Below are 53,050 nucleotides of genomic sequence, written 5' to 3' on the forward strand. Positions count from 1 at the left end.
TATTAACTAGTTTATCTAGTTCCGTAATGATGGCGGAAGGGCCACACCTGTTCCCATACCGAACACAGAAGTAAAGTCTTCCAGCGCCGAAAGTACTTGGTGGGCAACTGCCTGGGAGGATAGGACATTGCGGGACTTTTTTTAATGAAGCCGTGCAAAAAAATAGATATATGAATATTGATTCAAGTACACTTGAAAATCAATGTTCATATATCTATTTTTTTATGGGGCGAAGCCCCAAACGTAGGCGTAGTGAAACGGAGCCGGAGTTGCACGGATTCATTAGACGGCAGTAACGTTAAGAGCCATTTGATACGAAAGCTTTTTATATTGAAGCCATCTGGCGACTGACGCGACTGAGGCGCAGCGCAGCGAAGCCGAAGTGCCGCATGAGCGAGTAAAACGGCAGTAAATTAACGAGATGTAGATTCAAGTTCACTTGAAAATCAATGTTCATATATCTATTTTTTTATGGGGCGAAGCCCCAAACGGAGGCGCAGCGCAGCGAAGACGGAGTTGCACGGCTTCATTAGACGGCAGTAACGCTAAGAGCCGTTTGATACGAAAGCTTTTTATATTGAAGCCATCTGGCGACTGACGCGACTGAGGCGTAGCACCGCGGAGCCGAAGTGCCGCAAGAGCGAGGATAACGGAATAGTTTTAAACTACTTTATTCGCAATACATTATATTTTCATGCTATAATAAAATGTATGAAATATATTTTTAGATCATCAGTTTTTGCAAATAGGAGCCGAATATGAAAAAAAACTTACCGTTGTTAATTCCGGTATTACCGTATCTGATTATGACTTCTTTGATCTTTTTTATTTTGCCCACACTGGAGCCAAGTTCTAAATATTTCTCGTTCTTTATGACGTTGATTATTCCGGCTTATTGTTTAATTTCTGCATTTATATATGGACTTAAAAATGGGAATGTCTGGTTTTATCCGATTTTTATGAGCATCATTTTTCTACCATCGATATTTATGATTATTGAGATAAAGGCTTTGATCTATGGGGGTATTTATGGGGCGATCGCTTTATTGGGAATGTTTCTTGGCAGTTTACTGAAAAAGCGAAAAGATGATGATCCAGATGCCGAGGAATAAGACCATATAATGATGTTTTACCTAAATCCCAAAAATCGCAAATCTGTAAAATAGAGCGCCAACAATGATTGTAGGACGTGATCGAATGTGATAAAATATTTGGGTAAAGCCTCAAGGTTAAGATAACATAATCCTCTGGTTTAAAACTGGATGAGTGTTTAAAATTTGGGTTCAGACAAAAATAAATAACTTAGAAGAGGTGCTAAAAAATGGATGAAGTTGGTTTCTTAGAAAAACTACGGTACAAATTTGACAACCTGATGTCAAAAGGTACAGGCATTCTGTTATTGTCCCTGGCCAGTGCGACTGCAATAATGATCGCTGTAATTTCGCTGATTGTCTGGATTACTCAATCGGGTCCAACCTCCAGTTTTACTGAGCTGTTGTGGATGGGCTTAATGCGAGCCATCGACTCAGGAACAGTAAGTGGTGATACCGGAAGCATCGGTTATATCTTTCTGATGTTTGTTACCACCCTGGGTGGTATCTTTATTCTCAGTATCTTAATTGGGATCTTAACAACCGGTATTGAAGCGAAACTGGATTCGCTGCGAAAAGGCCGATCGCGAGTGATCGAAAAAGACCAAACCATCATTCTGGGCTGGTCTGAACAGATATTTACGATTATTGAAGAGTTGATTGAAGCAAACAGCAACCGCAAGCATGCCTGTATCGTCATCATGGGGAATCACGATAAATCTGAAATGGACGATGCCATCCGGGAACGGATCACGGATATGAAAACCACGAGAATTGTTACCCGACAGGGAAATCCCATCGATATCGATGATCTTGAAATCGTCAGTTTAAACACCTCCCGATCAATTATTATCATACCAGAGGATGATACCCGGGTTATTAAAACGATTCTTGCCATCACAAATAATCCCAACAAGCGGAGTGAACCTTATAATATCGTTACTGTTTTAAGAGATCCTGAAAATGTCCAGGTAGCCCATATTGCCGGGAATAATCAGGCCGAAATAATTCTCAGTGATACATTAATCTCTCGTATTATTGCCCAAACCTGTCGTCAGCCGGGACTTTCAACCGTTTATACTGAACTGCTGGATTTTGGCGGAGATGAGATTTACTTCAGTGATTGTCCAGAAGCAATTGGCAAAACCTTTGGTGAGGTGTTGTTTTGGTTTGAAAAGTCGACCGTGATTGGAATTCAATCTCAGGGAAAAACTTATTTAAACCCATCGATGGAAACAATTTTACAGCCGGGAGATCGGATCATTGCCATCTCAGAAGATGATGATACCATCGTGGCAAATACGGAGCGGCAGGATAGGATTGACACAGAAGTAATTCTGCAAGCAGCAGTAACTGAATTGGATAATCCGGAAAAAACACTGATACTGGGTTGGAATGATAATGCTCACTTAATTATTCACGAAATTGACAATTATGTACCCCAGGAATCGATCCTGACCGTTGTTTCGGACTGTGTCGAAGATGAAGATTTTCAGATGGCTCTCAGCCAGGTTGTTAATCAAAAAATTGAGTTATTAAAAGGTGATCCCAAAGATCGAAGTATTTTAGACAAATTAATGGTTAAAAATTATGATCATGTGATCATTCTGTCAAATAATTCTGCGCTTGATGTGCAGGAATCTGATGCCAACACGCTGGTGGTACTGCTGCAGCTCCGGGATATTTCTGAAAAACTCAATTGCCGTTTTTCAGTAGTTAGTGAAATGATGGATTTTAGAAATAAGAAACTAGCGGAAGTGACGAAGGTCAACGATTTTATTGTCAGTGAAAAACTCATCAGCTTGATGCTGACGCAGGTTTCGGAGAATAAGATGATCAATACGGTCTTTGAAGATTTATTTGATGCTGATGGGTCAGAACTCTATATTAAAAAAGCATCAAAATATATTAAACCGGGCTCAACTGTCAATTATTATACCCTGGTTGAAGCGGCAAAAAGAAAAGGCGAAATTGTCATTGGCTATGTGATTGCGGCAGAACAGAAGAACGCTCAAAAGGATTATGGTATTTATATTAATCCGGTTAAATCAACCGTAGTTAGTTTAGGTGAAAAAGATGGCTTAATCGTCATCGCCGAAGATTGAAAATTAGGATAAGACACCAATAGCAATGTAATAAACAATCGTTGAAAAAATCTTTCGACGATTGTTTTTATCGTTAAAATACCTGGATTGGTGATTGCACTTATGGTGAGTGAATACTGCTCAAATAATTAAAAGGGGAAAAATGATGATAACACAAACTTCGTGTCGGATACTGTCATTTAAAAAAGAGAAACTGACCATGTGTGAACAAAAAATAGGGGCAGAAAAAGCGGTTGTGATCATCCCGGAAATTTACGGAATCAACCAGTATATAAAAGACTGGGCAAATTTTTTTAAACATCAAGGTTATGATTCCTATTGCGTGGATCTGAGTGGTCGAAACCATGTTTATGGGTATGCAGAAAGTGATCGGGCATATGATAATTTCATGATGGAAGTTGGCCTTGATCGATATACAGAAATCGCCGTCAATGTTGAGAAACTAAAAGATCATTATAAAAAAATCATCATTTTTGGATCAAGTATCGGTGCGACCATCGCCTGGCGATTGACTGCGAACCGCTGTTGTGATGGAATGATCGGCTACTACGGATCACGAATCCGGGACTATCTGGCGATCAACCCGGTTTGCCTCTGTTTGCTGATATTTCCGGAGCTGGAAAAATCCTTTGAGGTTCAGTCGATTATTCCAAAACTTGGACAAAAAGACAGGGTGGAGATGTTTATTGTGCCGGGCAAACATGGCTTTGCAGATCCCTATGGTAAAGATTTTAACGAGTTATCGAGAAATAGGGGTCTGGATATGGTAAAATACTTTTTAAGAAAAATAGAAGATCAATAAGTGTTTTGAGAAAAGAGGTTGAATCATGAACGAGACCGAAATTTTACAGGAAATGACTGAAAAAGCGGCAAGTATTGTTTTTTTTGGTGGAGCTGGAGTTTCCACTGAAAGCGGAATCCCGGATTTCAGAAGCGTCGATGGGCTGTACAGCCAGACCTATCAATATCCGCCGGAAACGATTCTTTCCCATGAATTTTTTATGAATAATACTGAAGAATTCTATCATTTTTACCGTAATAAAATGCTGTACCTGGAAGCTAAACCAAATGACGCCCATGTAAAATTGGCAGAATTGGAAGCCCATGGGAAATTGAAGGTGGTGATTACGCAGAATATCGACGGTCTTCATCAACTGGCGGGCAGTGAGCAGGTGTTGGAACTCCATGGCTCGGTCCATCGCAATTACTGCATGCGCTGTCATCAATTTTATCCGGTGCAGATGATCCAGGAAAGTCAGGGGGTGCCTAAATGTAACTGCGGCGGAACCATTAAACCTGATGTGGTATTGTACGGCGAAGGCCTGAATAACGATGTAATGAGTCAGTCGGTTGCGGCTATCAGAAACGCTGACGTACTGATTATTGGCGGGACCTCTCTGGGTGTTTACCCGGCGGCAGGACTCATCGATTATTATCGGGGTAAAAACCTGGTGCTGGTAAATAAATCCTCAACCCCGATGGATTCCCGGGCAAATTTGATCATTAAGGGAAGCATTGGGCAAGTATTCAAACAACTGAAATGGAGTGAAAACTAAATAACGGCGATGGATAGTCAAACTGAACTGAGATACCGACAGAGCAATCGGTTATTAAGATTACTGCTGGAAAACCACACGGTGGAAGAGGTCGTAGAAACTATCAGTTATCTGATGGAAAAGCCAGTCCTTTTTATTGATATCAATTTTTCCATTCGCGGCATGAGCCGAACCGATGAAATTACCGATCCTTCGTGGAATTTTGCCATTTCAAAAGGATTTTGCAGCCACGAGTTTATTTTTGAAATTGTCAATATTGAAGAGGTCAAACGTTTTCCCAAGGAACGGACACCCTATGTGGTCGGTTTGGAAAGTGATGCAAAAGTACTCGTATCACCGGTGATCATTCGGGGTAAATATGCCGGTGCGATGGTGATGTTTTTTGAAAAGGCTGAAGTGACAAATCAGCATTTAGAATTACTGCTGCTGGCCAACGAGGTACTGACAGAAATTATTTTAAAGATTCCAATGTACAAATATATTCGCGGCAACATGAACGAGGGAATCCTGATGGATCTGATTGAGGGCCGAGACAAAGAAAATGCGGATTTTAAGTCATGGGTCCTGGAATCAGAGCTTAACACCAGCAATAATCTGTGTGTACTAGTCTCTGAACAGAATGATGCCAACCTCTATCAGGAGGTCATTAAAGATTCGTTGCGAGATGATTTATATCTGGTTTTTCCGAAATCTCATGCCATTTTTTATGGTAATCAAATGGTCATTTTATGTACGGAGCTGGAAAAGGCAAAAACGGATAAGGGAATCAGTCGTTTGAAGAATTTTATCGAAAAACATGCTTTGCGAATTGGGATGAGTGATTTTTTTCAGGGGATTGAAAATTTTCAAAGTTATTATTTGCAGGCTGGAGCAGCTATTCGCATCGGCGCAATGATCCATGATCAGAAGCGATTTTTTAATTATGGTGATTATAAGTTTTTTCATCTGCTTGAGAAGATCACCGGTAATGCAGGAAATAATCTTAAGGATTTTGTCCAAAGTGGTTTACTGACGCTTGAAAAGTACGACCGGCAGCATCAATCAGAATTGTTCTATACGTTAAACACGCTTATCGATTATGGCTGTAATTACAAAGAAACTTGTGAAGCCCTCCATATTCATCGCAATACCCTCAGTTATCGGATTGATCGAATCAAAGCCTTGACACAGCTGGAACTGACAGCCCCTAAGGTTCAGTTTGATTTGGCGTATTCGTTTCGGATTCTGGAATTTCTAAAACAGCAGTAAAATTTTATACTGGATCCGTCATAGGACTGTCTGAGCAATTGAGTAGGGATAATGATTCTAGGAGCGACTGTAGTCTGTGCATAACGCACAGATTCATATCGATATTTTGTTAATCGGAGCTGATGCTTTTTTCTGGCAAATAGCGTATTCTAACACATAGGGATTGTGACCCCTAATTTGGATAATGTAAAGTCCATATTAACCCCTTAATCTAAGAGAGCTCAGGCTCTTTTTTGGTTTTTTCAAAAAACTTATTATTATGATCATTCGATTCGAGTGGCAGTACCGCAGCACCGGATAGCAAGGGAAGATCCTTGTGAATGATGCACAAATGATGGCCGATATTTTGGCAATGGCGACCATAGCAAAAATTTGTCCTTCTTGTTAAACTGATCGTGTAAACATTACCAAAGCCACTCGATGGACCCATGTTTACAAAAATCTAAATTTTATTTAAAAGGAGAAAGAGATGGATTTAACATTATTAATTGCTGCTTTTGGCGGCGGGTTGTTTGCAGCCGCCATCGGCGGGGTGCCATCATTTATTTTTACCGGGTTAACAGTAGTTGCCGCAATTTTAGCCGGAGATTTTGGTGCCCCAGCCATTGGCATCGTCAGCTTTGGATCATGGTTCTCGCCATGTGTTGCTTTTGCCGGTGCGGTAGCAGCCGCCGGTTATGCTAAAAAAATCGGGAAACTGGAAGTTGGCGGAGATATTATCACGCCTCTGGCAGGATTAAAAGATGCTTCAGTTTTACTGGTTGGCGGAATCTTTGGTATTATTGGTTACTTATTAAACTTTACCGTCGGCTCACTTATTGGAGCAAATGTATTTGGGTCAGCAGCCTGGACCGACACCGTTGCTTTAAGCGTGGTCATTTCAGCGATTCTAGTGCGATTGCTTTTTACCAACTCCGGATTAACCGGAAAAACTCCAGCTGGAGTGACACGACATTATCTGCCCCAAGGCTCCGACTTGATTTTTACCATCGTTCTGGGGGCCGGATTTGGTATCCTGATTGGTGGAATTGTGGCAGCCTTCGGAAATATGGCATTGGCCGGTTCCGATGAAGCCGCTTATCTTTTCTCACAGATGGGAGGCTTTGCCTTTGGGATTGCCGCATTTGGATTGGTCTTTGCCTGCATGGGACTGCCTTTCTATGGTTGTCATCATATCGTTTTACCTGCCGCGTCAACAGCCATTGTTGTTTTCTCAGGGACATTAAGCCCAGTGGCAGCCATTATTGCGGCCGCCATCACCGGTATCTTAGGCGCATTAATCGGCGAGTTTGCCGGGTTAACCTTTAACAGCTATGCAGACAGCCACATCGACCCACCGGCCTGTACAATCTGGGTTTTACAATTGATCAACTTTTCAGTACTGCCTTTAATTTTACCTTCTATTATGTAATTTAATCATCGAGTGGTGTCGGCTTTTGCCTAGGCAAAAGTCTGAGGTTGTCGACAAACTACCGTACCGACCAATTGTTAATCTGTTGTTCGCCGCGCTATGCGAAATCCGCTACGCTCCTTTCGCATTAGTCGCGAGCAGTCGCCAACTACAAGCAAGCTTGTGATTGGCTCGTTGCTTTCGCGAAGAATCGGACAGGCTTTGCCGTGTCCGCTCCGATGCGTACAACATGATGTAACAATTGTCGGTACTAGGTTATCTTTTTTGACAGTCTGAGACTTTTGCTTAGGCAAAAGTCTTTTTTTAGGTTGATGATGATTATCTCAAAGATAAATTCCGCTGTAAATTAACCACAAAATCCTGGATGTTGGTGATGATCGACTTCGAGCTGAGGCTGCCCCGATCCTTGAGCTTATTGACCACAAATTCGGAGATATCCACCGTATAAAAATAAACTGGCCGAATCACACCGTCAACCACCTGGTAGGAAGGGGTCATGTTGCCGGTGGCAATGGTATGGAGCTGGGTCGCCAGACAGATGATCGTAGTGGCTTTTTTGGTGTGCACCCGCAGGGCATCCTGGGCGCTGTAAACATCAGCATAGACGCCAGGTAAAGGCCCATCATCGCGAATCGAACCGGCTAAAACCATGGGGATATCATTTTTAATACAGGAACTGACAATCCCGTCTGCGATTTTATATTTTTCAATTAAATTTTCCAGAGAACCGCAACTCCGCGCCCGATTGATCGTTTCGATATGATGATAGTGGCCCAGTGACTTATTTTCTTTGGAATAGATGTCCTGACCCAGGGCGGTGTTAAAAAAGTGGGATTCCAAATCGTGGGTTGCCAGGGCATTCCCGGCAAAGAGGGCATCCACATAGCCCATTTCCACCAGATGGGTCATGGCATTTCGGGAATCCTGATCAAAGGTTACCGCCGGGCCGAGAACCCAGAGAATATAGCCATTGTCCCGCTCGAATTCCAAGAGTTGATAGAGTCGGTCATAGTCCCGGGAGTAGGCGGTTTCCCGGGAATTGGAGGTACGAAACGAAAAATTATCACCATCTGGCTGCTTTTTACTGAAGGCAAAATGATCGACATAAACACCGTTTCCGCCATCCTCATGACGTCCGACCACCACTGCATCGCCTTTTTTGACGTTTCTGAATTCGATGGCACGGGGCCGATCATCGGCAATAACAACCACGCAGTCCATCCGACTTTCAGCCATCAGTTGCCAGTTATCATGGATTTTAAAATACTCAGGAAAGATGGTGGTGGCATAAAAGTTTTCCGGAACCACCCCATCCATAGGAGCTGGCATCGTTCGGACGCTGGGGGCTTTGACAAAAAAGGTTTCGCTAAAATCAGGAGTTGTATAAGTGGGTAAAGTAAACATGGACGCACCTCGTTATAAATTTTATCGTAAATTATTTTATTTATTATACCATATCAAAGTTGCCGATGGCACCGCAAGTGGTAATGGCTGAGTGAATAAAAAAATACCACCATGATTAATCGGTCCGGATTAATCATGGTGGTGTTTTTAAAACTCAGTTCAGTTATGCTTTTCAGGTAATTCGAAATGGGGTTTTTCAAAATCGAAGAGTTTTGTCGCGTCGGGTTCGTTAAGCAGGAAGGCTTCCATTTCATCACGTTCCATTGGCGGAAGTTCTTTTAAAATTAAACGGATACTCGCACCGGTGGTTTGATTAAAAACAGAAAAAGCCTGTTTTCCGCCTTTTATAAAAGATAAATTGCCCTTTTCGCCAGTGCACTCCAGCACCACCCGGATGCCGTCAACACTGCAGGACTCATTCTCAGCGACGCAGACAATCTGATCAGCTCCGGCCAGATCAAGGGAAAGCGCTTTGATGGCTTCCAGCGAAGCGCGGACACCAATCGCCAGGCCGGGACAGTGATGTCCGTGAAAGGTTACACATTTTTCCCATAATTCGACATTCATTTATTAGCTCCTTTCGATAAAACAGGAGACCCACAGTTGTGGGTCCCCCAAGTTGCCAGTCCGATCGGGTTAGTTCTTAAAGCTGTGAATTGGGGCGGGAATCTGTCCGCCACGATTTACAAAAACCGAACAGTCATTTTTATTGACCGGCATAATTGGGGCCCGCCCCAGAAGTCCGCCAAATTCGGCGGTATCACCAACATCTTTACCATAAACGGGAATGATTCGAACACCGGTGGTTTTATTATTGATGACTCCGATAGCGGCCTCATCAGCTAAGATACCGGAAATGGTGGAAGCTGGTGTATCACCGGGAATGGCGACCATATCGATACCAACCGAGCAGACACTGGTCATCGCTTCCAGTTTGTCAAAGGTCAGGGCGCCACATTCTACCGCTTCGATCATGCCTTCGTCTTCACTGACCGGGATAAAGGCCCCGCTGAAGCCGCCCACTGAGGTGGAGGCCATAATACCGCCTTTTTTTACGGCATCATTGAGCATCGCCAGAGCTGCGGTGGTACCATGGGTGCCACAATGTTCCAGGCCCATTTCCTCCAGGATTCGAGCTACACTGTCGCCGATTTCTGGGGTTGGAGCCAGGGACAGATCCAAAATACCAAAGGGGACATTCAGGCGTTCAGCTACCGTTGTACCAACCAGATGGCCGGCCCGGGTAATTTTAAAGGCGGTTTTCTTGATGATTTCGGCCATTTCGCCAAAGGATGCATCCTGGGCTTTTTCAAGTGCCCGTTTGACAACACCGGGACCGCTGACTCCAACATTGAGAACTGATTCGGCTTCGCCGACGCCGTGAAAGGCGCCCGCCATAAAGGGATTGTCTTCGACTGCATTGGCAAAAGCCACAAACTTGGCACAGCCGATGGAATCGGCATCCCGGGTCAGGTAGGCGGTTTCTTTAATCACTTCGCCCAGCCGTTTGACGGCGTCCATGTTAATACCAGCTTTAGAGGAACCAAGATTGACAGACGAACAGACGCAATTGGTGGTGGCCAGAGCTTCAGGGATGGAATCGATGAGAATCCGATCACCTTTGGTGAACCCCTTAGGGACAAGGGCCGAAAAACCACCAATGAAGTTAATCCCGACGGTTGCGGCGGCAGCATCGAGGGTTTTGGCATATTCAACATAATTAAGATCATCGCTGCTGCCGGCGATGAGCGCAATCGGGGTTACTGAGATCCGTTTATTAACAATCGGAATTCCCAATTCATTTTCAATCCGTTCCCCTTCTTTGACCAGGTTTTCGGCCAGACGGGTAATTTTTTCATAGATTTTCTGACGACTTTTGGCTCCAGAGGAATCAATACAGTCCAGTAACGAAATTCCCATCGTGATGGTCCGGATATCCAGGCGCTCTTTTTCGATCATTCTAACCGTCTCGAGGACGTCTTTAAACATTGCCATAATCGGGCCGCCTAAATGGTGTGCATGGCATTGAAAAGATCTTCATGCTGAATACGGATCGACATGCCAATGGTTTCGCCCACTTCTTCAAGGGCGGCTTTCAGGATATTAAAATCAACTGACATGTTGGTCATATCCACAAGCATGATCATGGTGAAAAAATCATGCATAACTGTCTGGCTGATATCTTCAATATTGACACTGTTTTCGGCCAAAATCTTCGATACATTATAAATTATTCCGGTGCGGTCTTTTCCAATAACCGTAACTACTGCTCTCATTTTAAATAACTCCTTAATTTTCATTATTTTATTAGTTTAAACCAAAACCCGGACAATCACAAGTTATAATGTAGAATTTAAGAACAAACATGCTGGTGAATTTATTTTTAAGTTTTTTGATATAAAATTAATACAAATGATGGGAATTTTTAACAAAATAAATCTTTGATTTTTGCTTAATAGCCGGTTTCGCAACTTGTGAAGGGTGGTGGAGTGTGGTATAATGTGGAAGAAAATGGAAGAGCAAAGTAAGAAGGAGGGGGATCTGAATGTTTTTTGGAGAGTATGAACATAATATCGACGACAAGGGACGATTGATCATTCCTTCAAAATTCAGAGAATCTCTGGGCGGAGAATTTGTCTTAACAAAGGGACTGGATTGCTGCCTGTTTGTTTTTTCCATGGAAGAATGGGAAAATTTTGAAAGTAAATTAAAATCTCTGCCAGTATCAGATAAGGATGCACGGGCATTTACCCGATTTTTCTTCGCCGGTGCCGCCGATTGCGAATTGGATCGCCAGGGCCGGGCAAGTATACCACTGTCCTTGCGCAAATATGCAAAAATAACAAAAGAGGTGACCATTATCGGAGTTTCAAATCGCTTGGAAATTTGGGACAGTCAACTGTGGTCCAGCTATAACGATAACGATGACTTAAATTATGAGGACATTGCCAATAACATGGCAATGCTGGGAATATAAATGAAGCCACAGACATTTTCACATACCACCGTATTACTGCGGGAATCCATCGAAGGCCTGGACATTAAGTCAGACGGCATTTACGTGGATTGTACCCTGGGCGGCGGTGGTCATTCCCAATGGATTTGCGAATCATTGGATGAAAACGGCATTTTGGTCGGTATCGATCAGGATGATTATGCTTTGGCTTATGCCAAAAATCGCCTGGCAGATTTTGTCTGCCAACGTCATTTTGTAAAAAGTAATTTTGCCAGTTTAGCCAAGGTTCTAAAGGGCCTCCATCTCTTTGGAATCGACGGTATTCTATATGACCTCGGGGTTTCGTCATTTCAACTGGATGACGATACCCGAGGCTTTTCTTATCATAACGATGGTCCTCTGGACATGCGGATGAACCAGTCGGCGGAGTTAACTGCCGAAATGGTAGTAAACGACTATGCGCCCGGGGAACTGAAAAAAATACTGTTTCTATATGGCGAAGAAAAATTTGCCAGCCAAATTGTCAAATCGATCGTTAAAGCCAGAACGCTTAAACGAATCACCACCACTTTGGAGCTAAGTGAAATTGTCAAGAATGCTTATCCTCCCAAAGAACGTTTTAAAGAAAAACATCCCTCCAGAAAAACATTCCAGGCCATTCGGCTGGAAGTCAATGGGGAGTTGAAAATATTGGAAGATGCCTTGACCCAGGGACTTGAAGCCCTGAAACCGGGCGGAAGAATGTGTGTCATTACCTTTCATTCGCTGGAGGATCGGGTTGTCAAGCATCTCTTTAAAAACAAAGCCAATCCCTGCACCTGCCCTTCGGATTTCCCCCAATGTGTTTGTGGAAAATTACCGGAAGTGAAGCTAATTTCCAGAAAACCGATTGTTCCGGGGGCTGATGAGACTTCAGAAAACCGGCGTTCTCGAAGTGCAAAACTGCGGATTGTTGAAAAGCTGGGAACAGAAAGTTAAATAAAGGAGCGTTCCATGGCGACCACACAAAAAAGAGTGAAAATGCCCAAACAAAAAGAAAAACATATGACTACAAGCTCTTATGTTATGCTCATTGGCTTAATTGCGTTTGTGGCGATGATTGGCATATTATTTCAACATGCATTGATCACCGAAAAGAACACTGAAATTCGCGAACTCCAGAAAACCCTGGAGGATGCCATACAGGTCAATGACAGTAAAGAAGGTCAGTTGGTAACCAATATGAATCTGCAATCAATTGAGGCTCAAGCCAGAGGTTATGGTATGACCGAGCCGGTTCAGGAACAATATCGTCGCGAACTGGTGACCGAAAAAAAGGAAGAGTCGCTGATGACAGATTCACAAATTGTCAGGAGCTGGTTTGAAAATTTGTTTTAAGTTAGGGTTTATTTAAGCTGAATCAGGTAAGCTTAACTGAATAAAAATTTGGAGAAAAAATGTGAATATAAAAAAGAAGGCACAACGAGAGATTGGACCGGTCGGCAAACAGAATCGAATCATGATTGCCATGGTTGTACTTTCATTGTGCTTAATTATTGTTATTGGAAAATTGTTTTCCCTGCAAATTGTCAATTCAACTGGAAAATATGAAAGGCAAGTGGACCAACTAGTCGAAGAAGTACCAATTAAGGCATCACGCGGGGATATTTATGATCGGAACAAAAATGTTCTGGCTAAGGATTCTTCAGCCACGGCGGTCAACGTGATTCCTTATGAGGTGGAAGATCCCGATCGGTTAGCCAAAACATTAAGCAGTAAACTGGGTTTGAAGGTTGAAGATGTTCAGACAAAGATCTCGGTTCTGGAAAATGACATTGTTGAAGTCAAAACCGGTATCAGTCAGGGCGCCGCAGTTATTGTGCTCAGCCACAATTTTGCCGGCGTAACGATTGAAGAGGGGACTTTGTATTTTGAGCCAATCAGTATCAAAGATCCTGAAGCAGTGGCATCGGCTATTTCTAAAGATCTGGATTATGATTATGAATCGCTTTATGACAAAGCCACCCGAAAAGAAAATCAGCCAGTGCTGATTCTTGGAAAGGTCGATAATGCCCTGGCCCTGGAAATAAGGGAATCGGAAGCGATCAAAGATGAGGAAGGCGAAATCGAAAGCTATAACGGTATTGAATTGCTGGATGATTACCGGCGTTATTATACCAATGGTAACTTTGCCTCCTACATTCTCGGTTTTACCGGGACCGATTACAGCGGGCTCTACGGTGTCGAAGCAACCTATGAAGATGTGTTAAGCGGCGAAGACGGGGTTGTTTATTTTCAGAAAGATGCTGATGGCAATCAGATTCCTTCCCAGACTAAGATTCTCAAAGAACCGGTTCAGGGCGAGGATATCGTCTTAACCATCGACAGCAATATTCAGCTGATGGCTGAAAAGGCCGTGGAGGAAGCCGCAGCAACCTGGAAAACCAAAAGTGTTACTGCTATTGTAATGGAAACAAAAACCGGAGAAGTGGTAGCCATGGCGACCACCCCGGATTATAATCTTAATGATCCGTTTACTCTGGATCCTAATTTTGTAGCGACTCATGCAGCCGATCTGACTGGAAAAACAGAGCAGGAAAAACTGGCTGAGATGTATAAGAACCAGGCCGTCAGTTTTATCTACGAACCAGGTTCCACCTTTAAAGCCCTGACCGGGGCGGCGGCCCTGGAAGAAGGGGTTATTACCCCGGATACGGTGGTTTATTGTGGGGGATCAATCCAAATTGGGGATGCCGTCATAAACTGTGCGACTGGCCCCCACGGCAGTATTACGGTATCGGATGCTATTGCCCATTCCTGCAATCCCGGGTTGGTTCAGATTATTGAAAAATTGAATCCCGATGTTTTCTACCAGTATGTCTATAATTTTGGCCTGGGAGAAACGACCGGGATTGAACTCGATGGCGAAGAAGCCGGAATTGTCAACCGTTTATCCACTGCCAACGGTGGCGTTAATGAAGTTGATTATGCCACCTTTTCATTTGGACAGGGGTTGGCGGTTACACCGATTCAAATCGTCAGCGCCTTAAACTGCGTTGTCAATAATGGCTATTATGTAAAACCGACGATTATCTCCAGTGAAACCAAGGGGCAGGCAATTGAATCGCCCAAACAGATTATTTCAAAGGAAACCTCGGCAGCGACCAGAGAAATCATGCGTAAGGTGGTCGGTTATGATGCTGATATGACCGCTCTTTCAGAAGGTTACAGCATCGGTGGAAAAACGGGAACGGCTGAAAAATTCATTAATGGTGAATATTCCAGTTCCAAGTACGTTACTTCCTTTTATTGCTTTTCGCCAGTTGAAGATCCCAAATATTCGGTTTATGTAGTATTAGACGAACCGGCGGCCGGCGCTTATGGGAGTACCAGTGCAGCGCCAACCGCCATCAGTTTAATAAAGCAGGCTCTCAATTATAACTCGGCAGACACCACCCTCAGTGGTGCTGCTACTGAAGAAATTCAAAAGGGGACCATCACAGTTCCCGATCTGGTCGGTCAAAATATTGATTTTGCAGCCAGTATTCTCAATGAAAAAGGAATAAAATATGTCGTTGATCCGGCCACCAGTGGCACTATGGTTGTCAATCAAAGCCTTCCCACCAATTCGGTCTATGATCCGAATACAGAATTGATTCTGGCTTTGGGCAATGCTGACAGTGCGGCCGCCGGAACGGTAATTGTTCCCGACTTAAAAGGACTATCAATTCAAAGTGCCAATGAAATCCTCACTGGATTGGGACTTAATCTTAAAATTACAGGTAATGGTTTTGCATCAAGTCAAACTCCGGCAGCAACAACCGTTGTGGATAAGGGCAGTGACGTCAGCGTAACGTTTACCCCATAGTAGAGTAACAGAAAAGCGAGGGGGAAATTCCTTGCTTTTCTTTATGTTCAAAGTTTGATATAATATCAGGGTCTTTTTGGACAGCGGATTTTGATGATGAGAATTGCCCTAGAATTAAGTCAGAACGAGCAAAATAAGAACGAACTAAAATATTAGAGAAAGTTCAGGTATTATCGATGGAAAGTATCAGTGTTGATGAAATACTTCACATTACCCAGGGGGAGCTGCTCCAGGGAACTCGGTCACTGGCAATTACAAATGTTGCCATTGACAGTCGCAAAATAAAAAACAACTATTTATATGTGCCTATTGTTGGGGAAACAAATAACGGCCATGACTATATCAGTCAGGCCTGTTCTAATGGTGGCCGGGTTTGTCTGGCTGAGGAAAAGAACCGATCGTTTCCCGCGGAAATGACAGTGATATATGTGACTTCCACGTTAACGGCCATGAAAGCCCTGGCCGGTTTTAACCGACATCGTTATAAAATACCAGTGATTGCTATTACCGGCAGTAGTGGTAAAACAACCACCAAGGATCTGGTGGCCGCAGTGCTGTCGCAAAAATATCATACCTTAAAAACAGAAGGTAACTTTAATAACGAATACGGCATTCCCCAGACTCTGTTTAATCTGGGACCTGACCATCAGATCGCCGTTATCGAAATGGGAATGGACCATCTGGGCGATATTTCAAAATCGATTGAGCTGGTTGATCCGGATATCAGCGTCATCACCAATGTCGGACTCAGCCATATCGAACGCCTGAAAACCCAGGAAAACATATATCTGGCCAAAAAAGAAATTTTGCAGACCTTATCAAGTGAAGGGATGGCTTATATCAATGGTGATGACGAATTTTTAAAAAAAATAACAGTAGCAGATAACTGCTACCAGGTTAGAACCTTTGGTTTACAAGGGGCCCATGATGTTACAGCCCGGAACTACACGTCCACGCAAGCCGGTCTGGAAATTGAGGTAGAGTGGGAACAGCGAAACGAAGTCTTCACCTTTAATTATCCCGGCGAACATAATGTCTATAATTGCCTGGTGGCGATTGGCTTAGGTTATTTTCATGAAATGACCCAACTGGAAATTCAAAAAGGTCTTGACGCTTTCGTTCCCAGTGGCAATCGGATGGATATTTTCACGTTTGGGGAAATCAAGGTTATTAATGACTCATACAACGCTAATCCTGATGCCATGCGGGCGACCCTGGATGTCCTGGCCACTCTGGGCCGTGACTATAAGCGAAAAATTGCAATTCTCGGTGATATGCTGGAAATGGGCGAATATGGCCCGGCCGCCCATCTTGAAGTGGGCCGCTACGCCCGGGATAAGGCCGATATTTTAATCGGAGTCGGCAAATTGGGGCAAGAGATTTGTCGGGGTTATGAAAATGCTGGACAGGTCTACCAGGTTTCGGATGCTTTGGCAGCTGGAGCATGCTTAAAAGAGATCGTCCAACCGGAGGATATTATTCTGATCAAAGCATCCCGGGGCATTGGTCTGGAACGGGTTATTGATTTTATCAAGGAAGGCGGTCAATAATGGAGCTGACAATTTTACAAACTGGTCTGATCAGTGTGCTGATTTCATTTTTGGTTGTATATTTCGTGACGCCGCGGTTTATCCCCATGCTCAAACGGCTGAAATTTGGTCAGGCCATCAGAGAAGAAGGCCCCCAAAGTCATCTGGAGAAATCAGGAACCCCAACCATGGGCGGCCTGGTGATCCAATTGGGGGTGCTGGTTGCGGTTATGCTCTTGTCGGTGCTGATCGGTAACTGGGATTTTTTTCCGATTCTGGTGATGCTCTATTTCGGCGCGGTGGGCTTTGTTGACGACTATATTAAGGTGGCCAAAAAACATAATCTGGGTCTGCGGGCCTGGCAAAAAATGGTGCTCCAATGTATTGGGGCACTGGCCATCGCGCTGTATGCGTATTATTCACCGACGATTGGCTCGGAACTGGTCGTGCCATTGATGAACCAGAGTATTGATTTTGGGATCTGGTATGTGCCATTTACGGTTATCGCGGTGGTAGCCATTGTCAATGCCGTTAACCTAACGGACGGACTGGACGGACTGGCTTCCGGGGTGAGCCTGATTGTCGCGATATTCTTTTTTGTCGGTTCGCTGCTTCTACCCCATGCCAATACCAGTATTTTTATTGGTGCGATCATTGGTGGTTGTTTGGGTTTCTTAAGACATAATTCAAACCCCGCTGATATCTTTATGGGAGACACCGGTTCGATGGCATTAGGAGGGGCAATTGTGGTAATGGCCATCATTACCCAACTGCAAATTTTTCTGCTGATCGCCGGGGGTTTGTTTGTTATTGAGGCCTTATCGGTTGTTATCCAGGTGGGCTACTTTAAATCCACCGGGGGAAAGCGATTTTTTAAAATGGCCCCAATTCATCATCATTTCGAATTGTCAGGTTGGAGCGAAACCCGGGTTGTCACCGTATTCTGGGTCGTCACCGCTATTTTTGTAACCATAGCATTTATTTGTTTAGGATAGGAGAAGCACATTATGAGAAAAAGGACCCTGGTGATAGGAGCCGCCCGAAGTGGGGTAGCTGTCACTGAATTATTATTAAATCATGGCGAAGCAGTGGTGTTAACCGATACCCGGGCATCGGGTATTGTCTTAAAAGAATTTCCACAGATTCTGGATTATGAAAAGAATCCCGATTTCGAGTCGATTTTTGGCATTCAGCCCAGTCCGGAGATTTTAAAGGTAATTGATGAAGTGGTGGTAAGTCCCGGGGTACCGTTGATTATCCCGATTATTCAAGCAGCTTATGAACAGGGTATTCCTGTCACTGGAGAGGTTGAAGCGGCCTATCGATTGACAAGAACACCTTTTATTGCCATTACCGGAACCAATGGAAAAACGACGACGACGACCCTGTTGGGCGAGATCTTCAAAGCTTCTGGCCGGGGAACCTATGTGGTGGGAAATATTGGCGATCCGATTACAAACTACGTCGACAGTGCTACCACAGATGAAGTTTTTGTGACTGAAATCAGCAGTTTTCAATTGGAGACCATCCATACCTTCCGGCCCCGGGCGGCGGCGATCCTTAATCTGACCCCAGATCATCTGGATCGTCACCTGACCATGGAAAATTATGTCAATGCCAAAGGCCGGATATTTGAAAATCAAACCGCTGAAGACCTGCTGGTATTAAATGGGGATGATCCATTAGTCTGTGAGTTAGGCAAAAAAGCGATTTCTCAAAAAGCACTGTTCAGTTATCGAAAAACTGTCGATTATGGTGCCTGGTGTTTAAATGGTGAAATCTACATTAACAACGGCAAAGAAACGATTTTGGTCTGTCGGGAAGACGAGCTGGGGATCATCGGTCCCCACAACACCATGAATGCGCTGGCAGCGCTGACGCTGGCCTACTTTTCAGGGGTTGAGCTGGCAGTCATTGTCCAAGTTCTCAAAACTTTTGCGGGTGTGGAACATCGATTGGAAATGGTGGGCTGTTTTGCGGGCGTAACCTATATCAACGACTCTAAAGGCACCAATACCAATGCCACTATTACGGCCCTTAATGCGGTGAAAGAACCGATTATTCTGCTGGCCGGAGGCTATGATAAAAAGGAAGATTATGCCGAGCTGATGGAACTGGTGGCAAAACGGGTCAAACGACTGATCGTTTTAGGGGTGACCGCTGATGATCTGATTAAAACGGCCAATGCTAAAGGTTTTACGGCCATTACCAAAGTTGACAATTACGAGGAAGCGGTGGCCTGTGCCAAAGCAGCCGCAGTTGCCGGCGATACGGTTTTATTATCGCCGGCCTGTGCCAGCTGGGATATGTTTGACAACTATGAAATCCGAGGTCGGGTTTTCAAGCGATTGGTGACCGAAAATCAATAAGAATCCGAGGAGTAACCCATGAAAAATGGAAAGATAGATCGACCCTTTTTGATTGCTCTGATGTTATTAGCAGGCATTGGGGTTATCATGGTATTCAGTGCTAGCATGTACTCATCGACGATTAGTGGTGAAAAAGGTTATGCCCTGTTCTTGAAACAATTGGTTTTTGTTATTTTGGGTGTGACAGTTATGGGAGTCATGAGCAAGATTGATTACCGAATTTATAAAAAATACTATATGGTGGGCATCGTGATTTCGGTTTTTCTTTTGATTATTGTTTTGATCCCAGGAATCGGATTAAAGGTAAATGATGCCAGGCGGTGGATTGATTTGAAAGTGACCACTTTCCAACCATCTGAATTTGCCAAGGTCGCCGTTATTCTTTATTTCAGTACCATCATTTCCCGAAAACCTGGGATTATTAAAGAAAATATGCCGTTTTTATTAAATTGTATGCTCCCTCTGGGACTGATCTGCGGCCTGACTGCCATTGAACCGTCTTTAAGCGCAGCCATGGCCATTGCCCTGGCCGCTGGCGGGGTACTTTATTTTGGTGGCATTAAATTTAAACTCTTTTATCCCTACCTGGGCTTTGGATTATTGGCGGTGGCCGGTTTAATGATCGCCGAACCCTGGCGGTTGGATCGATTTAATGTTTTTTTGGGCAAAGGGGGGTATGATTACCAGATATCCCAGTCACTGTTAGCGATTGGGACCGGTGGGATCTTTGGCCGAGGCCTGGGTAATGGCAAACAAAAGTACCTGTTTTTGCCGGAGTTACAAAATGACTTTATCTTTGCCAACATTGCCGAAGAATTTGGTTTCATTGGCTGTTTGCTGGTTTTGGGCTTGTTTGCCTTTGTTATCTGGCGGGGTTTTCAGATTGCTCAGAAATCTCAGGATACTTTTGCCTATCTGTATACCAGCAGTGTTATGATGTTGCTGGCATTCCAGGTTTTGGTTAATATCGGCGTGGCATCGGCGATTATCCCGGTAACCGGGATGGCTTTACCCTTTATCAGTGCTGGTGGCTCCTCGATGATCATTCTGTTTGCGATGATGGGACCTATTTTAAATATCTCCAGGAATGTTGAATTCGGCAAGAAATTGGAGCCAAACAGAAAACCCGTACTAAACAAGAAAAAGATTGTGAGGTAGACTGTGAAAGTATTGATTGCAGCAGGCGGAACCGGGGGCCATATTTACCCGGGACTGGCGATTGCTGAAAAAATAAAAACTGAAAATCCCAGAGCTGAAATCATCTTTATCGGATCGCTGGTGGGGATGGAAAAAAACATTATTCCCCAGCATGGTTATCCGATTGAGTATATTCGGGTCAGGGGCTTTGAGCGAAAGGCCTCATTGGAAACCCTGGCGGCAATTAAAGGAATTTTTGACGGACTCAATGATTCCAAAAAAATAATCAAGAAACATCAGCCGGATCTGGTTATCGGTACCGGCGGCTTTACCGCCGGACCACTGCTGTTAATCGCCAGTCGCCGGAAAATTAAAACGATGATTCATGAACAAAATGCCTATCCCGGAAAAACAAATTTGATGCTGGGAACTCGGGTCGACCGGATTGCCATCAGTTTTAAAGAAGCTGAAAAGTATTTTCCCCAGGAGCGAACCTTTCTGGCTGGAAATCCGGTGCGGTCGGAATACCACCAGATTGACCGTAGTGAATTGCGAAAGAATCTGAATCTTTCGGACTCGCAAAAAATGATTTTAATTATGGGCGGCAGCCAGGGGGCCGGTTCCATTAACCAAAGTGCTTTGTCATTGATCGCCTCCTATAAAGAGCGCGAAGATCGGGTGATTTATCACTTAACCGGAAAAGATCAGTACCAAGCCATCAAACAAGAAGTGGAAAACCTGGGGCGTTCACCATCTGGTCATGTTTTTGTGGAAGCCTACAGCAATGAGGTGCACCGCCTTTTAGGGGCCGCGGATCTGGTGATCAGCCGTTCCGGCGCGATGTCAGTGGCTGAAATTCAAGCGGTGGGAGTTCCTTCAATTCTGGTTCCCTATCCCCTGGCAGCCGGAAATCATCAGGAATTCAATGCCCGGGTAATAACTGATGCTGGCGGCGGGGTTCTTATCAAAGATCAGGATCTGACTGGTGCGCTGCTCATTCAAACTGTCGAATCGCTATTGGATGACGATGAAAAACGCCAGAAGATGAGCCAAATGACAAGGGAACAAAGTATTTTTAATGCCGGAGATCGGATTTATGACGAAATAAATAAATTAATGGAGAATTAATGAAACGATCAAAGAAGAAAAAACCCAATGAAAAAAACCTCAAAAAAGCGCAAAGCCACGAGTTGTCAAAACAGGAGCTCCGGGAACAACGGCGGCGGCAGCGAAAAGTAAACAAGCGCAAACGGCTGATGAAGGGCCTGATTACCATCCTGATTATCTTAGGTGTAATTGGTGCGATCAGCTTTGGTGTTTATCAGGCTGTTAATCTGGGCATCTTCAACGTGACTGAAATTGAAGTGGTCGGCAATGAGATTGTTGATGTGCAGTCAGTGGTTGAAGCATCAGGAATAAACGTTGGGGAGAGTATCTTTTTGATTGATGTTAACCAGGCTAATTATAATATTAATGCCTTGATGAATCTGGATGAACTGGAGATTTCCAAGATCATGCCGAATAAGATTCTGATCCGGATGGTGGAGTCGGTACCAATTTGTGCAGTTAATTACGATAATAAAGTTTATTATCTGACTGAAGATAAAAGATTGATTGAAGATGGGGAATATTTAAGAAAAACCGATATTCCATTAATTTTTGGCAGCGATGCCGTGACTATCTCAGAAATTGGCAAGGAAGTGGCGGTCGAACCCTATTGGCGTTTTGATACCGTGATGAATATTCTGAAAGATTTAAAAAATGACGGCAACTTGGGGAAAATATCCGAGGTCCGGATGACTGACGTGAATACCTATGAAATAGTCACCAAAAATGGGACGGTTTTTATTCTCTGGGATTATAATAATTATCTGGAGAATAAGGCCTATATTCAGACTAATCTGGATAAGAATACCAGCAATATGGTCATTAATTTAGCGGCAGGGACAAAGCCAGTCATCAAACCCCGCTAAATACCTCAGCACTTCTCAGGATTTCTGCTTAATGTTTTGTTGGATAATAAAATATCAGCGTTATTTTACTTAATTTATTATTCAATAGTTGAAAAATTTGTAAATAAAGGTTAATATAAAGGGGTGAACATTTCTTTAGCTATAAATTGTGGGAAGAAGTGTTATTAAAGATGAAAAAGCAACTGAGACATTTCATGTGTTTCAGGAAAAAAGATACAAGAGATATCAATTTAGTACGAGAAAGCTGTTTAGTAAGAGGAGGAATAAAAGTGTTTGAATTAGATGGGAATTACGATAATTTTGCAAAAATTCGTGTTATAGGTGTCGGTGGTGGCGGAAATAATGCCATTAATCGGATGATTGAAGCCGGAATGAAGGGCGTCGATTTTATTGCGATTAATACCGATAAACAAGCCCTGGCCTTAGCTTTATCTGAAAAAAAGCTTCAAATCGGCGAAAAAATCACCCAGGGACTTGGTTCTGGGGGAAATCCTGAAATTGGTCAGAAAGCCGCAGAAGAAAGCAAGGATGCCATTGCAGATATGATTAAAGACACCGATCTGTTGTTTTTAACAGCCGGTATGGGCGGCGGAACCGGATCCGGTGCGGCACCGATTATTGCAAAAATCGCCAAAGACATGGGCATTTTAACCATTGGTGTGGTCACCAAACCGTTCTCTTTTGAAGGTCGGGTACGGATGCGTAATGCCCAGATTGCCAGCGAATTTTTACAGGAAAATGTCGACTCACTGGTAACGATCCCGAATGACCGACTATTGAGAATGGCCGATAAATCAACCTCTCTGAAAGATGCCTTTAAATTAGCTGATGATGTATTGCTCCAGGGCGTCAAAAGTATCTCGGATCTGATCGCGATGCCAGGACTGATCAGTCTTGACTTTGCCGATGTTAAAACAATTATGAAAGATACTGGCCTGGCTCATATGGGTGTTGGTCGCGCGACTGGCGATAACCGTGCGGAGGAAGCTGCTAAACAAGCGATTCTCAGTCCGTTGTTGGAAACCCAGATCGATGGGGCAACCGGGGTATTGCTTAATATTACCGCTGGCGAAGATCTTTCTTTATTTGAAGTCGATAAGGCTGCCAGCATTGCCAGAGAAGCTTCTGACCCAGATGCCAACGTTATTTTTGGGGCAACCATTGATGAATCATTAGGCGATGAAATCAAAATCACGGTTATTGCGACAGGCTTTTTATCTGGTGGCGAAAAAGAAAAGAAAGCCGTCATTAAAAAAGTTGTAAAGAGTGCCAATGATTCGGTTGGCGAATTTTCAATTCCAGATTTCCTGACCCAAGAATAATACTTATGAAATGTCCGTATTGTGCGTTCGATGACAGCAAGGTGGTCGATTCACGGCCATCCGAAGAAGGAACAATGATCCGCAGACGCAGGGAGTGCAATCGCTGTAATAAACGTTTTACGACCTACGAACGGGTCGAAAACATCCCGCTGATTGTTGTTAAAAAAGGCGGTCAACGAACAGCCTTCGATAAAAATAAAATATTCAATGGCATGATTAAGGCCTGTGAAAAACGGCCGGTTCCCATTGATACCATTAAAACAGTGGTCGATGATCTGGAACGGAGCCTCTATCAGAGTGAAATGAAAGAAGTGCCATCATCGCTGATTGGCGAACAGGTCATGGTTGCCTTAAAGAGCATGGATCAGGTCGCCTATGTCCGTTTTGCTTCCGTCTATCGGCAGTTTAAGGACGTGGCCTCGTTTATGGATGAGCTGGAACGATTAATTTCAGAAAAACAGGCTGAGGGTGCGCATGAAACAGTTTGAAAAAACCGTAAGCAGTGAAGTCATTTATGATGGCCGAATTGTCAAGCTACGAATCGATGAAGTTGAGCTACCGGACGGCAGTTTTTCAAAACGGGAAATTGTTGACCATCAGGGTGCAGTAGCCATTTTGGCAGTTAAAGATGGGCAGATGATCTTTGTGAAACAATACCGGATTGCCAGTCAGCAGCTGCTGACCGAAATACCGGCCGGTCTGCTGGAAAGTGGCGAGACGCCGGAAGCCGCTGCGATCCGGGAATGCCGGGAAGAAATCGGCTATCGTCCGGTCAATCTTTTTAAACTGGGAGACTTTATTCCGACCCCAGGTTATTGTTCAGAAAAAATCACCCTGTTTTGCGCTACCGAATTTGTTTGGGACCCCCTGGAAGAAGATCCGGATGAATTCATCAAAGTCGTTAAAATTCCTGTACGGACAGCTCGAACCCTGTTTATCAACGGACAGTTCATTGATGGTAAAACCGTGGCAGCATTGGGGTATTATTTTTCCATTGCCGCAAGAAGACTGATAGCAGAATAATAATAATGTTCAATGAGGATAGATGGTTTATTTCGATGCAGAGCATTAGAATAAATCATCTATTTTGTATTATTTATCATCGCGCCAGTCAGATAAGTAGCACTTAAGGACAGAAGGACCATAAATAATAGAATCGATTGTTTCAGACCAGCGATTTCGGTTGGAATCTCGGGTCTGAATAAATCAGATTGACAACGTCAAATTACGAGGTGAACAGATAATGTTTAATTTTACACCAGACTATTTTTATAATTTAATACTGAGCTTACCGGGAATATTGATTGCCATCAGTTTTCACGAAATGGCTCATGGTTATGCCGCTGATTCAATGGGGGATCCAACCCCTAAAAATGCCGGACGATTAACATTAAATCCGCTGAAACATATTGATCCGCTGGGCTTTATCTCAATGCTGTTATTCCGCTTTGGCTGGGCTAAACCGGTGCCGGTGAATCCGGGAAATTTCAAAGATCGGAAAAAGGGGATGATTGTGGTATCCTTGTCAGGGGTGCTCACCAATCTGTTGCTGGCGTTTTTTGGAATGGCCGCCTATCTGGCAGTGGTGCCCCTGAACAATGAAGTGTTGATGCTGGTGTTGCAGTATATTTATATATATAATATCATGTTTGCGGTCTTTAATATTATACCCATTCCGCCGCTGGACGGATCCCAGATTCTGGTTTTATTTTTGCCGCCTAAAGCACTGATGACCTACTATAAATATCAGCGCTACGGTATGATTGCAATTTTTGTACTGGCCTTTACTGGATTGTTGGGAATGATTATCAACCCCGTTATTAATGGGATATCGAGCCTTTTTTTTGCCATATTACTGCCAATTTTTAATCTGATCTGGTCCTGATTATGGCATATGCAGTTAGTCTGGAAACATTTGAGGGGCCTCTGGATTTATTAATCAATCTGATCCAGAAAAATAAGATCGATATTTGTGATATTCCCATTGCAACGATCACCAACCAATATTTATTGCAGATCAGGACCTGGCAGGACATGGATATGGATGTGGCCAGTGAGTTTATTGTCATGGCTGCCAGACTGCTGGAAATAAAGGCAAAAGCGCTACTGCCCAAAGACGAAGATGAACGGGAAGATCCCGAAGATTTACAGGCCCGACTGGTTCGGCAATTGGTGGAGTATAAGATCTTTAAAGACATCAGCCATTATTTTCAAACGCGGGAGCAGAACGAACTTTGTGCCATTTATCGGGATCCTGAGTACATCCCCCAAAATACAGAAGTGGTTCCACTGGTCATAGATCCCTACTCCCTTGAACAATGCTTTAAACAGCTGTTGTTTCAGAAAGAAGAGGAGTTGGAGGCGATTGCACCGCCCCAGAAGATAATCCGGGAATTATTCAGCATTGAAGAAAAAATCGCCGAAATAACCGATATTCTAGTTCAGGCGGGCGAAGCAGGAGTGAGCTTTTCAGAGCTGCTCCATCCGGACATTTCCCGGGAAGAGGTGGTGGTAACTCTGCTGTCGCTGCTTGAAATGGTCAAAACCAGCGGTTTGCGACTGCTTCAAAACCGGGTATTTATTGATTTTCAGATTCACAGGGAGGTGGAGAACAATGAACAGTGATGAACTGGCAGGGGTCATCGAAGGGATTCTTTTTGGAGCCGGCGATGGGGTTTCAATGACGGAACTGTGCCGATGTCTGGATAAACCGGTATCGGAAGTACAGTTTGCCATGGAAATACTTAAACAGGATTATCAATCAAAAGCAAGGGGCATTCGTCTGGTCCAGATCAAGGATACCTATCAGCTTTCCACAAAGCCCGACTACTATCGATATATTAAAGAAATTACCAGACATCAGGAAAAAACCGGCTTATCCCGGGCGGCCCTCGAAACCCTGGCAATTATTGCCTATCGCCAGCCGGTTACCCGGCTGGCCGTCGATGAACTGCGAGGCGTCAGCTCCAGCAGTGCGATCCAGCGTCTGCTGGATCGGGGATTGATCTGCGACGGGGGCCGGCTAGAAGCTCCGGGGCGGCCAATTCTCTATAAAACGACCAATGCTTTTCTAAAAACCATGGGTTTTACCAGTCTTAAAGAGATTCCGGAATTTGAGGTATTTTCCCAGGGTAAACAGGAAAGTTTTGATCTGGAGCTGCTCAATAGTGAATCTGCGAAAAATGATGGTTCCAGTGAAGATTTACTGGCAGTCATGTTGGAAAAAACCATGGGTGATGCCCGGATTTTGGAGGCGGCCCAGTGAGAATTCAGAAATTCATGGCCCAATGCGGGGTCGCATCCCGTAGAAAATCCGAGGAAATGATTCAAAAAGGACTGGTTCAGATCAATGGTGTCACCATCCGCGAACCGGGTTTTCCGGTTGATCCGGAAAAAGATGAAATTTTCGTCGCCGGAAAAAAACTAACGACTGCGGCAAAAGTTTATATCATGGTTAATAAGCCCAAAGGGGTCTTATCAACGTCAGAAGATACCCATGGGCGTCAACGGGTGTTGGATCTGGTACCGGTAAACGAACGGCTTTACACCGTCGGGCGATTGGATATGGATACCGAAGGGTTGCTACTACTGACAAATGACGGTGACCTGACCTTCTATCTGACGCACCCCAGCCATGAGTTTGGCAAGACTTATGTGGGTCTGGTCAAAGGCTGTCCGGATAAAAGAAGTCTGGAGGCCTTCCGCAAGGGCATGAATATCGAGGATTACCGGACAGCTCCGGCAACCGTTAAAATTTTAAAAGTGAATTCGGATACCAGTCTGCTGGAAATGCGGATTCACGAGGGAAAAAAAAGACAGATCCGTAAAATGTGTGCCGCTATGGGCCACCCGATTATTGATTTAAAACGGGTGGCTGTCGGTGATCTGACCTTGGGGAACTTGAAACCCGGGGAATGGCGGTATTTAAATAATGACGAAATTACTTATTTAAAAGGAGAAAACTAATGGTAAAAATAGGATTTCCACGAGCGTTTAGTCAAATACAGGCACTGTTTCCAGAAAAAGAAAAAGAGCGGGATTTATATATTGTGGCCGAGGATACGGCCAAGTCCGAAATCCTGGGAGCAGTTCGTTTTTTTTATGGGGCCGAACAGGTTGATATTTATGAAATGATCATGACCTTTCAGGGTGATCAGGCGATGGCTGTTTTTGACGGAATCATCCGAACCTTGCTTTATAAAATGGCTGAAGAAGGGTGTACCACCCTGTCGGTCAAGGGAGCTACTGGTGAATTTGCGACATATTTTAAAGACCATGGTTTTACCGAAGTAGAGGAAGGGCTGATCCATCGGGCTTTTGTGGGAGAATTCTTCAAGCCCTGTGCAGGCTGCAGTGAAAAATAGTCCACTGCGGGTTACCGATCTGGCCTGGAATTTTTTGCGACCGGTTATTGACCCCGGTGATATTGTGGTGGATGCCACTGCCGGAACGGGTCAGGATACCCTCTTTCTCTGCCAATGTGTGGGGGAAACCGGCCGGGTTTTTGCCTTTGACATTCAGGCGACCGCTTTGCAACAAACAAAAGAAAATCTGGAAAAAAGCGGGTTTGCCGATCAGGTCACCCTGATTCATCAAAGTCACGAATCGATGGTACCGGTTTTAAAGGCGGCCGCTGTTGAGGAACGAGCGGTTAAAGCAATTATGTTCAATCTGGGCTATTTTCCGGGCGGTGATCAAACCATCATCACCCAGCTTGAAACAACCATGATTGCACTGGAAGGGGCATTATCCTTATTGGCAACCGGCGGATTAATAACGTTGTGCCTCTATCCCGGGCATCCCGGGGGAGGTGCCGAAGCACAGGCTGTGATTAGATGGTGTGAGGCCCTGGAATCGCCTTTTGTAGCCCATCATTTTCGGACTTTGAATCGAAAAGCTCCGCCCACATTTGTCATGATCCAGAGAACGAGGTAGATTATGAAAGACGTTTCAAGTGTAAAAGAATGTCGAGATATTTTTTCGGCAATTAAGAAGCGTTATCCAAAACTGAGCAAATCCCATAAACTGATTGCCGATTATATGCTGAGTCACTATGAGCGTGTTGCCGAAATGTCAGCGGTAACGGTGGCCAAAAGTGTTGGTGTTAGCGAAGCAACCGTGGTTCGTTTTTCGGTTACGCTGGGTTATGAAGGCTACCCGGAATTCCGGCGGGCAATAAAAAATGAAATTAACAGTAAACTGACAACCATTGAACGCATCGACATGACCCTGCGAAATGAACAAAAAGAAAAGGCCTTGCAGGAAACGGTGCATAATGTTTTGAAGTCAGATCTATCAAATATTAACGCCACCTTTGAAGAATTTGACTATGAGATTTTCAAGTCCTGTATTGACTTAATCTTAGATGCCCGTAAGGTCGTTATCATCGGCTTTCGAACCACGACCCTGCTAACTGAGCATCTCGGTTATTATCTTAATCTGATTCTAGATAATGTCAGAGTCGTCAATTATGGGGTGTCTGATATTTATGAGCATTTAATCCGGGTTAATGAAGAAGATGTCGTTATCGCCATCAGTTTTCCCCGCTATGCCCAAAAAACCTATGAGGCGGTTGAATTTTTGAAAAACAAAGGGGTAAAAATTATTACGATCTCGGATAATGAAAATGCCCCCATCAATATTTTTACCCAACATCGGCTGATTGCCAAAAGCAATGTTTACTCGTTTGTGGATTCACTGGTGGCACCGCTTTCGTTAATCAACGCCCTGGTAATTTCGGTGGGACTGAGAAATATCGGAAAAACAAAAGAGACCTTCAATGAACTTGAGGAAATATGGCGGGAACATTATATCTATACCGGCGATGAATTGGAAAATAGTTCGCGAAAGGACAAAGAATAATCAATGAGTAGAATAGCAATAATTGGAGGCGGCCCCGGCGGCATGATGGCGGCGGTGGCGGCGGTCGAAAAGGGACATCAGGTTGATTTGTTCGACAGTAACGAAAAGCTGGGAAAAAAACTGTACATTACCGGAAAGGGTCGCTGTAACCTGACCAATGCCGTGGACATTGGCGATTATTTTGACAGCATTGTCCACAATCGCAGCTTTATGTACAGCGCCTTATATTCATACACAAATGCGGATTTTATGGCCTTTATGGAAAATAATGGAGTACCTTTAAAAATAGAACGAGGGGATCGGGTTTTCCCAGTTTCGGATAAATCCAGCGATGTGATCAGTGCTTTCAAAACGGTGTTGAAACATAATCGCTGCCAGGTGCATTTAAACACAAAAATAACCGATCTGTTAATTAACGATAATTCCGTTAACGGAATTGTCCTGGAAAATGGAGAAACGAGAAATTTCGATGCAGTCATTCTGGCATGTGGCGGAAAGAGTTATCCGTCTACCGGTTCGGACGGTAATTTTTTTAAGATCTTAGCAAAATGGGGTCATCAGATCACCCCTCTGGCGCCAGGTCTGGTACCTCTTAATACCAAAGAAGACTGGCCCCGAGATCTTCAGGGACTGGCTCTGAAAAATGTGGTCTTAACCCTGTATAAAAAAACACCAAAGGGACAAAAAAAGGTTAAGTCAATGTTGGGGGAGATGCTGTTCACCCATTTTGGGGTGTCCGGACCACTGGTTCTATCACTGAGCTCCGATATGATCGGGAATACCAAAGATTTTAGTCTGGAACTGGATTTAAAACCAGCTTTAAGTCTGGAACAGATGGATGCCCGGATTCAACGGGACTTCCTTAAATATCAGAACAAGGATTTTGGAAATGCCCTGGGGGATTTATTGCCATCGAAAATGATTCCGGTGATGGTAACCTTGTCTGGGATTGACCCGGCCGCTAAGGTTAATCAGATCACCAGAGAGCAGCGACAAAAACTGGTAGAGTGTTTTAAACAGTTAAAGATTGGTATTGCCGGATTGCGGGATTTTACCGAAGCCATTATCACGGTTGGCGGTGTGAACGTAAAAGAAGTTGACCCGGGAACGATGGAATCAAAACTGATTAAGAATCTCTATATCGCTGGGGAGATGCTGGATGTGGATGCCCTAACTGGCGGATATAATATCCAAATTGCCGTTTCCACCGGCTGGCTGGCCGGGAACGCAGCTGAATAATTGTTAGTAAAGAGTTGGATGAGGGAGAGTAAGATGCAAATTGCCATTGATGGTCCTGCCGGTGCAGGAAAAAGTACCTTAGCAAAAAAAATAGCCGCAGCCTATAAGATGACCTATTTGGATACCGGTGCCATGTATCGCTGTATTGCCCATTGCGTTTTAAATCAGATCGGTGATCGATTTGACAACGAGGCCGATATTGTGAAAATTGCCGGAGCCACTGTGATCCGGTTTGAGGGCGAGCAGGTGTTCTGCAACGATAAAGACGTGACTCGGGAAATACGAACCCCCCTGGTTTCCCGGCATACTTCCGATGTGGCCAGAATCAAAGCAGTCCGTGATCTGATGGTCAGTCAACAGCGTGAATATGCCAAAGACCATGCCGTAGTCATGGACGGCAGAGACATCGGTTCAGTGGTCTTGCCTGATGCTGAGCTGAAGTTTTTTCTGGATGCGGATGTTCAGGAACGGGCGCAGCGAAGAAAAAAAGAAATGGATGAAAAAGGGAATACTAAAGCCCTGGAAGAAATAAAAACCGATATCGAAAATCGCGATAGCAATGACCGAAACCGTTCAGAAGGACCATTGGTTCAAGTCCCGGACGCCATTGTTATTGATACAACCGGAAAAAGCATTGAAGAAGTTTATGAAGAGATGAAAATCCATATTGATGAGGCCCGGCGATGATTTATAAAATCGGCCGATTCTTAACCTATCTGCTCAGTTTGATTCTCTTTCGGATCACCATTACCGGTAAGGAAAATATTCCGGAGCACGGTGGTGCGCTAATCTGTCCCAATCACATCAGTAATATCGATCCTGTGGTGATTTCATTTACTACCTCCCGGGAGATTCATTATATGGCCAAGGCCGAGCTGTTTAAAAATCCACTGTTAAGCTGGTTTTTCAAAAAGGTCAACGCCTTTCCGGTAAACCGGGAAAAGGTGGGGGTGGAAACCATTAAGACATCCTTGAAAATTCTCAAAGAAGACAAACTCCTGGGGATATTTCCGGAAGGTCATCGGGTCAACCCGGAAGACCGGACGCAGCCGGCCAGTGGTTTTGTCGTCTTTGGGATCAAGACAAAATCGCCAATCATTCCGGTGCGGATCAAAGGGCGATACCGTTTCAGAAGCAAAATCGAAATTATTATTGGCAAGCCTGTTTATCTGGAAGAATATTATGGAAAAAAACTGTCTGATGAAGAAACCCGGCAGCTCAGTGAAAAAATTATGGATACGGTCTATGGATTGGAATTGACTTGAGGTTAACATGGAGATAATTATAGCGGAGAAGGCTGGCTATTGTTTTGGTATTGAAAATGCCATGAAAATGGTTCGGGATACCATTGAATCCGGTCAGGAAAAAATATATACATTAGGTCCGATCAGCCACAACACCCAGGAAACCAGGCGCCTGGCCGATCAGGGGGTGGTAATAATTGAAGACGATGATGTCAAAAATTTAGAAACCGGCTGTATTATTTTGCGTTCCCACGGGGTCGGAAAAAAAATTATCGAAGCAATAAATCAAAAAGGACTACCGATCATCAATGCCACCTGTCCCTTTGTTCGGGCGGTTCAGAAAAAAGTGGAAAGTTATGATGCCGCCGGATATCAGATTGTCATTGTGGGAAATAAGGAGCATCCGGAGGTGATTGGAGCAAATGGCTGGTGCCAGGATAAAGCTTTAATAATTAATGATATAAATCAGTTGGAAAATATTGAAAGTTATGATAGAATATGTATCGTGGCTCAGACCACCATCATCGAATCCAGATTCAATGAAATTTGTGATGCGATCAGGTCAAGAGTCAATGAAGTAGTTATATTTAATACTATTTGCAGTGCCACCGCTGAAAGACAAGCAGCGGCAGCGAAAACTGCAAAAGAAGTAGAATATATGATCGTAATTGGTGGATACCACAGTTCGAACACACAAAAACTGGCGGATATTTGTAAATCCCATTGCGCAAAAACTTGTCACATAGAAACCATCCGGGACTTAGATCTCGCTGAAGTAATGAAATATCAAAAAATTGGTATTACCGCAGGGGCGTCAACACCGGATTGGATCGTTAAGGAGGTATTGGAAGGTATGGAAGAGCAAAACAAAATTGCTGAGGAAAACGTGGTCGTAGAAGTGGCGACTGAAGAACAGCCAACTGTTGTAGTTGAGGAAGTGGTGGAAACCATTGAAAAAGACGAGTATGATGATGCTAATTTCGATTTCGCTGCAGAAATTGAAGAATCATTAAAAACAATTCGTCGGGGTGCTGAAATCGAAGGCGAAGTTATTCACATTGCTGAAGATGAAGTGATCTTAAACATTGGCTACAAAGCAGATGGTATCATCAAAAAGAATGATTTCACATGGAGAAGCGATGAGGTATTATCTGAACTTGTACAATTAGGAGACAAAGTTTGGTGTATCGTAACTGATTTAAATGAAGGTTCTGGAAATGTAAAACTTTCAAAAATCAAATATGATAACCGTCTCGTACAAAAACAGTTAAGTGACGCCTTTGATAATAAAACGATCTTAGAAGGAACAATCAAAGATATTTCTGGAAATGGTTTAATTGTAGATATCGGATTTACGGATATTTATATGCCAGCTTCACAGTATCATGTTCGTTACGTTAAAGACTTGAACACCCTGATCGGCGAAAAAGTTAAGGGTATCATCATTGATTACAACCCAAAACGACGTCGGGCGATTCTTTCCCAGAAAATTATTCTGGAAAAAGATATGAAAGAACGTCGGGAACAAGTAAAAGAAATGAAAGACAAACGTTTTGATGAATTAAACGTGGATGATGTTGTCAAAGGTGTGGTTAAAACCATTACTAATTTCGGAATCTTTGTCGATCTTGACGGTATTGATGGTTTTGTTCATCGTTCAGACCTGACCTGGGAAAAAATTAATGAACCTAAAGATATCGTTGAAAAAGGCCAGGAAATTGAAGCCAAGGTTATCGCTAAAAATGATGAAGACAAAAAAATCAAATTAAGCGTAAAAGCATTAATGGATCGTCCTTGGGATGATTTCATCGCTAAATATAATGTAGATGATGAAGTAGAAGTTACCATCACTAACATTTTAGATTTTGGTGCCTTTGCTGAAGTGATTCCAGGCGTTGAAGGTTTAATTCACGTTTCTGAAATCAGCTACAACCGGGTTGAGTCCGTTGCTTCAGTTTTAAACACTGGTGATGTGTTAACTGTTAAAATCATCGGCATTAATCCAGAAAAAGAAAAAATCAGCTTAAGTAAAAAAGCAACCGAAGAAGCTCCAGCGCGTCCTGCTCCAACACCAAGAAGCAGCAATAGCAGCAGCAATGCCGGCTCTGGCGATCGTGACAGAACCAGCAACTACGGTGGCGGTGACAGAAATCGCAGACCACAACAAAGCCATAACAGCAACAATAACCGTAATAAAACAGTTTACGAAGAAACCGCCAATGTAACCCTTGGGGATTCTTTCGGTAACTTATTCGATGGCCTTTTCGGAGACAGCGAAGACGACAAATAAGAATTGCCTTTTAAAAGATCCCAGCTCTGGTGTTTTCCGGAGCCGGGATCTTTTTTAATTTAGGAAACTTTTTTTCGTTTACCTCTTGAAAAATATTTATTTCGTGCTATAATGACATTAAATCCCGGTGGAATACTCGGAAATAATCCAGGGAGGTTTAAGCACTTGAGACTTTCAACAAAAGGACGATATGGTGTGCTTGCCATGGTGGAACTGGCGCTTCAATATGGAGATGGTCCGGTTTCAATTAAAGAAATTGCCGAAAAACAAAATTTTTCGGATTCATACATGGAACAGCTTTTTTCAACCTTAAAAAACGCCGGACTGGTAAAAAGTATAAGAGGCGCCCGGGGTGGCTACATTTTAGCCCGGGATCCCAGTGATATTACCGTTGGTGAAATTATTAGAGCACTCGAAGGCCCCATCGAATGGGCTGAATGCGTTGATGGTGGTGGCAAGTTAACCTGTGTCAAATCGCCGGAGTGTGTGACCAGAGGGCTATGGAAAGACATTAGTGACAGCATCAGCAATATCATTGATAATCGATCATTACAGGACTTATTAGGCAAATAAACCAGAAAGAGGTATAATTTTATGAGACGAATATATTTAGATCACGCTGCAACAACTCCAGTTGATCCGGCGGTTGTGGAAACCATGCTTCCTTTTTTCACCGAACACTTTGGTAACCCTTCTTCCGTATACACTGAAGGTAGAGGGGTTAAGAAAAGTATTGAGGCGGCCCGGCTCCAGATTGCCAAAGCGATCAATGCCGACCCCCGGGAAATTTATTTTACCGGAAGCGGGTCAGAAGCCGATAATTGGGCCATAAAAGGCATTGCCATGAAAAATCAGGCCAAAGGAAAACACATCATCACCACAACCATTGAGCATCATGCGGTTCTTCATACCTGTGAATATCTGGAAAAACAGGGTTTTGAAGTAACCTACCTGCCGGTTGACGAAAATGGGCTGATCTCATTGGATGATTTACGCAATGCCATCAGAACAGACACCATTCTCGTCACCATCATGTTTGCCAACAATGAAATTGGAACGGTCGAACCGATTAAAGAAATCGGTGAAATTGTTAAGGAAAAAGGAATTATTTTCCATACCGATGCCGTCCAGGCGTTGGGCAACATCCCGGTTGACGTCAAGGACTTAAACGTCGATTTACTATCAATATCAGCTCATAAAATTTACGGTCCTAAAGGGATTGGTGCTCTTTTCATCAGAAAAGGAGTGCCCATTGATAATTTAATCCATGGCGGTGCCCAGGAACGAAAAAAACGGGCTGGAACTGAGAATACGGCAGAAATTGTGGCCTTTGGAAAAGCAGCCGAAATGGCAACTGAGCAGCTTGAAGAAAATGCTGCCCATATGAAAAAATTGAGAGACCTCCTGATTAAAGGGGTCATGGATAATATTCCTCAGGTTCGTCTCAACGGACACCCGGAAAAACGCCTGCCTGGGAACGCTAATTTCTGTTTTGATTACATCGAAGGGGAATCAATCCTGCTCAGTTTGGACATTATCGGTGTGGCCGGCTCCAGCGGGTCAGCCTGTACATCGGGTTCTCTGGACCCATCCCACGTACTGTTGGCCATTGGTTTGCCGGCGGGGGTAGCTCATGGCTCGCTGCGACTGACAATTGGAAAGCACACAACGGTTGAAGATATCAACTATGTGGTCGACAATCTGATCCAGATTATTGAACGCTTGCGGAAAATGTCCCCAATTAACGCCGATTGTCCGATTGATGATGCTGTTTTTGATAAAGCCGAGCATCACCATCATTAAGAATAAAATCCAGATCAAAATAAATACTAAGGAGAAAATAAAATGGAATATACAGATGTAGTAATGGAGAACTTTACCTGTCCCAAACATGTGGGCGAGATTGAAGGCGCAAATGGTGTTGGTCAGGTTGGTAGCCCGGCTTGTGGCGATATCATGAAAATCTTCCTGAAAATTAACGATGATGGCATCATTGAAGATGCATCCTTTAAAACCTTTGGATGCGGCGCAGCAGTAGCTAGCAGCAGTATGGCAACCGATATGATCATCGGCAAGAGCATTGAAGAAGCCGGAAAATTTAAAAACTCGGATGTGGTTGATGCTTTGGGCGGATTGCCAGCCGAAAAAATTCATTGTTCAGTGTTGGCAGCTGAGGCCATTCAAGCCGCCATTGAAGACTATCAAAAAAATAAAGCATAATAAATTCCTGAAGACGTCGTTTCTATTAACTTGAGACGGCGTCTTTTTTGATGAAAGAAATATAAAATCCAAGTTGCCATAAAAAAAATAATAGGGTAAGATAAGCATATGACAAAAAACGAAAGGAGCATGGAATGAAAGCGAACATTTTACTCAATGTGGAAGTTGTTTCTCAAAAAAACGGGCGACGACATGGGTTGGTCAAGAGTCTGGTGGTTGTCGACCATGTGGTCAAGTATCTGGTCATCAATCCTGGTGGAATTTTTTCGCAAGCTCAATTTTTCAAACCTGAAAATATTGTAGATGTTAATTATAAACGCCTGGTAATCGAAAATGAAAAAGTGATCATTAAAGCCAAAGGGAAAAAAGTAAAAACTTATCTGGATGAGGCATTCCCGCTAATGGATTATCCGGTGGTCGATAAAAACGAGGAGGCTTTTGGCCATGTGGTCAATGCGACCATTGAAGAGGGAACATTTGCCATCACCGAATACGAAATCTCCCGCAGTTTCTTTGATGATATCGACCATGGCTTTGCAATTATTCCGGCCACCGACCTGGTCTACAAGGAACAAGTGCTTTACTATGAAAAAGAAATGTTTGATCTCGGGTTTAAAAAACAGGGAACCGGCATCGCCAATAAATTACTGGGGGTAAGATAATGGGAGAATCATCCAATAAAAAGCGCTTGCTATTTCTTAACCTTATCGTCGTTGCTGTCATTGGCGCGCTCTGTTTTTTTGTCTGGCCAACTCTGGCAGGGATGTTTGCACCATTCTTTTTTGCAATCGTGCTGGCTTATCTGCTTAATCCGCTGGTCAGGAATTTTGAGAATAAAGGGTTAAATCGGGGCGCCGCCGTTCTGATTGTATTCTTTGCCGTGCTGGCATTGGTGATTGGGGCTTTTATGAGCTTTATTCCCAGTCTTATTACCAATATTGCCAGCATGATTAAGAGTATTCCAACCTTTGTGACCCAAATGCAGACCTATATCACAAACTTGTCTGACTATATTTCAAATTTTACCGGATATGATATTACCCAGTACTTTAATTTGGAACAGATTCTGGGCAATGTGCTGCAGGGTTTTGCAACGGCGCTTCAGGGGATTTCGAATGCGATTCTGCAAAACAGTGGTCAATTGATGAATATCATCATCGTGCCATTGGTGACAATCTTTCTGCTGATGGACAAGGAGTTCTTTATTAAGGGCATTATGTATCTGGTACCATTGCAATACCGCAACAGCATGCTTAAAATGTGTTGTGACATCGATCTGGTCATTGGTGGTTTTATCAAGGGTCAAGGCCTGACCTCACTCATCGCCGGGATTGCAACGGGGATTGGAGCCTTCGCGCTGGGCTTGCCTTATGCAAGTATTATCGGTGTGATTGCCGGGGTTACCACGATGGTTCCCTATTTTGGGCCAGCGGTGGGTACCATTGTGATTGTGTTATTGGTAGTGTTCACCAATCCGATGATGATTATTCCGATGTTGATTGTGATCGGGGTAGTTCAGGTGGTCTGTGGTAATTTTCTGGCACCAGCACTGATGTCCGGAAACGTCGGACTCCACCCGGTGTTTATTATCTTCTCGATCTTCTTTTTTGGGGCCATGTTCGGGGGCGTCGGGATGATTATGGCAGTGCCCATGGCGGGAACCATTAAGGTAGTAGCCGGATATATTATTTCCTTGTTTGCGTCAAAGGATGTCACCGATCTAAAAAAGGATTGACATTTAAATATGGAATTAATATAATCATCCTTACAGGTTAATATTTAAATGCATCGAGAACGAAGGCTCTAAAAATAACGATTACAGAGAGAGAGACGCGGTTGAAAGTCTTTTATGGTTAGTTTAGAGTTGCCCCGTTTGAGCAGCTGGGAAGAAAGTCAGAATGGAATGTTCAACGAGTATTTCCAGTCGGGAAACCGTTATTGATAAAGTGAGTTGCCAATTATTTGCAGCTAATTTGGGTGGTACCGCGGATTAAACCGTCCCTTGCAGACTTGCAGGGGATTTTTTGTTTTTGTAACAAGCCGGAAAGTAATCATTGCTTTTCAATTAGAAAATCAAAATTTGAATGAGGAGAAAAAATGAAACCATTAGGATTAAATGAAATCAGAGAAAAATATCTGGCATTTTTTGAAGAAAAAGGACATTTGCGATTAAATAGTTTTCCATTGGTGCCAATTAATGACAAGAGTCTGTTACTGATCAACTCAGGGATGGCACCGCTGAAACCCTATTTTACCGGAGATGAAATACCGCCCCGAAATCGGGTGACAACCTGTCAGAAATGTATTCGCACCCCGGATATTGAAAACGTTGGTAAAACAGCCAGACATGGGACCTTTTTCGAAATGCTGGGAAATTTTTCCTTTGGCGATTATTTCAAAAAAGAAGCGATTCCCTGGGCCTGGGAATTCTGCACTGAGGTGATGGAAATACCAGAAGACAAAATCTGGATCACTATTTATCTGGATGATGACGAAGCCTTTAAAATCTGGAATGAAGACGTCGGAATTCCCAAAGAAAAAATTGTCCGGTTGGGAAAAGAGGATAATTTCTGGGAGCACGGCCTGGGACCCTGCGGCCCTTGTTCTGAGCTTTATTTTGACCGCGGCGAAGAATATGGTTGTGACAGCCCCACCTGTGGTGTCGGCTGTGATTGCGACCGTTATGTCGAATTCTGGAACCTGGTTTTCACCCAGTTTGATAAAGATGAAGCTGGCAACTATAATCCGCTACCAAAACCAAATATTGATACCGGGATGGGTCTGGAGCGTCTGGCCGTGGTGATGCAGGGTGTGGGAACCATTTTTGAAATTGATACGGTTGGCCATGTCCTCAATTATATCTGTAAAAAAGCGGGCGTAAACTATGGCGATGATCCCCAGGATGATATTTCGATCCGGGTCATTACCGATCATATCCGCAGTGTCACCTTTATGATTGCTGATGGCGTCATGCCAGGAAATGAGGGACGCGGCTATGTATTGCGGCGACTGCTCCGCCGGGCTGTCCGTCACGGGAAATTATTGGGAATTAAGGATCTTTTCCTTTATGATGTGGCCAAAGAGGCAATTCGGGTTTCTGAAGGGGCATATCCTGAGCTGCGTGAAAAGCAGGATTTTATTCAAAAGCTGATTCGTATTGAAGAAGAACGCTTTAAAGAAACCATCGATCAAGGTCTGGCGTTGTTAAACAAAGAACTCGATAAAATTATCGAAATGGAAGAAACGGTATTCCCTGGTGGTGGCGCCTTTAAACTTTACGATACCTATGGTTTTCCCTATGATCTGACCAAGGAAATTGTCGAAGAACGGGGCCTTACTATTATTGCTGAAGAATTTGAAAAAGAAATGGAGGCCCAACGGGAACGGGCCCGCCAGGATCGTCTCAATAGCGATTTAGCAGTATGGGCCGATGATCCCTTTAATCCTCTGGGTCCGGATGCAGTCAATGCCTTTGTGGGTTATGACAACCTGGAAACAGAAGGCACCATCATCGGGCTTTATGTCAATGAAACCCTGGTGGACGAAGCCAAAGCTGGGGATGAGGTGCTGGTACTTCTGGATCAGACTTCGTTCTATGCTGAGAGCGGGGGTCAAACCGGCGATCACGGCGTTATTCAAAAAGGTGATGGCTTGATTGAAATCAGGGATTGCAAAAAAGGCAGCCTGAGCCGACATATTCATTCGGGTATCGTTAAGTCAGGAACCTTTAAAGTCGGGGAAAGCGTGATTACCGAAGTCGACAAAGACTTGCGCGATGCGGTCCAACGGAACCATACCTCGACCCATTTGCTGCAAAAAGCCCTGAAACAAGTTTTAGGTGACCATGTCGAACAGGCCGGATCATTTGTCTCGCCGGACCGGTTACGTTTTGACTTCAACCATTTCCAGGCGATGACCCGGGATGAGAAACGTCAGGTTGAGGATATTGTCAATGCAGCGATCCTGGCTGCCTATGATGTGTCTATTTTTGAAACCAATATCGATAAGGCCAAAGAACTGGGAGCAACAGCTCTATTTGGGGAGAAATACGGCGAAATCGTCCGGGTAGTCAAAGTTGGCGACTTCAGCACCGAGCTTTGTGGCGGCTGTCATATCAGTAATTCAGCCAAGGTTGGGATGTTTAAAATCATCAGTGAAGGCGGCGTTGCGGCCGGGGTCCGGCGGATTGAAGCCGCAACCGGTTTTAATGCCTGGCATCTGGTCGAAAAAATGGATGATACGCTCATTGAGGTCTCCAATCTGATGAAAACAAATCCCGATCAATTACTTGAAAAGGTAACAGAATTGACGGAAATCAACAAACAGAAAGAACGCACCATTGCTGAACTGAAACAGAAATCAGCCGGTAATGCGATTATGGACATCCACCAGAAAATGATCGTCATCAGTGGCGTTCAGGTTACCATCGCGGAAGTAGAAAAAATGCCGATGGAAGAGCTGCGAACGATTGGCGACTTACTAAAAGACCGGATGGGCTCTGGGGTGGTACTGCTGGGCAGTGCTCTGGATGGCAAGGTTAACTTTGTTGCAACTGCAACTCCGGATATTGTCAAACGCGGCTTCCATGCCGGCAAAGTCATTAAAGAAGTGGCGACAGTAGCTGGCGGAGGTGGCGGCGGACGTCCGGATATGGCGCAAGCTGGGGGGAAACTTCCAGAAAAACTGGCAGAATCTCTTGTAAAGGGAGAGGCATGCATTCGCGAGCAATTGAACTAATTTGTTAAGAAAAAGAAAAATTACGTCATATGACTTGTCTTTTCTTTTGCTTTGGGTTAAAATGATATAAATTGATTGTGAAGGAGGTCAGATGACAATGGGAGAAAATACGGTGATTGATCGAGGAACCATTATGTTTGAGGTCGATAGCGAAAAGTCTCAGAAGATCGACGAAGTGATGCGAAATGTACATAAGGCTCTAGTTGAAAAAGGGTATAACCCCGTCAATCAAATTGTAGGTTATGTCATGTCAGGAGATCCGACCTATATCACAAGTCACAGAGAAGCGCGAAATGCCATACAGAAAATTGAACGGGATGAGTTACTCGAAGAACTTGTTCGACGTTACTTAAAAAGTATTTAGTAGGCTGATAAATTGGGGCTGTCTCAACCGAGGCAGTCCTATTTTAGTTCGGCAAGGCGATTGTGAGCGAAGACTCATGGACTATTTTGTTTGTGGTTAGGAAACGATTTTAAGATGAAAATCAATACACTGGGCAATACCGGTATCAAGGTATCCCGAATGTGCTTTGGCAGTTTGACGATTGGACCGCTCCAAAAAAACAAAACCCTTTTGGAAAGTCGGGAAATCATCGCGGCAGCTCTGGATTGCGGGGTTGATTTTTTTGATACGGCGGATCTGTATAACAATTACGATCATCTGCGGGCGGCGATCCAGATGCAGCAGGATGTGGTGATTGCCACAAAATCCTATGATTATACAGCAGCGGGAGTCCGCAGTAGTTTAAATCGGGCGCTGACTGAACTGGGCCGGGATTATGTGGATCTTTACCTGCTCCATGAGCAGGAAAGCCGGAAAACCATTGAAGGACATTGGGAAGCCATTGCGGCTCTAATTGCTGAAAAGCAAGCCGGAAAAGTAAGAGCCATTGGCATTTCCACCCATCGGGTCGAAGGGGTTTATGGAGCGAATCTTTTTTCTGAGCTGGATGTGATTCATCCGCTGATCAATTTAACGGGAATCGGCATTGAAGATGGAACTGCCCAGGAAATGGCGGCCGCCATCCATGAGGCCAAAAAACTGGGGAAGGGCATTTATGCCATGAAGCCTTTAGGCGGCGGTAATCTGCTGTCCCGGAAACAGGCCAGCTTTGAGTATATTTTGAATAACGCCGATCTGGATGCCATTGCGATTGGGGTTCAATCGGTTAATGAAGTGCGGTATAATGCTAAAAAATTCAATGGCGAAGCGATTCCCGAAGATTTGGAGAGAGCTGTTTCCAGTGCCTCCAAAACACTGCATATCAGTGACTGGTGCAGCGGTTGCGGGGAATGCGTGCGCCGCTGCAACCAGCAGGCCCTGGCCTTAGTCGACGGGAAAGCGCAAGTTGATGAAAACAAATGTGTGCTCTGCTGCTATTGCAGCACTGCCTGTCAAGACTTTTGCATCAAAGTGATTTAACACAGCCATAACAAATAGATGGGATAATGAATGGAAAGAATTTTAGGAATTGATGTTGGCGACAAACGGATTGGCGTTGCTGTAACGGACCCGTTACAGATTACCGCCCAGGGTGTTATGACCCTCAAACGAAAAACCCGAGACGACGATTTAGAAGCATTTCGGGAGCTCATTGCAAAATATGAGATTAAAAAAGTGGTAGCTGGTCTGCCTTTGAACATGGACGGTTCAGAATCCGCTCAGACCCGAAAAACAGTGAACTTTTGTCAGTTTATCAAGAAACGGCTGGATATCGAAATCATCTATATTGATGAGCGATTGACCTCAGCCTGGTCTGAAAAAGTTCTGATTGAAGGAAATGTTTCCCGGGAGAACCGCAAAGATTATATTGATATGCTGGCAGCCCAGATTATTCTCCAGTCTTATATGGATCGGGCTGTTAAATAATTCATAAATAATGAATTCTTTAAGTATGAAAAGGTATAATTACAAGATTATGAGCGAAAAAAATAAAATTGAAAGAGAAGTTGATATGGAAGAAAAAATAATTTTAGAAGATGAAAATGGCGTTGCAAGAGAGTTTGATTTAGAAGTTTCGTTTCCACTGGGTGAAAAGACTTATGTGCTTTTAACAGAAGGCGAAGAAAGTGACGATGTGTTTGCTTTCTTTATCGATGAAGATGAAGATGGTGAAATTCTGGTACCGGTTGAGGATGAAGCAGAATTTGCTTTAATTGAAGCAGAATATGACCGCATCATGGACGAAGAATATGAAGATTTAGAGGAAGACGAAGATGACGATGAAGGTGAAGTTGAGTAAATACCCCCTTGTTAACGGGATATTTATCAGCCGACCCAATCGCTTCATTGCCAAGGTAATGATTAACCAGGAAGAGATAGCTGCTCATGTGCCCAATACCGGTCGCATGAGTGAGCTTCTTGTTTCAGGTGTTCGGGCCATTCTGGCATGGAATCCGGGGCCACATCGAAAAACAGATTATACGCTGCTGCTGGTTGAAAAAGACGGGCATTGGGTATCGGTCAATTCGATGTTGGCTAACCAGATTGCTTACGAATTTTTAAAAGCTCAAGCGGACGTTTCAGAACTCAAACAAGAAGTAACCTATGGCAACAGTCGTTTTGACCTTGCCTGTTTACGAGGCAGTCATTACGCCTATTATGAGGTGAAAAGTGTCAACCTGGTCGTGAATGAGATTGCCATGTTTCCGGATGCACCAACGGAGCGCGGGGCTAAACATCTTGCTGAATTGATCAGGGCTCACCAGGAGGGTTACCATACTGGGGTTATTTTTGTTGTGCAACGCAATGATGCAAAATCGTTTCAGCCGAATCAAATAATGGATCCAAAATTTTCACGTTTATTGGGTCAATGTCATAGTCTGGGAATAGAGATCCGTGCGCTTTCCTGTGATATTGATGGAGTAAACATAGAAATTATCAGCGAGTTGCCTGTAACTGTTTTATCAGAAGAGACTGTAAAAGAGGTGTGACAACCATGAATAACAAAAAACAAATTGTGGATGCACTCAGAAAAAGAGGGAACAAAGTAACCCCTCAACGTCTGGTTACCATTGAGGTTCTGATGACCTTCAGGGAGCAGCACTTTAGTGTTGAGGAATTATTCCAGGGTGTTAAACAGCGTAATCCTGATGTGGGAATGTCAACCATTTATCGAACGGTGCAAATATTAGAAGAAATGGGACTCATTACCAAACGTAATTTTGATGATGGCTTTGCTCGGTACGAACTCTGCGAGTTGGATGAAAAACACTGGCATCATCACTTGATCTGCTTAAAATGCGGAAAGGTTATCGAAATGCAAGACGATTTCCTGGAAGCTCTCGAAAAAGAAATAGAAGAAAAGAAGGATTTTATAATAATCAATCACGAACTTAAAGTGTACGGATATTGTTCGGATTGTTATGCAATAACGAAAGGAGATAAATTTGACTGAAAATAAAAACATAATAGCAACGGGAACCCAACGATTGGAGGGCCGTTCACGATCGCGTCGAAAACCTCAGGTTCAGAAGAACAAAGACAAGCTGAGATTAATTCCATTGGGAGGTCTGGGTGAAATCGGGAAAAACCTGAACGTTTTCGAATACAAGGACGATATTATCCTTGTGGACTGCGGCCTGAAGTTTCCGGATGATGACATGTTCGGAATCGATATTGTTCTGCCGGATTTTAATTATATTCTGGAGAACCAGGACAAGGTCAAAGGCGTTGTCATTACCCATGGCCACGAAGATCATATTGGGGGGCTTGTTTATCTGCTAAAAAAGATAAACTTACCCATTTATGCAACGAAATTTACCATGGGTCTGATTGATAAAAAGCTGAAAGAACATGGTTTATTAACCAAAACCACCCGGATTATCGTAAAGCCTAAAGAACGGATTGATATTGGCGAGTTTAATGTAGAGTTTATTCGCGTTAATCACAGTATTGCTGATGCTGTGGGACTGTGTATCAAATGTGCGGCAGCGACCGTTGTTCACACCGGCGATTTTAAAATAGACTATCATCCCATTGGCGGCGAAGTAATCGACTTGCAGCGATTTGCAAAAATTGGGTCACAGGGTGTGGATCTGCTGATGTCAGACAGTACCAATGTTGAAGGGGCTGGATTTACCCCGTCGGAAAGTACCGTGGGACCAACCTTATATAATTTGTTTCGAGGGGCTAAAGGGAGAATTATCGTAACCACCTTTGCTTCCAATGTTCATCGGCTTCAACAGGCTATCGATGCCGCAGTTGAATATAACCGAAAGGTTATTATCTGTGGACGAAGCATGGAAAATGTCAGTGAAGTGGCGATGGACCTGGGTTACCTGAAAGTACCGGCCAATGTACTGGTCCAATTAAAAGACATTAAAAATTACAAAGATAAAGAATTGGTTATCATCACTACCGGTAGCCAGGGTGAACCGATGGCGGCATTGGGACGAATGGCATTGGGTGAGCACCGTCATCTGACCATTAAAAAAGAAGATATGGTTATCATTTCCGCATCTCCAGTACCGGGAAATGAAAAAATGGTTTCCGAAGTCATCAACAAACTGGTGGAACTGGGATCTGATGTTATTTATGGACGTTTTGCCGAAATTCATGTTTCTGGTCATGCCCGACAGGAAGAACTGAAACTGATGATCACGCTGGTTAAACCTAAGCATTTCCTGCCTGTTCATGGTGAGAGTCGGATGTTGATGCAGCATGCGGAGCTGGCCCAAACAGTGGGAATGAATAAAGACAGAACCTTTATTGCCGAAAATGGAAATATTCTGGAAATCGATAAACGCAGTGTTCAGGTTGTCGGTAAAACCCAGGCCGAACCGGTTCTGGTTGATGGACTGGGTGTTGGCGATATCGGTAACATCGTTCTGAATGACCGTAAGCGCTTGTCGGAAGATGGTCTTTTCATTGTGGTTTGTACCATGCATAAAGGCAAGGCGATCTCAGGACCGGATATTATCTCCCGGGGATTTGTATATGTGAGGGAATCAGAAGAACTCATTAATAACGCCCGGGAAGAGGTAAAGAAAGCCTTGATATCTTGTGAAGAAAAGGGTATTATAGACTGGAATTCCATCAAAAATGTAATCCGCGAAAGCTTATTTAAATACCTCTATGAAAAAACACAGCGAAAACCGATGATACTGCCCATCTTGATGGAAGTATAAATTAAACCAGGCGATTGTTTAAGACAAATAGCGTTAGCAGTTGCCAGTAAAATTCTAAAACTAGGAGTAAGGCATGAACGTATATGATGAAGCCAATAATTTGGCACGAGCACTGAAAGAATCCACCGAATACAAGAATTTTTTAGCCGCTAAAGAAAAACTGGAGCAAGATCCCGAAAAGTATGAAATGGCCAAGGACTATATGCGTAAGCAAATGGAAATTCAGTCGTTTCAAATGCTGGGAAATGAGCTGACAGAAGACCAGATTACTTCTTATAATGCCATTGCGAACACGATTATGGGGATTCCCGAAATCGCCGAGTTTTTCCAGGCGCAAATGTATTTTTCAGTCGTTTTTCAGGATATAACCGACATTATGGCAAAAGCAGTCGATTTGGATATGGGTCTGTTTGATTCAGAAGAAGAAGGCTGTGGCGCGTAAACAACCATTAGAATAAAAATAATTCAAAAAGAATATAGGTGCCCACCTCAATCGCGGTCCTATATTCTTTTTATGGTTTAAGAAATGAAAGGAGGGTGAAAGAATGAGTAACGGAACAAATCAAACCAGACTGTCACCCCGAAAAAAGCCGGGAAAACTTATTGCAATTATTCTTTTATTATTAGTCGTATTTGGCGCAACTGGTGTGTTCAGCTTCAACTATTTTATCGGTCAAATGCTGGAACCAGTAGGAGATGGGGACCTTGTCTATGTGCAGATTGAAGAAGGCGCAGTCATCAGCGATGTAGCAGAGCTATTGGCAGAAAATGGCCTGATCCGAGATGCTTTTGCCTTTGAGATGTTGGCTAAAAAAGAGAGTACTGCCAACCAGATCCAGTCCGGCTACTATGCTTTCAGTCCGACCGAATCCGCCCAGCAGATTCTGGACCGTCTGGTCAGCGGTGATGTGGCAGATGCCACGGTTACCATACCAGAGGGACGTAATATTTCAGAATTTGCCGAAATTCTGGAAGAAAAAAATGTTTGTGATGCCGAAGCGTTTATCGAAGAAACAAAAAAAGTAGCCGAATATCAGAAAAGCTATCCGATTTTAAGCAGTATTCCTCTGACTGAAAAAGACGGGGTCAACCGAACCCTGGAGGGCTACCTTTTTCCCGATACCTACAGTTTTTCACCAGGGGTTGAGCCATCAGAAGTAGTAACCGCGATGCTGGACCGTTTTGTGGAGGTCTATGATCAGGAGCTGCAAAAACGAACTAAAGATAAGGGCAAGACGGTGGATGAGATCGTCATTATGGCTTCCATTGTGGAATTGGAAACCAAATTGGTTGAAGATAAGGCCAATGCCGCCAGTGTGTTTTACAATCGGATTGCGGCCAATATGCCGCTACAGTCTGACATTACCGTGGATTATGCCCGCGGCGAAAAAACGGCAGTATTAACAACCGAACAGACTCAATTCCCGTCACCTTATAACACCTATATCAATACCGGACTGCCCTTTGGACCGATTTGTTCCTTCGGGGAAACTTCGTTAGAAGCTGCCTTATATCCGGCCGAAACCAAATATCTATATTTTGTGGCCGATATGAGCTCGGGAAAAATCTATTTCAACGAAACCTATGAAGAACACCTGGAAGATGTTGAAAAATATATGGGCAACTGATTAAGACGAACTGAAATGTAAGTTAGGCCCCTGTAAAAAAGGGGCCACCAATAAAAAAGAATGAAGGCCAGACTGTGAGCGAAATTGTACAAGATTACATTGAGGATTATATCAGAGGGTTAATCCCGGCTGATCGTCCCCAAATAGAAGCATTCAGAAAAAGAGCGCTGAACGATGAGATCCCGATCATTCATAAAGAAGTTCAAAAACACATCGAATTATTGATCGCGGCCAATAAAATCCGGACTATTCTGGAAGTTGGTACAGCGGTGGGATTTTCGGCGTCGATTTTTGCCGAAGCCATGGGTCCCACAGGGCATGTGGATACCATTGAACGAAATTTAAACATGGTGGTTCAGGCCGATGAGAACATCACCAGTTTGGGACTTAACCATCAGATTAACCTGATGGTCGGGGATGCTCAGGAAAAACTGGCTGAACTGAATAAAACTTATGATATGATTTTTTTAGATGGGGCTAAAGGCCATTATATTCACTTGCTTGACGATTGCCTGAGGTGTTTAAAACCGGGTGGACTATTGATTTCCGATAATGTGTTGTTCAAAGGCATGATTGCCACCAATGATTTGGTCATCCGCCGGAAAATAACCATTGTTAAACGGATGCGGGTGTATCTGGAAACCATCGCCAACCATCCCCAATTGATTACCAGTATTTTGCCATTAGGTGATGGGCTGGCACTTAGTTGGAAAAAAGATAATTAATCAGGTAAGGGTGTATTATTAATAGGAAGAGAATTGAAGCGAGAGTTGTAGAACGGAGAAAGAAATGAAAAAACCGGAACTATTAGCACCGGCTGGAAATTTTGAAAAATTACGGTATGCCTTGCATTATGGCGCCGATGCGGTCTATTGTGCTGGCAAAAAATTTGGGCTCCGCGCCAAGGCCGACAATTTTGATCTGGCAGATTTAGCCGAGGCGGTTAGATATGTCCATGAACGCGATAAAAAAATTTATGTCACCTTGAACATGATTCCCCACAATGCCGACCTCGAAGGTCTGCCTGAATATGTCAGCGAACTTAAAGACCTGGGAATTGACGGTGTTATTGTAGCCGATCCCGGGGTTTTTTCTGTGGTCCGGGAAGTAGCCCCAGATTTAAAAATATCGGTGAGTACCCAGGCCAATAATACCAATTGGCGAAGTGTGGCATTCTGGCACGCCCAGGGAGCCAAGCGAATTGTGTTAGCCCGGGAACTGGGCCTTAACGAGATTCAGGAAATTCGGGAAAAAGTAGCTCCCGAAATGGAAATTGAAATTTTTGTTCACGGTGCCATGTGTATTTCCTACTCGGGACGCTGCCTGCTAAGTCATTACATGACGGGCAGAAATTCAAATCAGGGTGATTGCGCCCACCCCTGCCGGTGGAAGTATCACCTGATTGAAGAAACCCGACCAGATGAAGCCTTTTCCATCGAAGAGGATGCCACCGGATCCTTTATTTTCAATTCTAAGGATCTCTGCCTGATCGATGAGATCCCGGCCCTGATGGCGGCTGGGGTGGACAGCTTTAAAATCGAAGGACGGATGAAAAGTCTATATTATGTGGCTACCGTCGTATCGGCTTATCGCAGTGCCATTGACTACACCTATGACCATCCCGGGATGACAAAGCTCGACGCGGGCTATTATGATGAGTTGACCAAGGTCAGCCACCGTAATTACACCAAAGGCTTTTTCAGCGGTAAAACAACAGCAGATGATCAAAATTACGGGACCGGCAGTTATACCCGACATTATGATTTTGTGGGTCTGGTTCTGGAATATGACGAAAACTCCGGAATGGCCTTAATTGAGCAGCGCAACAAAGTATCAATAGGCGACGAGATCGAGATTATGATTCCTGGAAAAGGCTTTATCAAGCAAAAAATTGCGATGATGACCGACAAATCCGGAGTGGTAATTGAGTCTACACCCCATCCCAAAATGCTTTATTATCTACAGATGTGCACACCGGTTAAACCGATGGATATAATCAGAAAACAGGATCAAGTTTGATAGAAAAATAACACATAAAACAGACTCTCGTTTACATAAAAAATCGTTTAAAATTATAATGAAATGCCATTGACACATAAATATTAAAGTGCTATAATTCAGAAAGTTTCAAGAGTGTACTAGGTTAACATCAATGAAGGTATCTAGTATCCTCTTGTTATAGACTCGGACGTATCGAAGGTGATAACAAGGTGAGCCTATCTTGTTGTTGCCTTTTTTTTGCGCGAATTTCGTTGCGTAGAATAAGAAGGAGAAAAAATGTATAATTTTGATCAGTTGCTTATACTGTTTAGTGTACTGCTCTTGTTAGTGGTCGTGTTTAGTTTTATTAATGAAAAAACAATAAAACTGCCCTATGAAATAGGTCTGGTTGTTTTTGGCTTTATCTTTGTTGTTATTTATATCATTGGCCGGAACTTGAATCTTGTCCACTTGCCAATGGAGTTTATAAATCTATACCGGGAATTTGACTTCACCGACTTTCTGTTTAAAGGTGTTTTATGCTTTATGCTATTTAGTGGGGCATCGCGGATCGAATTTGGCGATTTTAAAGCAGATAAATTCTTGATTGGCAGCATGGCAGTTATCGGAACCGTGGTATCTACTGTTGTTTATGGTCTGCTTTTTTTCGCTCTGGGCTATCTGATCCATGTCAATATTTCCTTTTTGGAAGCCTGTCTGCTTGGCGCAATCGTAGCTCCGACCGATCCGATTTCGGCCATGAGTATTCTGGCAAAGGCCGGATTACCGAAGCGAATCGGCCTGATTATTGAAGGGGAAGCTTTGTTCAATGACGGTGTTGCCGTGGCTATTTTTGCCACCCTGCTAACAGCCTTAAAACTGTCTGCGAACAGTGTCTCAGTAATAAGTTTTGGATGGGGACTAACCACTGAAATTCTGGGTGCCGTGGCTGTCGGCTTTGTTGTTTCCTTCCTGCTATTTGAAGTCTTCAAACGGTCAAATGACAATTTTATTAAAATATTCACCAGTCTCCTGACTGTGATGCTGGCATATCTGATTTGTGAATACCTAGTTTTCTCCGGACCGATCGCGGCAGTTATTTGCGGACTTTACTATGCCACCGGAATCGCCGGAATGAAGCGTAAAAATCACAAAGGTATGTCTGAGGAATTACACAACTTATTCTATTCCTTCTGGTCAGTGGTGGATAACCTCTTAAATGGGATCTTATTCCTGTTAGTCGGTGTCATATTACTGAATATCAAGAACATCAACACCCTCTCGGTCGGGATGATTTTCGCCATCGCCATCGGATCGATTGTATTTAATACGATTGCTAGAATGGCTGGTGTTTACGCTTCGATGATCTTTAACAGAAACCCACCAAAAGGTAAGGGAATGAGAAACTCTAAATTCATTACCTTTATGACCTGGGCCGGTTTAAAAGGCGGTCTTTGTCTGGCCTTGATTATGGGTACCAGCATCTCTTTGGCGACGCCAACCTATAACCTGTTTTTGGTGGCGACCTATGCCATCGTACTGTTTACAACGGTGGTGCAAGGATTATCAGTAGGGAAGGGTTATATACTCCTTAGCAAAAATAAAGTAATTCTGAACCAAAAAAAGAAAAACTATAAAATAGCCGACAAGCTAGTAAAATAAAAGAAAAATGTTAAGATTGCCGGTAACCCAGCAAAATAAACTGACTTTAGCAATGATTCGATTAGTGTCACAGCACTGTTTTTATGGCCGGAAAGATAACCTCTACTTGTGAATAAAATATGACAGGGTTATAATAAACACAGAGCTTAGAATAAAAAAACACCCAAGTTGGAGGAATCATGAGAATATATATTGCCGCTTCATGGAAGCATCAGCATGCCGTTGAAATGCTGACCGATTTATTGGAAACCCGGGGCCACACCATCCTCTCCTGGATCCGCGAGGGCCGACCGGAAGAAGCTTTTCTTTCGCAAAAGGAACTGACCCATTTTATTGAGTCGGCCGAAGGGGAGCGGGTTTTTGACTTTTGTATCTCATCCGTTACCAGTGCCGATCTGATTATTTACGTCGGGCCATCCGGCTGTGATGCCTGGGCCGAAATTGGTGCGGCTTACGGCTCCAAGATTCCCGTTTTTGGACTGCTGGCCAAAGCCGAACAGGTCGGGCTGATGCGCCATATGATTAAAAACTGGTATCGCTCGATTTCGGAGTTGATGGTAGCCGTAGATGCCATAAAGCAATAAACGACTAAAAATTAACAGCATCAATGATGAGTGCTGGAATTTAAAAATCAAACTGAATGTGTTTCTTTAACGCTATCGTATTAACGGTGGCGTTTTTTTATTGCGGATTAAGAAATAAATACATCTTTAGCGGATTAAATAGCGACATTAAACTGGACAGTTGTTTTATTGTCATGTAAAATGATTTTATAAACCATAAAGAGAAGGTGTCCTGAATGTTTAGTATCGCAATCTGTGATGATCAGCGTGGAATCTGTTCGGAAATTGAAAGTATTATTTTAGAATATAAAAAATCAACCCGGCAGGAAATGCAAATAGAAGTGTTTTATTCGGCTGAAAAACTCGGTATTTATATGGAACATGAACATAATTTTGATTTAATCTTTCTGGATATAGAAATGAAGGGTTTAAATGGTCTTGATCTGGGCCGGAAAATTCGCGAAGAAATGGATAACCAGGTCACCCAGATTGTCTATGTTTCGGGTAAAGATAGCTACTTTAAAGATTTGTTTGAGGTTCGACCAAT

54 protein-coding genes, 1 rRNA gene and 1 other annotated feature are annotated in these 53,050 nt (G+C 43.6%); of the genes, 51 read left to right on the forward strand and 4 right to left on the reverse strand.

Going from position 1 to position 53,050, the window contains the following annotated elements:
* Positions 1-19 precede the first annotated feature (19 nt).
* From rrf to A3KS_RS0118390, 7 genes are all read left to right on the forward strand, one after another.
* Positions 20-136: ribosomal RNA gene (rrf, locus tag A3KS_RS0118360) — 5S ribosomal RNA — on the forward strand.
* Positions 137-758: 622 nt separating this feature from the next.
* Entirely contained in the window at positions 759-1,112 is a 354-nt protein-coding gene (locus tag A3KS_RS21995; RefSeq protein ID WP_051355995.1) for a hypothetical protein, read from the forward strand.
* A gap of 209 nt (positions 1,113-1,321) precedes the next feature.
* The gene (locus tag A3KS_RS0118370) at positions 1,322-3,196 is read left to right on the forward strand and encodes a CASTOR/POLLUX-related putative ion channel (protein ID WP_026396133.1); all 1,875 of its coding nucleotides are present in this window, start codon (positions 1,322-1,324) and stop codon (positions 3,194-3,196) included.
* Between the two features lie 145 nt (positions 3,197-3,341).
* On the forward strand, positions 3,342-3,998 hold the full coding sequence (locus tag A3KS_RS22000) for a dienelactone hydrolase family protein (protein WP_169727722.1): 657 nt from the start codon (positions 3,342-3,344) through the stop codon (positions 3,996-3,998).
* 25 nt (positions 3,999-4,023) lie between these two features.
* Positions 4,024-4,752: an NAD-dependent protein deacylase gene (locus A3KS_RS0118380; protein WP_026396134.1), complete on the forward strand. Its 729-nt coding sequence runs from the start codon at positions 4,024-4,026 to the stop codon at positions 4,750-4,752.
* Between the two features lie 9 nt (positions 4,753-4,761).
* Positions 4,762-6,000 carry a PucR family transcriptional regulator gene (locus tag A3KS_RS0118385; protein WP_026396135.1) on the forward strand — a complete coding sequence of 413 codons (1,239 nt, stop codon included), beginning with the start codon at positions 4,762-4,764 and terminating at the stop codon, positions 5,998-6,000.
* A gap of 469 nt (positions 6,001-6,469) precedes the next feature.
* Complete coding sequence (locus tag A3KS_RS0118390) at positions 6,470-7,411, forward strand: DUF7973 family transport facilitator (protein WP_026396136.1); 942 nt, start codon at positions 6,470-6,472, stop codon at positions 7,409-7,411.
* Positions 7,412-7,729: 318 nt separating this feature from the next.
* On the opposite strand, the gene A3KS_RS0118395 is transcribed toward A3KS_RS0118390, so the two are convergent.
* The 4 genes from A3KS_RS0118395 to A3KS_RS0118410 all read right to left on the reverse strand — a co-directional run bounded on the left by A3KS_RS0118395 (position 7,730) and on the right by A3KS_RS0118410 (position 11,091).
* Positions 7,730-8,815: a putative NPN-dependent ornithine cyclodeaminase gene (locus tag A3KS_RS0118395; RefSeq protein ID WP_026396137.1), complete on the reverse strand. Its 1,086-nt coding sequence runs from the start codon at positions 8,813-8,815 to the stop codon at positions 7,730-7,732.
* Between the two features lie 159 nt (positions 8,816-8,974).
* Positions 8,975-9,382, reverse strand: a complete 408-nt coding sequence (locus A3KS_RS22005) for a formylmethanofuran dehydrogenase subunit E family protein (protein WP_051355996.1) — start codon at positions 9,380-9,382, stop codon at positions 8,975-8,977.
* Positions 9,383-9,451: 69 nt separating this feature from the next.
* The gene (locus tag A3KS_RS0118405; protein ID WP_026396138.1) at positions 9,452-10,810 is read right to left on the reverse strand and encodes a PFL family protein; all 1,359 of its coding nucleotides are present in this window, start codon (positions 10,808-10,810) and stop codon (positions 9,452-9,454) included.
* An 11-nt stretch (positions 10,811-10,821) separates the two neighbouring features.
* Complete coding sequence (locus A3KS_RS0118410) at positions 10,822-11,091, reverse strand: ACT domain-containing protein (RefSeq protein ID WP_026396139.1); 270 nt, start codon at positions 11,089-11,091, stop codon at positions 10,822-10,824.
* 269 nt (positions 11,092-11,360) lie between these two features.
* On the opposite strand from A3KS_RS0118410, the gene mraZ reads away from it, so the two are divergent.
* From mraZ to A3KS_RS22015, 44 genes are all read left to right on the forward strand, one after another.
* Positions 11,361-11,792, forward strand: coding sequence for a division/cell wall cluster transcriptional repressor MraZ (mraZ, locus tag A3KS_RS0118415; protein ID WP_026396140.1), 432 nt, complete (start codon positions 11,361-11,363; stop codon positions 11,790-11,792).
* Positions 11,793-12,749: a 16S rRNA (cytosine(1402)-N(4))-methyltransferase RsmH gene (gene rsmH / locus A3KS_RS0118420; RefSeq protein ID WP_026396141.1), complete on the forward strand. Its 957-nt coding sequence runs from the start codon at positions 11,793-11,795 to the stop codon at positions 12,747-12,749.
* Between the two features lie 15 nt (positions 12,750-12,764).
* Complete coding sequence (locus A3KS_RS0118425) at positions 12,765-13,148, forward strand: hypothetical protein (RefSeq protein ID WP_026396142.1); 384 nt, start codon at positions 12,765-12,767, stop codon at positions 13,146-13,148.
* 61 nt (positions 13,149-13,209) lie between these two features.
* Positions 13,210-15,618 (forward strand): PASTA domain-containing penicillin-binding protein, encoded by a 2,409-nt coding sequence (locus tag A3KS_RS0118430; protein WP_026396143.1) that lies wholly within the window; start codon positions 13,210-13,212, stop codon positions 15,616-15,618.
* A gap of 176 nt (positions 15,619-15,794) precedes the next feature.
* On the forward strand, positions 15,795-17,168 hold the full coding sequence (locus tag A3KS_RS0118435) for a UDP-N-acetylmuramoyl-tripeptide--D-alanyl-D-alanine ligase (protein ID WP_026396144.1): 1,374 nt from the start codon (positions 15,795-15,797) through the stop codon (positions 17,166-17,168).
* Positions 17,168-18,142: a phospho-N-acetylmuramoyl-pentapeptide-transferase gene (mraY, locus tag A3KS_RS0118440; RefSeq protein ID WP_026396145.1), complete on the forward strand. Its 975-nt coding sequence runs from the start codon at positions 17,168-17,170 to the stop codon at positions 18,140-18,142. The genes A3KS_RS0118435 and mraY overlap by 1 nt, the downstream gene beginning before the upstream one ends.
* Before the next feature lie 12 nt (positions 18,143-18,154).
* Positions 18,155-19,516: a UDP-N-acetylmuramoyl-L-alanine--D-glutamate ligase gene (murD, locus tag A3KS_RS0118445; protein WP_026396146.1), complete on the forward strand. Its 1,362-nt coding sequence runs from the start codon at positions 18,155-18,157 to the stop codon at positions 19,514-19,516.
* Positions 19,517-19,534: 18 nt separating this feature from the next.
* A complete protein-coding gene (gene ftsW / locus A3KS_RS0118450; protein WP_026396147.1) occupies positions 19,535-20,674 on the forward strand; it encodes a putative lipid II flippase FtsW in 1,140 nt (379 codons plus the stop codon).
* 3 nt (positions 20,675-20,677) lie between these two features.
* Entirely contained in the window at positions 20,678-21,781 is a 1,104-nt protein-coding gene (gene murG / locus A3KS_RS0118455) for an undecaprenyldiphospho-muramoylpentapeptide beta-N-acetylglucosaminyltransferase (RefSeq protein ID WP_026396148.1), read from the forward strand.
* Positions 21,781-22,626 (forward strand): cell division protein FtsQ/DivIB, encoded by an 846-nt coding sequence (locus tag A3KS_RS0118460; RefSeq protein WP_026396149.1) that lies wholly within the window; start codon positions 21,781-21,783, stop codon positions 22,624-22,626. The genes murG and A3KS_RS0118460 overlap by 1 nt, the downstream gene beginning before the upstream one ends.
* 269 nt (positions 22,627-22,895) lie before the next feature.
* Positions 22,896-23,948: a cell division protein FtsZ gene (gene ftsZ, locus A3KS_RS22010; RefSeq protein WP_035356806.1), complete on the forward strand. Its 1,053-nt coding sequence runs from the start codon at positions 22,896-22,898 to the stop codon at positions 23,946-23,948.
* Between the two features lie 5 nt (positions 23,949-23,953).
* Positions 23,954-24,436, forward strand: a complete 483-nt coding sequence (gene nrdR / locus A3KS_RS0118470; RefSeq protein WP_026396150.1) for a transcriptional regulator NrdR — start codon at positions 23,954-23,956, stop codon at positions 24,434-24,436.
* The gene (locus A3KS_RS0118475) at positions 24,423-24,971 is read left to right on the forward strand and encodes an NUDIX hydrolase (RefSeq protein WP_026396151.1); all 549 of its coding nucleotides are present in this window, start codon (positions 24,423-24,425) and stop codon (positions 24,969-24,971) included. The genes nrdR and A3KS_RS0118475 overlap by 14 nt, the downstream gene beginning before the upstream one ends.
* A 220-nt stretch (positions 24,972-25,191) precedes the next feature.
* On the forward strand, positions 25,192-25,833 hold the full coding sequence (locus A3KS_RS0118480) for a site-2 protease family protein (protein ID WP_026396152.1): 642 nt from the start codon (positions 25,192-25,194) through the stop codon (positions 25,831-25,833).
* A gap of 2 nt (positions 25,834-25,835) precedes the next feature.
* Positions 25,836-26,573, forward strand: a complete 738-nt coding sequence (locus A3KS_RS0118485; protein WP_035356807.1) for a segregation and condensation protein A — start codon at positions 25,836-25,838, stop codon at positions 26,571-26,573.
* Positions 26,563-27,213, forward strand: coding sequence for an SMC-Scp complex subunit ScpB (gene scpB / locus A3KS_RS0118490; RefSeq protein WP_026396154.1), 651 nt, complete (start codon positions 26,563-26,565; stop codon positions 27,211-27,213). Before A3KS_RS0118485 ends, scpB begins: the two co-directional genes overlap by 11 nt.
* A 14-nt stretch (positions 27,214-27,227) precedes the next feature.
* Positions 27,228-27,914, forward strand: coding sequence for a pseudouridine synthase (locus A3KS_RS0118495; RefSeq protein WP_035356821.1), 687 nt, complete (start codon positions 27,228-27,230; stop codon positions 27,912-27,914).
* Positions 27,914-28,312, forward strand: a complete 399-nt coding sequence (locus A3KS_RS0118500) for a hypothetical protein (RefSeq protein WP_026396156.1) — start codon at positions 27,914-27,916, stop codon at positions 28,310-28,312. Before A3KS_RS0118495 ends, A3KS_RS0118500 begins: the two co-directional genes overlap by 1 nt.
* Complete coding sequence (gene mnmM / locus A3KS_RS0118505; protein WP_207637768.1) at positions 28,302-28,883, forward strand: tRNA 5-(aminomethyl)-2-thiouridylate-methyltransferase MnmM; 582 nt, start codon at positions 28,302-28,304, stop codon at positions 28,881-28,883. Before A3KS_RS0118500 ends, mnmM begins: the two co-directional genes overlap by 11 nt.
* A 3-nt stretch (positions 28,884-28,886) precedes the next feature.
* Positions 28,887-29,810, forward strand: a complete 924-nt coding sequence (locus A3KS_RS0118510; protein WP_026396158.1) for a MurR/RpiR family transcriptional regulator — start codon at positions 28,887-28,889, stop codon at positions 29,808-29,810.
* A gap of 3 nt (positions 29,811-29,813) precedes the next feature.
* Positions 29,814-31,049, forward strand: a complete 1,236-nt coding sequence (locus A3KS_RS0118515; protein ID WP_026396159.1) for a BaiN/RdsA family NAD(P)/FAD-dependent oxidoreductase — start codon at positions 29,814-29,816, stop codon at positions 31,047-31,049.
* 33 nt (positions 31,050-31,082) lie between these two features.
* Positions 31,083-31,736, forward strand: a complete 654-nt coding sequence (gene cmk, locus A3KS_RS0118520; RefSeq protein ID WP_026396160.1) for a (d)CMP kinase — start codon at positions 31,083-31,085, stop codon at positions 31,734-31,736.
* Positions 31,733-32,314 (forward strand): lysophospholipid acyltransferase family protein, encoded by a 582-nt coding sequence (locus tag A3KS_RS0118525; protein ID WP_026396161.1) that lies wholly within the window; start codon positions 31,733-31,735, stop codon positions 32,312-32,314. Before cmk ends, A3KS_RS0118525 begins: the two co-directional genes overlap by 4 nt.
* Positions 32,315-32,381: 67 nt before the next feature.
* The gene (locus A3KS_RS0118530; RefSeq protein ID WP_242834799.1) at positions 32,382-34,583 is read left to right on the forward strand and encodes a bifunctional 4-hydroxy-3-methylbut-2-enyl diphosphate reductase/30S ribosomal protein S1; all 2,202 of its coding nucleotides are present in this window, start codon (positions 32,382-32,384) and stop codon (positions 34,581-34,583) included.
* Between the two features lie 165 nt (positions 34,584-34,748).
* Positions 34,749-35,156 (forward strand): RrF2 family transcriptional regulator, encoded by a 408-nt coding sequence (locus A3KS_RS0118535; protein ID WP_026396163.1) that lies wholly within the window; start codon positions 34,749-34,751, stop codon positions 35,154-35,156.
* Positions 35,157-35,177: 21 nt separating this feature from the next.
* Positions 35,178-36,386, forward strand: coding sequence for a cysteine desulfurase NifS (nifS, locus tag A3KS_RS0118540; RefSeq protein ID WP_026396164.1), 1,209 nt, complete (start codon positions 35,178-35,180; stop codon positions 36,384-36,386).
* A 42-nt stretch (positions 36,387-36,428) separates the two neighbouring features.
* Positions 36,429-36,803 carry an iron-sulfur cluster assembly scaffold protein gene (locus A3KS_RS0118545; protein WP_026396165.1) on the forward strand — a complete coding sequence of 125 codons (375 nt, stop codon included), beginning with the start codon at positions 36,429-36,431 and terminating at the stop codon, positions 36,801-36,803.
* A gap of 134 nt (positions 36,804-36,937) precedes the next feature.
* Complete coding sequence (locus A3KS_RS0118550) at positions 36,938-37,465, forward strand: PRC-barrel domain-containing protein (RefSeq protein ID WP_026396166.1); 528 nt, start codon at positions 36,938-36,940, stop codon at positions 37,463-37,465.
* Positions 37,465-38,538 carry an AI-2E family transporter gene (locus A3KS_RS0118555; protein WP_035356809.1) on the forward strand — a complete coding sequence of 358 codons (1,074 nt, stop codon included), beginning with the start codon at positions 37,465-37,467 and terminating at the stop codon, positions 38,536-38,538. The genes A3KS_RS0118550 and A3KS_RS0118555 overlap by 1 nt, the downstream gene beginning before the upstream one ends.
* A gap of 44 nt (positions 38,539-38,582) precedes the next feature.
* Positions 38,583-38,809, forward strand: a binding site (T-box leader).
* Positions 38,810-38,900: 91 nt separating this feature from the next.
* Positions 38,901-41,540 carry an alanine--tRNA ligase gene (gene alaS / locus A3KS_RS0118560; protein ID WP_026396168.1) on the forward strand — a complete coding sequence of 880 codons (2,640 nt, stop codon included), beginning with the start codon at positions 38,901-38,903 and terminating at the stop codon, positions 41,538-41,540.
* Between the two features lie 97 nt (positions 41,541-41,637).
* The gene (locus A3KS_RS0118565; RefSeq protein WP_014355374.1) at positions 41,638-41,904 is read left to right on the forward strand and encodes an IreB family regulatory phosphoprotein; all 267 of its coding nucleotides are present in this window, start codon (positions 41,638-41,640) and stop codon (positions 41,902-41,904) included.
* Between the two features lie 114 nt (positions 41,905-42,018).
* On the forward strand, positions 42,019-42,963 hold the full coding sequence (locus tag A3KS_RS0118570; protein ID WP_026396170.1) for an aldo/keto reductase: 945 nt from the start codon (positions 42,019-42,021) through the stop codon (positions 42,961-42,963).
* Between the two features lie 30 nt (positions 42,964-42,993).
* Positions 42,994-43,410 (forward strand): Holliday junction resolvase RuvX, encoded by a 417-nt coding sequence (gene ruvX / locus A3KS_RS0118575; protein ID WP_026396171.1) that lies wholly within the window; start codon positions 42,994-42,996, stop codon positions 43,408-43,410.
* 85 nt (positions 43,411-43,495) lie between these two features.
* Positions 43,496-43,783 carry a DUF1292 domain-containing protein gene (locus tag A3KS_RS0118580; RefSeq protein ID WP_026396172.1) on the forward strand — a complete coding sequence of 96 codons (288 nt, stop codon included), beginning with the start codon at positions 43,496-43,498 and terminating at the stop codon, positions 43,781-43,783.
* A complete protein-coding gene (gene sfsA, locus A3KS_RS0118585) occupies positions 43,758-44,474 on the forward strand; it encodes a DNA/RNA nuclease SfsA (RefSeq protein ID WP_051355999.1) in 717 nt (238 codons plus the stop codon). Before A3KS_RS0118580 ends, sfsA begins: the two co-directional genes overlap by 26 nt.
* A gap of 5 nt (positions 44,475-44,479) precedes the next feature.
* Complete coding sequence (locus tag A3KS_RS0118590) at positions 44,480-44,938, forward strand: Fur family transcriptional regulator (protein WP_026396174.1); 459 nt, start codon at positions 44,480-44,482, stop codon at positions 44,936-44,938.
* A 34-nt stretch (positions 44,939-44,972) separates the two neighbouring features.
* A complete protein-coding gene (locus A3KS_RS0118595; RefSeq protein ID WP_338001159.1) occupies positions 44,973-46,670 on the forward strand; it encodes a ribonuclease J in 1,698 nt (565 codons plus the stop codon).
* Positions 46,671-46,743: 73 nt separating this feature from the next.
* On the forward strand, positions 46,744-47,112 hold the full coding sequence (locus A3KS_RS0118600; protein WP_026396176.1) for a YlbF/YmcA family competence regulator: 369 nt from the start codon (positions 46,744-46,746) through the stop codon (positions 47,110-47,112).
* 103 nt (positions 47,113-47,215) lie between these two features.
* Complete coding sequence (gene mltG, locus A3KS_RS0118605) at positions 47,216-48,298, forward strand: endolytic transglycosylase MltG (protein WP_026396177.1); 1,083 nt, start codon at positions 47,216-47,218, stop codon at positions 48,296-48,298.
* A 74-nt stretch (positions 48,299-48,372) separates the two neighbouring features.
* On the forward strand, positions 48,373-49,023 hold the full coding sequence (locus tag A3KS_RS0118610; protein WP_026396178.1) for an O-methyltransferase: 651 nt from the start codon (positions 48,373-48,375) through the stop codon (positions 49,021-49,023).
* A gap of 64 nt (positions 49,024-49,087) precedes the next feature.
* Positions 49,088-50,317 carry a peptidase U32 family protein gene (locus tag A3KS_RS0118615; RefSeq protein WP_026396179.1) on the forward strand — a complete coding sequence of 410 codons (1,230 nt, stop codon included), beginning with the start codon at positions 49,088-49,090 and terminating at the stop codon, positions 50,315-50,317.
* Positions 50,318-50,575: 258 nt separating this feature from the next.
* Complete coding sequence (locus A3KS_RS0118620) at positions 50,576-51,940, forward strand: cation:proton antiporter (RefSeq protein WP_026396180.1); 1,365 nt, start codon at positions 50,576-50,578, stop codon at positions 51,938-51,940.
* 179 nt (positions 51,941-52,119) lie between these two features.
* The gene (locus A3KS_RS0118625; RefSeq protein ID WP_026396181.1) at positions 52,120-52,524 is read left to right on the forward strand and encodes a hypothetical protein; all 405 of its coding nucleotides are present in this window, start codon (positions 52,120-52,122) and stop codon (positions 52,522-52,524) included.
* A gap of 215 nt (positions 52,525-52,739) precedes the next feature.
* Positions 52,740-53,050, forward strand: a 311-nt coding sequence (locus tag A3KS_RS22015) for a response regulator (RefSeq protein WP_035356812.1), incomplete at its 3' end; no start/stop codon positions are given.

The organism is Acetobacterium malicum subsp. dehalogenans DSM 11527, assembly GCF_000472665.1.
Taxonomy (GTDB): Bacteria; Bacillota; Clostridia; order Eubacteriales; family Eubacteriaceae; genus Acetobacterium; species Acetobacterium malicum.

Bases quoted from the DNA above. Each gene is read 5' to 3' on its own strand.
- A3KS_RS0118515 (WP_026396159.1), top strand. From the start codon at position 29,814: ATGAGTAGAATAGCAATAATTGGAGGCGGCCCCGGCGGCATGATGGCG.
- mraY (WP_026396145.1), top strand. From the start codon at position 17,168: ATGGAGCTGACAATTTTACAAACTGGTCTGATCAGTGTGCTGATTTCA.
- A3KS_RS0118580 (WP_026396172.1), top strand. From the start codon at position 43,496: ATGGAAGAAAAAATAATTTTAGAAGATGAAAATGGCGTTGCAAGAGAG.
- A3KS_RS0118495 (WP_035356821.1), top strand. From the start codon at position 27,228: ATGGCCCAATGCGGGGTCGCATCCCGTAGAAAATCCGAGGAAATGATT.
- mltG (WP_026396177.1), top strand. From the start codon at position 47,216: ATGAGTAACGGAACAAATCAAACCAGACTGTCACCCCGAAAAAAGCCG.
- cmk (WP_026396160.1), top strand. From the start codon at position 31,083: ATGCAAATTGCCATTGATGGTCCTGCCGGTGCAGGAAAAAGTACCTTA.
- nrdR (WP_026396150.1), top strand. From the start codon at position 23,954: ATGAAATGTCCGTATTGTGCGTTCGATGACAGCAAGGTGGTCGATTCA.
- A3KS_RS0118435 (WP_026396144.1), top strand. From the start codon at position 15,795: ATGGAAAGTATCAGTGTTGATGAAATACTTCACATTACCCAGGGGGAG.
- A3KS_RS0118380 (WP_026396134.1), top strand. From the start codon at position 4,024: ATGAACGAGACCGAAATTTTACAGGAAATGACTGAAAAAGCGGCAAGT.
- A3KS_RS0118405 (WP_026396138.1), bottom strand. From the start codon at position 10,810: ATGGCAATGTTTAAAGACGTCCTCGAGACGGTTAGAATGATCGAAAAA.
- A3KS_RS0118510 (WP_026396158.1), top strand. From the start codon at position 28,887: ATGAAAGACGTTTCAAGTGTAAAAGAATGTCGAGATATTTTTTCGGCA.
- murD (WP_026396146.1), top strand. From the start codon at position 18,155: ATGAGAAAAAGGACCCTGGTGATAGGAGCCGCCCGAAGTGGGGTAGCT.
- A3KS_RS0118525 (WP_026396161.1), top strand. From the start codon at position 31,733: ATGATTTATAAAATCGGCCGATTCTTAACCTATCTGCTCAGTTTGATT.
- mraZ (WP_026396140.1), top strand. From the start codon at position 11,361: ATGTTTTTTGGAGAGTATGAACATAATATCGACGACAAGGGACGATTG.
- A3KS_RS0118385 (WP_026396135.1), top strand. From the start codon at position 4,762: ATGGATAGTCAAACTGAACTGAGATACCGACAGAGCAATCGGTTATTA.
- A3KS_RS0118625 (WP_026396181.1), top strand. From the start codon at position 52,120: ATGAGAATATATATTGCCGCTTCATGGAAGCATCAGCATGCCGTTGAA.
- ftsW (WP_026396147.1), top strand. From the start codon at position 19,535: ATGAAAAATGGAAAGATAGATCGACCCTTTTTGATTGCTCTGATGTTA.
- A3KS_RS0118370 (WP_026396133.1), top strand. From the start codon at position 1,322: ATGGATGAAGTTGGTTTCTTAGAAAAACTACGGTACAAATTTGACAAC.
- A3KS_RS0118500 (WP_026396156.1), top strand. From the start codon at position 27,914: ATGGTAAAAATAGGATTTCCACGAGCGTTTAGTCAAATACAGGCACTG.
- A3KS_RS0118550 (WP_026396166.1), top strand. From the start codon at position 36,938: ATGAAAGCGAACATTTTACTCAATGTGGAAGTTGTTTCTCAAAAAAAC.
- A3KS_RS0118460 (WP_026396149.1), top strand. From the start codon at position 21,781: ATGAAACGATCAAAGAAGAAAAAACCCAATGAAAAAAACCTCAAAAAA.
- A3KS_RS0118565 (WP_014355374.1), top strand. From the start codon at position 41,638: ATGGGAGAAAATACGGTGATTGATCGAGGAACCATTATGTTTGAGGTC.
- A3KS_RS0118395 (WP_026396137.1), bottom strand. From the start codon at position 8,815: ATGTTTACTTTACCCACTTATACAACTCCTGATTTTAGCGAAACCTTT.
- A3KS_RS22005 (WP_051355996.1), bottom strand. From the start codon at position 9,382: ATGAATGTCGAATTATGGGAAAAATGTGTAACCTTTCACGGACATCAC.
- A3KS_RS0118615 (WP_026396179.1), top strand. From the start codon at position 49,088: ATGAAAAAACCGGAACTATTAGCACCGGCTGGAAATTTTGAAAAATTA.
- ruvX (WP_026396171.1), top strand. From the start codon at position 42,994: ATGGAAAGAATTTTAGGAATTGATGTTGGCGACAAACGGATTGGCGTT.
- scpB (WP_026396154.1), top strand. From the start codon at position 26,563: ATGAACAGTGATGAACTGGCAGGGGTCATCGAAGGGATTCTTTTTGGA.
- nifS (WP_026396164.1), top strand. From the start codon at position 35,178: ATGAGACGAATATATTTAGATCACGCTGCAACAACTCCAGTTGATCCG.
- A3KS_RS0118590 (WP_026396174.1), top strand. From the start codon at position 44,480: ATGAATAACAAAAAACAAATTGTGGATGCACTCAGAAAAAGAGGGAAC.
- A3KS_RS0118485 (WP_035356807.1), top strand. From the start codon at position 25,836: ATGGCATATGCAGTTAGTCTGGAAACATTTGAGGGGCCTCTGGATTTA.
- alaS (WP_026396168.1), top strand. From the start codon at position 38,901: ATGAAACCATTAGGATTAAATGAAATCAGAGAAAAATATCTGGCATTT.
- A3KS_RS0118390 (WP_026396136.1), top strand. From the start codon at position 6,470: ATGGATTTAACATTATTAATTGCTGCTTTTGGCGGCGGGTTGTTTGCA.
- A3KS_RS0118620 (WP_026396180.1), top strand. From the start codon at position 50,576: ATGTATAATTTTGATCAGTTGCTTATACTGTTTAGTGTACTGCTCTTG.
- A3KS_RS0118570 (WP_026396170.1), top strand. From the start codon at position 42,019: ATGAAAATCAATACACTGGGCAATACCGGTATCAAGGTATCCCGAATG.
- A3KS_RS0118410 (WP_026396139.1), bottom strand. From the start codon at position 11,091: ATGAGAGCAGTAGTTACGGTTATTGGAAAAGACCGCACCGGAATAATT.
- A3KS_RS0118545 (WP_026396165.1), top strand. From the start codon at position 36,429: ATGGAATATACAGATGTAGTAATGGAGAACTTTACCTGTCCCAAACAT.
- A3KS_RS0118600 (WP_026396176.1), top strand. From the start codon at position 46,744: ATGAACGTATATGATGAAGCCAATAATTTGGCACGAGCACTGAAAGAA.
- A3KS_RS0118425 (WP_026396142.1), top strand. From the start codon at position 12,765: ATGGCGACCACACAAAAAAGAGTGAAAATGCCCAAACAAAAAGAAAAA.
- A3KS_RS0118555 (WP_035356809.1), top strand. From the start codon at position 37,465: ATGGGAGAATCATCCAATAAAAAGCGCTTGCTATTTCTTAACCTTATC.
- A3KS_RS0118475 (WP_026396151.1), top strand. From the start codon at position 24,423: ATGAAACAGTTTGAAAAAACCGTAAGCAGTGAAGTCATTTATGATGGC.
- A3KS_RS21995 (WP_051355995.1), top strand. From the start codon at position 759: ATGAAAAAAAACTTACCGTTGTTAATTCCGGTATTACCGTATCTGATT.
- A3KS_RS0118530 (WP_242834799.1), top strand. From the start codon at position 32,382: ATGGTTCGGGATACCATTGAATCCGGTCAGGAAAAAATATATACATTA.
- sfsA (WP_051355999.1), top strand. From the start codon at position 43,758: ATGACGATGAAGGTGAAGTTGAGTAAATACCCCCTTGTTAACGGGATA.
- A3KS_RS22000 (WP_169727722.1), top strand. From the start codon at position 3,342: ATGATAACACAAACTTCGTGTCGGATACTGTCATTTAAAAAAGAGAAA.
- rsmH (WP_026396141.1), top strand. From the start codon at position 11,793: ATGAAGCCACAGACATTTTCACATACCACCGTATTACTGCGGGAATCC.
- A3KS_RS0118480 (WP_026396152.1), top strand. From the start codon at position 25,192: ATGTTTAATTTTACACCAGACTATTTTTATAATTTAATACTGAGCTTA.